Raw genomic sequence first — 57,671 nt, 5'->3', positions numbered from 1 at the left:
TTTTAAAAAAGGAAATTTGAAGCACGATCTTAAAACTGATGTTGGTTGTTGGTATTCATACCTCGTACTTTTAACTTCGCACTTCAGAAGGTTGATAATTGTCATTTTTGAGGCACGATCTTAAAAACCGTTGTCAGTAGTCGGGTGTGGTTTTACAACTCTAAACTCTGAACCACGAACTCCGGGCTTCGAACTCTTCTAACTTCTAACCTCCCCCTTTAGAAAGTCGATAATTGTCATTTTTGAGGCAGGATCTTAAAAACCGTTGTCAGTGACCCTGAACTATAAACCACGAACTCCGAAAAGGCACTACCCTTTCCTACTCCTTTCTTTTGAGGAAACTTAAACAGAAATAATTTCAGACTCTGGAAATTGTCTTATACCTTCACCTTCCCGTAACCAGAAAGTATAAAACCTCCACATGAAAAACACGAATTGGGCTGAAAACCTAACCTACAGTACAGATAATGTGCACTACCCTACTACGTTGGAACAGGTGCAGGAGGTTGTAAAGAAGTGCAGCAAAATCAGGACATTGGGATCCCGTCACTCCTTTAATAGCATTGCCGATAGTACTGAAAACCAGGTCTCGCTTAAGCATCTTAATAAAGTGGTATCGCTAAACAAAGTGGCACATACCGTAACCATAGAAGGTGGTATGAATTATGGCGAACTTGCCCCTTACCTTCAGGAAAATGGCTACGCCCTGCACAATTTGGCTTCCTTGCCGCATATTTCGGTGGTAGGCGCCTGCACTACTGCTACACATGGTTCGGGTGTAAACAGCAATAGCCTGGCCAGTGCAGTTGCTGCGCTGGAATTTGTGAATGCAGCAGGCGACATTATCTGCATGTCCAAAGAAAAAGACGGGGAAGCGTTTAAAGGTGCCGTTGTAAATCTTGGCGCCCTGGGTGTGGTAACAAAACTAACCCTCGATTTGCAGCCTTCCTTCAACATAAAACAGCTGGTATACCGCAACCTGCCCATGCAGGCGCTAAAGGATGATTTCCTGGCGATTATGTCCGGCGGTTATAGCGTAAGCCTGTTTACCACCTGGAAAAATAAAAATATCAATCAGGTCTGGATCAAGCAGGACGAGAAAGGAAAATCATCTGGTTCAACTCCAGATAGCTATGGTGCACTACCTGCCACTCAACACATGCATCCGTTAGAAGAGTTATCAGCGGAGCATGCAACAGAACAAATGGGTGTAACAGGCCTCTGGTACGAACGCCTGCCCCATTTTAAGATGGGCTTTATGCCTAGTGCTGGTAAGGAATTGCAGTCGGAGTTTTTTGTACCCGTAGTACATGCTTACGAAGCTATGATGGCGATAGAGCAATTGCACGAAAAGGTGTCGCCGTATCTCTTTGTGTCCGAAATCAGGATTATCGCTTCAGATGATTTATGGATGAGTCCTTTTTACCAAAGAGCATCTATCGCTTTTCATTTTACCTGGAAACAGGAATGGGAGTCGGTAAAGAACCTACTCCCATTAATAGAAAAAGCGCTGGCACCATACAAGCCGCTACCACATTGGGGCAAACTTTTCACGATGGCGCCACCTGTACTGCAGGGCCGCTTGCCAAAATTGAATGATTTTAAACATCTTGTTCGTCATCACGACCCACAAGGAAAATTCCGCAACAGCTTTCTACAGGAAAAGCTTTATGACAGCTAAACCTCCTTTACTGAAATATCCTTAGAAAGAAGAAGCAAGGTTAGCCGAAGGAGAAATTCTTAATCCTGCACTTAAATCTTATACTTTTTTAGGCGGCAGATCAAAAGCTTCAGCTTCATGTTCAAAATGGTTGCGGTGGGAACCATCACAAAAGGGCTTGTTACCCGACAAACCACAACGGCAAAGGCTTACTTTGTTCCTTCCTCCAAGATCGTATTCCTTTCCGTTCTTATCTACTATTTGAAAGTCTCCATCTATAATAAGGGAGCCATTATTGTTTACTGTAATCTTTGTTTTTGACATGGTTGTTTTGTTTTAGTTTGTATTTTATGATTAGTTGGAAAATCATGCAAGTTAACTTTTTTACTTCCACCGCTTAAATTTAATCCCTCATTGAGGGTTAAGTTCCCCGAGACTTGCCTCGAATTTTTAAAAGTATTTTTCAATTCATTCCTCATGTGCTTGCACCGGGGTGGTTGATTTATATTACCTAAGAATCTCCTTCCCTAAATCTGATTTTAATTTGCCATTTTCAATTATATTCAGTCGCTCAACAGGCAAATTGATGCCCTTTGTTCTTAATATACCGTAAATCCGGGCTTATCGCTTTGTGCGAAAGGATAGTTTTGCTTATTTACTTAGGAAACTTGATTTTACCTCCAGGAGGATTGTTCTAAATTTCCTACAAAAGTTAATCATCAGTTTAAGTTATGTTAAAAATATTAACTAACTTTCCCACTCAGGATCTTACCCTACTTTGGTCCTTTTTATTGCAATTACAACCCACCATCTATTTTACATGGCAAAAGCAGACATTGATTTTGAAAAAGAACTCTGGGATGCGGCGAACGAATTGCGCGGCGCAGTATCTGAGAACAACTATAAAAACTACATCCTTCCCCTTGTTTTCGTAAAGCACCTTAGCGAACGCTATGAGGTGGTGCGCGAGGAATTGAAGGAGCAGCTTAATGATCCTGAATCTGATTATTACACTACAGATAAGGAGGAGATCAATTACGTCCTGGAGGACCGGGATGAATACCGTTCCCGGAATACTTTTAAAATTCCGGAAACCGCTTCCTGGCAATATTTGAAGGATAATGCCGAGCAGGATGATATCAAGGTGAAGGTAGATGATGCCTTTGATGTGATTCAGGAACTTTTGACGGGGTATAATCCCCAGCTGGTGAATATTTTGCCGAGAATTTTTGTGCGGAGTGAACTTTCTCCCAAACAAACCGGCGGAATTATCAACCTCCTCTCCCACCCTAAATTTTCTGAAAAGGAAAATCCCGAAAGCGATATCCTGGGCCGCATCTATGAATATTATATTGGCCGCTTTGCAATGGCTGAAGGTTCGGGTGCGGGGCAGTTCTTTACGCCGGGTAGTATTGTAAGGCTGCTGGTGGAACTATTGGAACCTTACAAAGGTCGCATCTTTGATCCGGCTTGTGGGAGTGGCGGTATGTTTGTGCAGAGTTTGAAGTTCATCAAGGAACACGGCGGAAACAAAAAGGATATCGCGATCTACGGACAGGAAATGACCGCTCAAACTTTGCGATTGTGCCTTATGAACCTGATGTTGCGGGATCTTTCTTTTGATATCAAACTGGGGAATTCTTTGCTCGATGACAAATTCCCAAACCTGAAAGCCGATTATATCATAGCCAATCCGCCATTTAATGTGAGCAACTGGCATCCTGAAGATCTGCCCAATGGCGATCCACGGTTGTTTGGCCCTAAAGAAGAATTCACTACAGATGGCAGCGCCAATTATATGTGGATGCAAACCTTCTGGCACCATTTAAGCGACACCGGGACTGCAGGGATTGTAATGGCAAACGGCGCGATGACTTCCAACAATAAAGGAGAGAAAAACGTGCGGCAGCATATGGTAGACAATTCTATGATAGATGCCATTGTTCGCCTGCCCGATAAGCTGTTCCTCACCACCGGGATTCCGGCCTGCCTTTTTATCCTGAGCAAAAACCGCGACGGAAAAGACGGCACCCACCGCGAACGAAACAAAGAGATCCTGTTCCTGGACGCTTCCAAAATGGGCACAATGGCCAGTAGAAAACTGCGAGTATTTAGTGATGATGATATTAATAAAATTGCGGAAACCTACCACAAGTGGCGCAATGTCTCCTCCCTGGATGTCCCCCTGAGCGGAGTCGAAGGGTACCAGGACATCGAAGGTTTTTCTAAAGCAGCTACCATAGCCGATGTACAAAAACAAGATTACAAACTCACCCCAGGGATCTATGTAGGCACAGAAGCCGAAGAAGACGACGGGATCCCTTTTGAAGAAAAAATGGAGCGCCTTAAAACGCAGTTGCTAGAGCAGTTTGAAAAAGGGAAAGAATTAAAGGAAAAGATCAAAGCTAATTTTGATAAGATCCTTTAAAAAAAAAATTTGTGAACCACTTGAAAAAATGAACAGGGAAAGTAATGATCGGTGCAAATAAAGCATAGCAGAAATAGAGAATACGTTTAGCGCATTGTTGTGCAAAATATAAAATGAAAATTATCAATTGCCTAAAGTGATTCCAAATAAAATTTATAAATACCGAAGTTATACAGAAATACATTTCAAAATAATTACTAAACAAGAATTGTATTTTGCAAGACCTTCAGAATTTTCAGATTTACAAGATTGCAAATATCGAATCAATAGAGATGCGGTAAAAAATGAAACAAATCGAAGAAAGACATATGCTAGGCTTTTTAAAATCGATGATCTTTTCGATCCTATAATCAATGAGCACATTGAATCAAATCCTATAACTGACGAATTAATTGACAAAATAGAAGAAGCTAGACAAATAGAAAATGATAAATATTTGGGAATATTTTCGGCTAGTGAAAGTTACTCTAACAGATATCTTTGGAATGTGTTTGCCGCTAATCATACTGGATTTTGCGTAGGAATAGATTATAGCCAGATATCGCAAGGAATTGGTTTGAATGGTTCAATAAAATATTCAGATACAGGACTCCCAGAAACAAAGGTTTATAATTATGAAGAGTCTGAGTTCATAGAATACTTATATAATTCATTAATGACTTTAAAAGATGAGTTATCACAAGAAAGAGAATATAGACTTTCTAAGATAATTATTAATGATTTAGACAGATTTCATAAAATTCCAAAATGCTCTATCTCAGAAATTTTCTTAGGTAAAAATATGGCTGATGATAAAAAGAAAGAATTAATTAAATTAATTAAAGAAAATCTATCCTCTACAAAAATTTTCTCAATCATAGAAAAAGATGGAGATTTAGAAGGGATACGAGTGTAATTAAAAAATATGAAATCTAACGAAATAAGATTATTTAGGGAAAAATTAGAACAAGATCAGGAAAACTTAAACATAAGACGACAATTTCACGAACAATATGAATGGCTAGAAGGCTACTGGAACGGCAGATACAGAGGGAATAATCATATTGATCAATTTGATCGAGAATTTGGGGATTATTTCTGGAACTTGGGTGAACTAAGAGATTTAGTAAGAGACCTTGCAAGTTATCCTCCTATAGGAAGCTCTAAAAGCAATTTTGATTCAACTATTACTATACAGAGAGCAACCTACTATTTGAGATTTTCTACCAATTTATATGAAATAGAATTCCCAATGGATTCAGATAACGATAAAGAAATTGCAAATGAATGGAATAAATCTGCTTTCAATGGTTCATTAACGATAGTAAAACAAATCAGAGATAACTTATTTCACGGAAGAAAAGCCGAATTAAGCGAACCTCAATATACCAGAAATAAAGAATTAATTTCAATGGGTGTGAGAATTACTAATTTGATTTTGGAAAAATTAGAAGATGTAGAGAATCAAAAAATCAGCATCAAGAAAATGAAGATCTAACGTTTTAAACTTTGCACAAATGTTAAAAAACCTATGCTTAGACCAGTCCCACCTCGAAATTCTCTGCTCGCTTACTCAGCGGATTAACCTGCGGACAAATCCTTTCTTCTGCTCGCATAGTTTTTGTGCGGAACGTTGGCAGTAACCTGAAAAATAATATGTTAACACCCCAAAACATTATTTCCAAATTTGAAGAACACGGACTTCCACAGTATGGTGTTCCTTTGGATTTCTTACCTAATGAATCTTTAATTAGACAAATAACTGAAAGGTTTAAGATTGAATTTGCTATTATGTTTACAATAGGAAACAACAACTATTCCATATATAAAGGCACGAGTAATAGTGTGGAATTACCGATTGACGAATTAGAAATACTTCTTTCCCACACACATCCCAACGGTACGATAAAACCAAGTATACATGATATCAATTGGTTGAAGACTGCTCGATTAGTCGGCTCACCTCAAATTCAATCGGTAATTTTACCCATTGGACAAAACAGAGTAACTTTCAATATTCAAAGTTCATATTTAAAATAATATTATGGAAATTCATAAGGAGATATTAAATAATATAAATACCAGATATGTATTATTAAAAAATGAACTTGATTATTTAATTATAGATCATTTAAGAAGAACTATGGTAATAATTGACGACCCAATTATTAACGTAGACAAGCTTATTGAAACAATGATACTCAGGAAAGCTCGGGTTTATGAAAATGTAAATGATCTTCCAAAACCTATCGAAGAGCCTTTTAAATTAAAAGGAAAATCAATAGACTTTAAAGTATATATTAGAAAATTATTCAATCGTACTGGAGAAGAAACAGGCGCTGTTCTTTCTGCTTTAACTAATGAACCTGTAAATGCAGAAAGAAAAATAAATATTGAAAAAACAATTATGCGTTATGCTTTTCAGGTATTATACCCAGGAGAAGGTTTAAATATGTATAGTTCTGTATATAAGGACACAGCATCTATTACAGCAATAAAGAAAATAAATGATTTACCTTCAAAGGAAATTGGAGAGATTAAAGAACTGTATGACTGGTAAGACAACTGTCAACAATGCATAAAAATAGTGGTTAAATTGTCCCTATCGAAATTCAGAGCTTGCCTGCTTAGCGGTTTCTCCTGCACACAATCAAGCTCGCAAGATCGCACTCGTTTTATACAGAACTGTGAACAACTTGGGAAAATGAATTGAGAAAATTTGTAATGGCGGATAAAAAACTATAGTAAAAAATATTTTAAGCGCAGTGTTGCGCTTCATGCTAAAAAGGCTATCTATTCAATAAAACGAAACTTAATGACACATTTTGACCCAGCAAAAAACAAAATTCTGTTTGGAAGTACAAATAAGCTAGCTGATTGGATAGGTGAAGATCCGAACCATGGAAAAATCATTGATAAAATCAAGTTAATGCTTAAAAATTATCTTGAATTAGACAATGTTAGTTTTCTCTTTGGTTCGGGAACCTCGATTCATTTAGGAGCAGTGGCAATTAGAAATTTTCCATATGAAGTAGAAAACCATGTTGTCAAAATGGATGAAAAGCCCAAATTTAACGGTATTAATGATGAATTTGAAAAGACAGTCAAATTGTTACAAAAGGATTTTTTGAAATATGGAACTAAGCATCTTAATGAAGGTTCTGAGGATTCTTTTAAAAATGAAAATGGTTGGGAATTTTATATTGAGGATGATATTGTGAGAGATGGAGAATCTGCGGAGATTGTAATAGAATATGAAAAAATTCTAAATTATCTCATTGCAAAAGATTTTGTTCTTCAACAGGAAAAAAGTGAAGCAAGAGAGGACAAAGTTTCAGAATTAATCACGGCTATTAAAGAAGGGTTATTTAAAGTCTGTAACTTAGAAAAAATAAAAGTCTCTCAAAAAATAATTGATAAGAAGAAAGCTAGTCCATTTGAAAAGGATAAAGCTCAAGGAACCCTTCTTGAAACAAAAAGTAAGTACATCTTTCATGAAAAATTTATTAAGGCTCTTCTTCAAAGACCTTTAAATTTAAGGAGAGCAAATATTTTCACGGCTAATTATGACTTAGCTTTTGAATATGCCTTTGATAAGCTAGGAGTACATTACATAGATGGTTTTTTAGGGTTTCATAAGAGATTCTTTAAACCAGAAACATTTGAATACGATATTTTTTACCCTGGTTCTACTACTTCTGGTAAAGTCCAAAGAATCGAGAAAGTCGTAAGATATTTTAAGTTACATGGTTCTTTGTCCTGGGTCAATTCTGAATCAAGGGATGCTAACAATCTATATGGTATAGAAGAAAAATCGCTTGAACTAATAGAATCCCAAAATAAAAAGGGGGAAATTATAATCTACCCTTCAGCGGTAAAAAAGTCATACACTCTTGACCTTCCATATTCTGAGCTATTTAGACAATTTGCATCAACCATTACTCAATCTCAATCAGTGCTTATTACGGTTGGGTATGCATTTGCGGATGAACATTTTAATGACATTATCTACCAAGCCTTGTCAAATCCTACATTTACTCTTATTGTAATAGATTTTCAAGGTACACGAAATAAACATATAAATAATCTAAAAGAGCTTAATGACCCAAGAATCATAATACTGGAAGGAGAATTTTTTGGGGACTTTCTAACCTTTGCAGATACCCTGATGCCCAATTTCAATAATGAGGACAATAACGAAAATGTTGCAAATACTTTGAATCAGCTTTTAAGCTCAAAGACTTCTCATACTGAACCTTCTAAAGCCACAGGAGAATGAGCGAAAGAACTATTGGTACAGTCATTTCTGTTGACAGCTTTAGAGCATACATCCGACTTGATGATGATTTGAAAAGTCTTTATAAAAGTGGATATGAGGATATTTTTGAGGTCGCAAGGATAAATTCCTACATAATAATACCAATTGGTGCGGATAAAATTGTAGCAATGGTTACAAGTGTTAGATCAATTGATGAAACAGAAATTGGAAAAAATAAAGAGGCCATTTTTTTGACTAAATCTGCAAGGTATTTAGTGGCAACTATGATTGGAACTATTGAGAATCGTGGGAAATATATTCAAGGAGTATATAATTACCCAATACTCGACAACCCTGTCTGGTATGTAACAAGCCAAGACTTGGATAATATTTTTGACCAAAAGAAAAAGGAAGACACAGAGGAAATAAATTTTGAAGATGATTATTATTTACCCATTGGAACATCACCTTCATTTTCTGATTATAAAATCAAAATAAATCCAGATAAATTTTTTGGTAAACATGCCGCAATACTTGGTAATACTGGTTCAGGTAAATCTTGCACGTTTGCCTCCATCATTCAAAGTATGTTCGATTTTGATTACAATGGGAAGAAGCTGAAAAATGCCCATGTCATAATATTTGACACCAATGGAGAATACAAACAAGCATTTCAAGGAACGAAAGAAGCCCCATATAAGAATATTGAACTAGTCAATCCATTCAATGTCGATAAAGACGGAATGAAAGTTCCTTTTTGGTTTATGAACTTCGCTGATTATGATTACTTATTTGAACCAACATCAGGAACACAAGCTCCAGTATTTAAAAGGGCTTTAGGACTAGCAAAAAACCAAAAAGAAGTTGGAGTAAAACCCATTCTCGACAAGTTCACGGAAAGAGGAGTGGTTAATCTATTTGATGCCTCCCCAGACGACATTAAGAAGAAAAAATGCACCCAAAGCTATGGAAATTGGAATTATAAGGACGATAATGAAATTATTGGCTTGGCAAATTCAATTACTCCAAATGGAAATCAACTTTTAGGTGATATCCAAAATGCTCTACTAACGCTAGGGGCAAACAACAATATCGCAGATGAAAAAAATGCTTTAGAAGAATTGGAAATTAAATATTTAGAGTACTCTAGTTCACAAAAGGTTGAGCAAATAGCAATTGAAAAAAATATTGACTTACCGATATGGTTTAATTTTCAAGATTTAATTACGAGATTTTTTGACGAAGCAATCAATGAACAAGAAAATTCAGGAAATAGACTAAGGGAGTTTGTTTCAACTCTTAGATTAAGATTACAATCATATTTGGGTGACGAAAGGATTTCACAGCCTCTACTCTTAAATCAGCCAGAGGAAATTTTAAATGCTTTGGCAAAATTCATTGCTTTCATTCTAGGTGATTTTTGCAAAGTATATAGAACTGAAGATACAGACCTATTTTCGGAGTTTTATAAAAAACAATTAGATAAAGAAGAAATTGAAAAACTCGTTGAAGGTAAGCCAAGTCAAGTTACAATTATTGACATGTCTTTACTACCTTATGAAGTTTTAGAAACAATAACGGGATTAATAGGTAGACTTATTTTAGACTTTGTATCTCGTTTTCCCGAAAGTGATAGAGGCAAACTTCCCATGGTAATAGCGTTGGAAGAAGCACAAAATTATATTCCAGAGAAAAACAGAGGTGATAGAGAATCAATAGCTAAAAAGGTCTTTGAGCGAATTGCCAGGGAAGGCAGGAAATATGGCATTTCATTACTTGTTTCTAGTCAAAGACCTTCAGAATTATCTAAGACTGTATTATCGCAATGTAACTCCTTTATAATTCATAGGCTTCAAAACCCAGAAGACCAAAAATATGTAAGACAATTAGTTTCTGCTGCAAATGAAGATATTTTACAACAATTACCAATTTTACCGCAGCAACACGTCGTAATTATGGGTGATGCGGTAAGGACGCCTGTTCAAGCAAGAATGAACAATGCAAGTCCACGACCTAATAGTAATAATCCAAAATTCATTGAAAATTGGACGGTGGATTTACCAAAAGACTTCCCTAATTATGAGAAAATTGCTGAGGCTTGGGAAAAAGGTGAAAAATATAATCCTTCAAAAGCAGAACCAAAGGTGGAACAAGAAGAATAAACACGACAGCACAACAATGTGCGAGTACCCTGGGTGATGATAAAACACCATACCAAACCATTAAAAGAAATAAATAACAACTAATGCCGGAGAATTGGAAAACATATAAGTTAGAAGAAATATCAAGAAACGTCTCAAGAAGATTCGATTTTTCTAAAGGGTCAGAGGTCGTTTTTATTAATACAGGTGACGTCTTAGAAGGAAAATTTTTACATAGTGACCTAAGGTCTTCGGAAAAACTTCCAGGACAAGCTAAAAAAGCTATAAAGAAAGGTGATATTTTATTTAGTGAGATTAGACCAAAAAATAAGAGATATGCGTATGTAGATTTTAGTTCCGAGAATTATGTTGTTTCTACTAAATTTATGGTCATCGAAACAGAGGATTTTTTAGTAGATAGGAGGTTTTTTCTCCAATTATTGACATCAAATGAAAGGCTAAATGAACTACAAACTATTGCTGAAGGTCGTTCAGGAACATTTCCGCAAATAACTTTTGATGCAATTGGTGATATTGAGTTCCACCTCCCTCCACTCCAGGAACAAAAATCCATCGCATCCATTCTCTCTGCTTTAGACGATAAAATCGAGCTCAACCTCCAGATGAACAAAACCCTGGAAGAAATGGCGATGGCTTTATACAAGCACTGGTTTGTTAATTTTGGGCCTTTTCAGGATGGGGAATTTGTTGATTCTGAACTGGGGGAAATTCCTAAGGGTTGGGAATTAGTTGAATTGAAGGAGGTTTGTAGAGTAATAAATGGTAGAGCATATAAAAATGAGGAATTTTTGAATGAAGGAACTCCTATTATTAGAATACAAAATTTAAAAGGAGCTGGTAAGACTGTTTATTCAAACCTGGAATTACCCGAAAATAAATATGTTGATTCTGGAGATTTAATCTATGCTTGGTCAGCAACATTCGGTCCTTACATTTGGGCTGGGCCCAAAAGTATTTATCACTATCACATTTGGAAATTAGAAGTTGATTCTAGTAAAATGAGTAAATTTTATATGTTTCATCATTTGGATAGGATTAGTACTCAGCTAAAAGAGCATGGAACAGGGTCAATTTTCACACATCTTACAAAGGGATCAATGGAAAAACAAAAAATGATTCTTCCCAAGCAAGAGATCATTTCTGATTTTCATAAAAAAATATCTCCATATCATAAGTTAATTTTGCGCAATAAGGACCAGAACCAAACCCTAACTCAAATCCGCAACACCTTACTACCGAAACTCATCAGCGGGGAAGTCCGTGTGAAAGACGTGGAGAAAACCTTATCTGCAGTCTTATGACACAAATGATCGAGATCACGGTGCAAAAGGCTGCCATAGAATGCCTCAAGGAGTTGGGATACACTTATAAAGAAGGCAATTCCCTGCAGCGGGACCTCAAAAAGGTGGTTTTGGAGGAAGATCTTCGGGAGTTTTTGGTGAGCTCCTATCCCGGCGTACCTGGCACCGCCATTAACGAAGCCCTTTCAGCTTTTACGCAGCACCAGGGAATGGATCTCGATCACCGCAACCGCGATTTTCATCTTAAAATGACCCAGGGGGTTTCCATTACCTGGAAAGATGCTGCGGGCAAGGAACAGGCCCGGCACCTCTACCCTATCAATTACAGGGAACCCGGGAAAAATACCTTTGTGTGTGCAGATGAAGTAAAGATCATTGGCAAGAACAGCCGGCGCACAGATCTGCTCATTTTCATCAACGGACTTCCGCTCATCGTTTTTGAATTTAAGAATATGTTTGATCCCGAGGTGGGTGTGGAAAACGCGCACCGGCAAATTGGGCATTACTTTCAGGATATTCCGCAGCTGTTTGATTACAATGCCATTACGGTAGTTTCAGATGGGCTGGAAACCCTGCACGGGATGTATAACTCCTCCCTAAAGTGGTTTGCTCCGTGGAAAAGCCTGCACGGGGATGACCTTCAGCAGCAACAGGAATTACAACTGGAAACCTTGCTGAAGGGATTATTTCCGAAGAAAACCATCTTAAACTACCTTCAAAACTTCATTTTCCACGAAGACCACAACGGGAAAATAATCAAGAAAGGCGCAAAATATCACCAGTACTGGGGCATCAAAAAAGCGGTAGACAGCGCGGTTGAAAATATAAAACCCACGGGTGACGGCCGGCTGGGAGTGATATGGCACACGCAGGGATCTGGCAAAAGCATCTCGATGGCCATCCTTACCGGGATCCTGAGGCAAATGCCCGAAATGAAAAATCCCACCATCCTCATCCAGGTAGACCGCAATGACCTGGACCAGCAACTCTATGAGAATTTTGTGCTGTGCAAAGACCTGGTGGGCCATGTACAACACGCCGATACCACAGATGAGCTGCGGGCCCTGCTGAGCACTGATGGCGGCGGGGTGATCTTTACCACCATTGAGAAATTCCGTTTAAAGGAATTGGCTTCGGGAAAAGAGCTCTCCCACCCTGTACTTTCTGAACGTACCAACCTGATCGTGATGGCAGATGAAGCCCACCGCACCCAGTACGGGTTCCATAGCGGCGGCTTTGCGCAGAACATAAGACGCGCTTTGCCTAATGCCTCCTTTATAGGCTTCACCGGAACTCCCGTAGATGGCAAGGATGCCGATACCCAGCAGGTATTTGGCCCCACCATTCACACTTACGATATCAAACAGGCCGTAGAAGACGGTGCCACGGTGCCCATTTATTACGAGCCAAAAATGGTTCCGCTCAACATCAAAGCCAGGTATGACAAGGAGCTGGATGAAATGGAAGAAGATGAGGACGAGGAGAACAATGCCATTTGGGCCGCGATAGAAGATGCCGCCGGGGCTGCTGACCGGGTGGAAAGGGTTGCAAAAGACATCCTCACCCATTTCAAAGCACGTACCGCAACCCTGGAGGGCAAAGCGATGATCGTGTGTATGAGCCGCAAGAACTGCGTAAAAATGTACAATGCCCTCAGCGCGCTGGAAGGTTGCCCTGAAATAGCCGTGATCATGACCGGGAACATCAGTAAAGATCCGCCGGAATGGAATCCGCACATCCGCACCAAAGAGGCGATGGAAGCCATAAAAAAGCGTTTCCGCACGCCTGAGGATCCGCTGCAAATCGTGATCGTTCGCGATATGTGGCTCACGGGATTTGATGCCCCCTGCGCCCATACGATGTATGTGGATAAGATAATGAAAGGCCATAACCTGATGCAGGCCATTGCAAGGGTGAACCGCGTTTTTAAAGATAAACCCAACGGACTCGTAGTAGATTTCATAGGCATTTCCGGCTTCCTTGCCGAAGCCACTAAAAAATACACCGCCGGAGGCGGGGAAGGAAAACCCACTTTGGATCTTGAAGCCGCGGTGAAAATTTGCCTGGAGCAGTTCGAGAAAGTGAAAGATCTGATAGGAGATTTTTCTGCGGAAGGTATTAATGCAATGTCCGATATGGACAAGATGAAATGGTCCAGCGGAGTGGTGAACAATCTTCTGAAATCTGATCCTGTGACCGATACCTTTTTGCTCGAAGAGCGCAAGCTGGCCGAATTGGTGGCGATGACCAGTTCAGATCCTCGTGTTTGGGAGATACAGGAAGAGCTGGCAATCATTCAGAAGATCAGGCAGCTTATTAGAAAGATCAAATTCCCTCCCGGTCCGCGTAGGGAAAAGAATGAAAAGATAAAAGACCTGATAAGCAGATCCCTGGAATCGCAGGATATTGTGGACCTGGCAAAAATGTACAACCTGGATAAGATCGATATTTCCATAGTAGACGATCGCTTCCAGGCCATTGTAAAGGAAAAAGGTGATGAGAACATCAAAGTAGAATTACTGCGCAGGATCATCAATGATGAAATTAGAGTGCGAATGCCAAAGAACATCCGCCGGATGCGCAAGCTGAAAGACGAGCTCGAAAAAGTGCTGAGCAACTACCACCGGAATTCGCTGGATTCCATTGCCGCCATCAAGCATTTGCTGGACATCGCCAATGAATTTCAGCAGGATGATATCAGGACCAAACAACTCGGCCTAACCGAAGATGAACTGGCATTCTACGACCTTTTGGCTGGCAGTCAAACGCTCATCAATCAGGCCGGTCCTATTCAGGATTTAGTTCATAAAGTAGTAGATTCCGTCAAGAAAAACCTTCAGCTCGACTGGACCAAAAAAGAAGACGCCCGTGCCGCCATTCGGCTTGCTGTGAAAAAAGAATTACGCGGCAAAGTACCCTTTTCGGAACTGGATAATCTGCTGAAGGAAGTAATTGAGCAGGCAGAGGGGCAGTATGGGGATTGGCCTTTGGAGGCGTAGAAAATAAAAAATGCGATCCTTTGGAAGAGAATCCTAAAATAAGAGAGTGCTGTTGAAAACCTTATAAAAACTTTATCTTCAAATTACAAATTGGCGACTATAAAATGTTAATTTTGAACAAAAAATAAACCTGTAGGTTGATTTTATGGAAATATATCGTACATTTGAAGGACAATATCAAGGCGTATATTTAGCACGTTTTGTTAATTGTCCTTTCTATAAAACACCGGAAGACTATGAAACAGAACTGGATAAAATTCAGGATCATCTTCAAAACCCTCTCTATGTACGAGATTTCATCAAATCCTCTCAATCGGGCTGGAAAAAGGGATCTTACAAAAACGATAATTTAAATTTCTTAGTAAAACAAGTACTTTTAGAATCTGCAGATTTATTTGATAAACTTGATAAAATATCAGAAGAATCATTGGGAGGTGACTGTTTTGAGACACTTTTTGATGAATTTATTGAGCTTTCAAAAAGCGAACGCATAGATGATCCCGGAAGACGCAAAATGTATACATATGATCATGGTTCATTCTTAAGACTTTATGGGATACGCCTGGGAAATAATGCAATTATTGTTACCGGGGCCGGCATAAAATTAGTAGGTAAAATGCAGGGTTCTTCAGCTTTAAAGATGGAACTTAACAAATTAGACTACCTCAAAGACTGGTTAAAAAACGAAAATATTACAGACTGCACAGAATTTTAATATGACCAACAACCTGAATTCAAAAGTAAGTAAGACTGCTACGCACTGGAAAGTACGAGCTAAAAATGATCGTGCCAATAGACGTAACATCAACAGAGCGCAGGAATTCGCTCTTGATCTAATGGAGTTTATGGAAACCCATAAAATCACCCAAAAGGAACTTGCAAATAAAATGGAGGTAAGCCCACAGCAGGTGAATAAAATACTCCGGGCTAAAGCTAATCTCACATTTGATACCTTAGATAAAATAGCCGATGCTCTCAATGTCACTATTTCGTCTCCCAAAATAGAAGTTAGAGAGAAAAGCTATTCTCGAACCGTTAGTACAACGATGCAGGTTGTTCATAGGCATAAACAAAAAGAAATCGCAGAGGATTTAAATACGGTTATGATTTCTAAAAAGAACCCATTTTTAAGTACAACATTAGAGAATATGAATGAATACTTAGATCCGGTAAAAGAAAACTAATGCGTAATGACTTATAATAAATTAGGATTTGCATTTACAGGACTACGTACGACTTCCTTTGCGAAAATTGAAGCTGCTTATAAAAAAACAGGAGAAACAGATCTTATTACAGCCCTGGGTTTTGGTTTAGATATAGATGATTATACCATTACTTGTAATACTAAGTTCTCTTTTGAAAGAAAAAAAGATCAACCATTTCTTATTCTGGAAATTCAGGCGCTATTTGAAATAAATAAATCCGACTTCTTAAATAAGGTTAAACAAAAAGACAATTCTTATTTAATAGTACATGATCTTGCAGTGCATTTTGCGGTACTAACCGTGGGTGCTGCCAGAGGGGTTCTACATGCTAAAACTGAAGGTACTATTTATAATCAATTTCTTCTCCCAACAATAGATGTCAAAGAATTAATTCCGGAAGATATTATTCTAAAGCCAGATGATGTATAGCAGAAAGTTTCTTATATTAAATTCAATACTCTCCTAATCGAGTATGGAATCTTAGAAGTTTTTGTGCAAAATCCTGGTTGATTTCCGTTTCTCAGATTTGAGTCCGAACAACGGGTGTAAAAAAACAGATTCTTGCTTTTCAGCCTGGTTCTTTGTTACCTTCAGGTTACACAACTCACCTTAATCAGTTCAATTCTTTATCCTTATCCTCTACGGAATAAATATCCGGATGAATATTAATACAAGGGTAAAATTTACTTCTGTTTATATAATAAGGGCAATTATATACATATTTTACCTTAGTTTTGCATCGCCTACAATTTTCACCTTCATTATGAATAAATTCAGCGAGCCTGATCCAGAATTCAATCTAATGCTAACAATTTTTTTAATAGCTATAGCTTTTTAAAAATCCGTTTATTGCTTTTCTTTTACTTTTGCCCCCCCTTGATTCCAGCAGCAGCTTTATGGTGTGTGAAAGTTCAGGTAATTCACAATCCAATAAATTATAAATTACTGAAGTCTCAAATCAGATCATAAGCATGAGCATAAAGAGTAAATTCATATGAGGAAGAAATATCTAACTTTTGTTTAATCAATTTACGATGTGTTTGCACTGTCTCCACTGAAGTGAACAATTCCTCTGCTATTTCGGAAGAACTTTTTCCGAGAGCTACTAACCTCAGTACTTCTTTAGCCCTAGAGCCAAGACTTATAAATTTGCTCAGATTGGAGCGAAAGAATTTACTTTCCTCAAGAAATCTTTGTGCCTTATTAGGTATATGCTTGAGCTGGTCTATAGGAATAGCAACTGTGATAGTGTGAGATGGATTTCCTTCTCTATCTTTAAAAAAAATCCTGCAGGAAGCCACATCCACACCCACTCCTTTCTATCCGAAGTTTTACCTGTTGAAAGAAAGTAAATGTTCCTTTTTCATCTCGAGTTTCCATTAAACGTTTCAATTTAAGAACGAATCCTTCCATATCATCATTATTAAAGAACCGCTTATGGTAATCGCTCCCAATTTCTTTTAGTTCCTCCGTTTTAATACCCAAGAGTTCCAGACTATCACTGGTCATATATAAAGGCATAAATGGATTGAGCTGATGTATACTTATCACTCCAGGAATCAGCTCGGCTTAGGGAGCGAAACCATTAATCTTTTTTTGAAGTGCTTTATTTTCTAATGACGTGCCCATACTACTTGTCTTTTGAGAATGAAGACTCGACGGTAAGGGCGAAGAGTGCCTAAAATAAACTTTTAAGAATTGAGACCAAATTTATACCCAATAGTGGGTATTGCTTGAATGGAAAATAGGACATAATTTCATTATAAAGATAAAATTATGAAAAAACTTCTATTCCTTTTATTAGTCTTTTGTGGTAGTTTTTGCTTAAGTGCTCAAACTTTTTCTAGAAACACTGATACTCTTACCAAATCGACAAAAAATGTTTTTTATAAATTTTTGATTAAAAAAGGCAGCATAACCCCACAAAATAGCCAAAATTTTGTTGTTAAAATTAGACCCAATGTCAGTAATACAATGAACGATAATGAATATAAAATTCATCATTCCAATTTTACATTGTTGGAATTAAATCAAAAGGAGCAAATTGATTTCTTTTTAGAAATTAATGGAGATTCTCTTGTTGACCGAACACGTCATTTAAATCTGAACCTTATTTTACATGATACTTTAAACGATGTGGAAGTAACTACTGATAGTTTAAAAATTGTAGTGAATCCCATAGCTATATACCATAATGAATATCGATATTTAGCTTATATAGGTACTAACTTTGATCTTGTTGATGGTGTAAAAGCAAATAATTTATTCTTTGCAGCAAATATTTATTTGGAACCAGAAAATAATAAAATGGGATGGTTTGTGAGTTTGTACGGCAACCGCAGCTTTACATCCACCGACTCAGTAACAGTTTTAGCAAGGGATAAAAGAATTGAAAGATTAAATGATTCTACTGTATTAGCATATAGAGAAACCGCAGAGTTAATTAGAAGTAATGTTTCTGATAATTTAGGTGCTCACACCAGTTTTCTTTTTCCTATTTCAACCATAAACAGTAGCACTAAACTATTTTTCGCACCTTCTGCTGAATTTATTTGGAGAAGAACAGAAACAAAGTCCGATTTCAATAGCGGTATTCCACTTGATACAATTCAACGTGAGGGAAGACTGCAAATTCCATTTGTTGAGAATGAAAATAGTTCCACCACATATACTAGTGAGTTTTCATTTAGTATAGGCCCCGGAGTAATTTTAGCACATCAAACGAAACAAATGAGTGTTAGACTTCATTCATCTGCCGGTTATATTAGTAGCTATCTTCCCCAAAATAGAACGATTGCGAGCGTGTTAGAAGAAAATTATAACAATAAAAACGATATATATTTTAATGGAAGGATATGGATTACGGAGGCGACGTCGGGAATTACATTACAGGCGGAAGTAACAAATACTCTGATAAATCCACGACCATTTTATACAGTAACGCTTTCAAAAGCAATTAATTTTAAAAGTTTAGGTAGTATATTTAGTCCTATTACCTCAAGGTAAATGGCACTTTAGCGTAAATCATATTTAATCTTTCAGTATTTAGGAAAAAAATTCTTAAAACGCTTTTATAAAGAGAAATTTCTGTTTTCTTCTTGAGGTTCGGCTAAAGCTTATTCAGCAATTTCTATTAATAAAGAAAAATCAGCAAAAAAAGTAAAGACTAAATATTTGGTAATATTTTATCAATTTTTTTAAACATGTTATAATGGCCGTGTACCTAGATTACACCACAAAACCTCGCAAACCCGCATTTTGCCTCAAAAGTTAACTTCTGTATTGGCAAATGATTTCACCTATTCCATAGGTTCTATTAATTTAATAAAAGTTCTTTCAGAATCCTGCACCAAAACAAACTCTAGCTTGTCATTAAAAGGTTTAGGTGTACTACCTAAAAAAGGAAAGGATTTAGGGACCTGGGGACCACGCCCTGAAAATTGTCAAAAGATGTATGATCAACTCCTTAAAGAGAATGCTTCTTTTGAAATAATCAAAACTGAGATACAGACCTGGTATAATATAAACAAAGGGAAAGAGCTTCAAAAGGAATTAGAACATGTATTATCTAGTACGCGTATTAAAAAATTTAATGTTGACTAATATACCATTTTACCGGAAAATCTATCGCTGAATTCTCTTTGATAATTTCAGCCTAATTAAAAAATTAAATTCTAACATTCTTCACTTCTATACAGATGCCACAGAGAAGAGATTTATAATAATAACCTTGGAGAATAAAGCCTATCCTTAATTCCTTCTTATTATAATTGGAGGCGCCAAGATTTTCTACAAAATAATCTGAATAACTATATTACCGGCCGATATAGGCTAAGAAAAACCAAATTTTGATGGTTCTAAACGGATTATAATAGATGGTAGGTATGGTTCCATAGCTCATTCTCATAAGTTCATTGTCGGCTTTCATGTTATCATAGGCACTGCTGGTCATTAGAGTTAATAAACCCATAAATTTCGGACTGAAAGTATACTCTGCTTTTAAAACAGCTACATCCACCTCCAACGGCCGCTGATCTGATTGAAACTTTATTGCATTTGAAAGTAAATTGAAAATAATGCTGTAGAGATAGGCTTTATGTGCCAAAACCACGAGAACTTCAAGGATATCTACCCGTACAATTCCTCACTATTATTTAGACCATCATCCTGAAAGTTTTCCACGACTTGCTGAACACCCCTAGCGCAACGGGTTCTATGGGTATAAGACTTTCCCTTTCCCGTATCGATAAAAAGGTTTTAAAGTTCAAGGAGGTCTACTAAGCCTAATGTTTTTTTTAAGGTTCTACGCAAATTATGGGAGACTACATATGGAAACTGCTGTAAATCCTTATTTTTCTTTATTTTTCAATCTTTTTGAGGAAAATGACTTTAAAAATCCGAATTCTTAATGCACCCTCACCTTAATCTGAAATCTACCTCCAACATAAAATAGAAGGTGCTGAAGTTTTTTGTAATTTTTAGAATTCGCTTTTTTTAAAAAATATGCACATAACATAAATGTTCCTTAAATGCATGAAGCTTTTCCCTCATTTTCTCAAATATTCCCGTATTTTGTATTTCTGGAGTTAAACAAATCTTCTGAGATAATAATTAGAACTATTTCATGTCATCTTCGCAAAAACCAGATAAAAAATTTCAACTTGAGCAGATTAGAAAAGAGAATCATTCCTTAAGGAAAATATTAAATTATACTCCTGATCTTCTATATATAATAAACCTTAAAGAAAATAAAGTAGAATTTATAAATGATAAAATCAAGGATATTCTGGGGCTGGATCCTGATTTTTTTCTTGGAAATTCGCAGGATACCTTTAATTCACTCCTGCATCCTGATGATGCAAGGTCCCGTATAGAAAACCTGGAAAAATGTGCAAATTCCATAAAGGATGAAGATTGTTATGCAGAAGTCCGGTTAAAAGTTACGCATAAGGATTGGCAGTGGTTTAAAATTACAGATAAAGTTTTTGAAAAGGACGCGGCGGGAATAGCTTCTCATATTCTTAGTACTGTACAAAACATTCATCAACAAAAACGTTTAGAAAGAAAGCAGCAGGAGGAACACCGTCGTTTTTTGAATGCTCAGGAAATAAGCCATATTGGAAGTTTTGAAAGAAAACTTCCAGGGCAGCTTTTTTACTATTCTCCGGAGTTCTATCATATTTTAGGCCTTGAACCTAAAGAGGAAAAGATTGGAATGGAGGAATTCATGTCCCATGTACATCCAGATGATCGCGCGGAATATTTAACTGCAATAGAAAAAACGCACACTACCGGTGAGCCACTGGATATGATCACCCGTGCAATTAGACCAAGCGGCTCCCTCAGATATATTCACCGTAGGGCTGCAATTCGCCGGGATGATGCAGGCAATGCAATAAGAGTGTATGGTACGGCACAGGATATAACCGAAAGGATTGAGGCAGAGCAGGAAAGGAAACGGCTTAATAACCTAATGCAGACTACAGAAATTGTAGCGGGTACAGGAAGCTACGAGGCAGATCTTCGTACTAATCAAGTATATTTTTCTCAAGGCCTGTACAGGCTTTTTGGTTATGAACCTGGAGAATTCGAACCTTCAATGGAGTGGGTCAATGCACAGTCTCATCCAAATGATGTTTCGATAGTTAGGCAAATTCTTGAAGAAGCCGCCAGTACCAGGAGTGGTTATACTTACACCCGTCGCATCTACCGCAAGGATGGGGAATTGCGCATCTTAGAGTCGCAGGGAAGGATTCTACTGGATGACCAGGGAAATCCAGAAAAATTTATTGGCCTCGTACAGGATATTACCGAACGTAAAAAGGCAGAGGAAGAGTTGCAAAAAAGTGAAGAACGTTCCCGAAATTTATTAAAAGTTCTTCAAAATGCACCCGATTCTTACCTGGTGCTTACTACAGATTTCTATATAGAAATGGCTAGTGATGCCTATCTGGAAGCCACAAATACCAACCGGGAGGATATTATTGGTGAATATTTATTTGATATATTTCCAGATAACCCGGCCTTAAGTGATGCAACAGGAGGAAAAAATCTCAGGACATCCCTAAATAGAGTGCTTTCCACTAAAAAGCCACATCGTATGTCTATCCAACATTATGATGTAAAATCTAGAACGGGGAATTTCGAAGAAAAACACTGGAGTCCCACAAACACTCCAGTTTTAAATGCCGATGGAGAAGTAGATTATATAATTCACAGAGTGCTGGATATAACCGAATTGATAACAGAAAAGTTTGATGCCAAAGACTTCGGGAACAACCCTGAGGTGCTCAAAACTTCTCTGGAAGAAATTAGGTTACAGGCAGTCCAAATACAAAAAAACAGGGCATTACTTCAATCCATTTTTGATGCCTCTCCTAACTCCATTATTTTATTTGATATCCTGTATAACGAAGAAGGAAAAACTGAAGATTTTCAATATACCATGCTCAATGCTTTTAATTTTGAGCAACTGGATTTTCCCTATGATCTGGTTGGAAAGCGACTAAGCAGGGAATTTCCAATGGTGAAAAAAACAAGGGTTTTGGAAGAACTAAGAAAAACTGCAGATACAGGAATACCGGCAGATTTTGAAACTCAGTATTATGGCGATGGACTTCATCATTATTTTCGGTTTAGAGCCAAAAAAGTAGAGAATCGATTGGTACTTACCACTGAAGATATTACGGAAAGAAAGAAATCTGAAGAAACCATGCACCAGATGCTGCACGGTTCTTTTACTGGCATTTCTATTCTGGATTCTGTAAGAAATGATGAGGGACAAATAATTGATTTTATTTTTAGAGGTGTTAATAAAACTACCGCAAAATTAAGTAATCTAAAGAGGGAGGAAATGGAAGGCAAAAGGCTTATAAATTTATTTCCCGGAGCTAAAGAAATATTTTTCGACATGTTTGCAGAGGTAGTAGAAACAGGAAAGCCCCTGCGCCTTCAGCGTTATTATCCTTATGAAAATCTCAACATCTGGATGGATGTATCTGCAGTAAAAAATGGAGATGGCTTTATAATGACCTTTCATGATATAACCGACCAAAAGAATGCAGAAAAAGAGCTGTTACGGTTAAAAGAAAAACTTGCACAAAGAGCAAAAGATAAATATAGGAAGATCATTAATTCTATGGATGAGGCATTCTGCCTTCTTGAATTAATCTATGATGATAACGGGATCTGTATAGATTACCGTTACCTCGAAACCAACCCTATGTTCGCGGAGCAATCTGGTATAATGAATGTCGAGGGGAAGACGATTAAAGAATTTGTGCCCGATATCGAGCCGTTTTGGATGGAAAAATACAGCCAGGTCGCAAAAACAGGAAAATCAATGCGATTTAATAATTACGTTGAAGGCTTGAAACGTTGGTTTGATGTGTACGCTTTTAGGATGGATTCCCGTGATGATCAACACGTGGCTGTAATATTCAAAGATATTACTGAACGTAAGGAAGCAGAGGAACGGCAAACCTTCCTGTTAGAATTAAATGACGCGCTGCGGCCCCTGGAAGATCCTAACGAAATTCAGTTTACAGCAATGCAGTTTCTTGGAAAGCACCTGGAAGTGAACAGGGCATTTTATGCTGAAGTACTTGAAGATGAAGATACATTCCTCGCGAACAAAGGATATTTAAATGGTGTTTCTGCTGTACCCTATAAAACTAAAATATCAGATTTTGATTCGGACATAAGGGACATATTAAAGAAAGGTCGAACCCTAGTGGTAAATAATATGTTAGAAGACCTGGAAATCACAGAAAACAAGAAGGCAATTATAGAGGCTACCGGGGTACAGGCACTTATAGGGGTTCCACTGGTAAAGAATAAAAAATTACTGGCCATTGTAAGAATCCATTCTTCTATGCCCCGCAATTGGTCACTTGCAGAAATCTCCCTTGTTGAAGAAGTTGGAAATATGACCTGGGCTGCTGTAGAACGTGCAAGGGCAGAAACTGCTCTTCGCCTTTCACAGGAGCGCCTGGAAAAAGTTCTAACTATAGAAACGGTGGGAGTCCTGTTTTTTGATGATGAAAGTAACTTTCTGGATGCCAATGATGCCTTTCTAAATATGATTGGTTACACCAAAGAAGATTTTAAAAATCAAAATGTAAAATCTGAAGATGTTACTCTCAAAGAATGGATCCCTCGAACATGGGAAGCCATTGAAGAAGTGAAGCTACACGGGCTTTTTTCTCCTTATGAAAAAGAGCTCATACGGCCAGATGGTACCCGTTGGTGGGGAATGTTTGCAGGTAAAAAACTCAGTGAAAAAGAGTATGTGGAATTTATTGTGGATATTACTGAAGCAAAAAGAATTGAAGAAGATCTAATTAAAGCCAAGGAGCAGGCAGAGGCAGCTACTATTGCAAAGGAAGATTTTGTCTCTACAATGAGCCATGAAATTCGAACTCCGCTCAACGCTGTTATTGGACTTACTAATCTTCTTCTTGATAAAAATCCCAGGGAGGATCAAAAGAAGAACCTTAACTCCCTAAGTTTCTCTGCTCAAAACCTGCTTTCTCTTATAAATGATATTCTGGACTTTAGTAAACTGGAAGCAGGAAAAGGAGAAATAGATAATAATATATTTGAACTTTCAGGTCTTATTCTTAGTCTTCAGCAATTATACGAACCTCAGGCTAAAAATAACGGCAGCAGTCTCCAGGTACATATAGATCCCAATATTCCCAAACGCATTGTGACAGATCAGCTTAAGCTATCTCAAATCCTTCATAACCTTGTAAGCAATGCAATAAAATTTACAAAAAACGGCACTATAGATTTCCGCATTCAGATTTCTGAAGAAAAAGACAATACGCTATGGCTCGATTTTGTGGTTCAGGATACCGGCATAGGAGTTCCGGAGGAAAAACTTCTCCACATTTTTGAAAAATTTTCCCAGGCAGAGAGCTCAACGGTAAGACAGTACGGTGGCACCGGCCTTGGACTTACCATTACCAAACTCCTCCTGGAACTTCTTGGTAGTGATATTAAAGTTGAAAGTATAGAAGATGAAGGTTCCAAATTTTACTTCACACTTCCTGTTAAAAAGGGGGTGGAAGAAAATCCTGAAACAATGCCGCAGAATGAATTAGCGGAGAAGAAAATAGATCTTGGAAAACTGAACATCTTGTTGGTAGAAGATGTGGAAATTAATAGGAACATTCTGCACCAATTTTTTGAAAACTGGTGGCAAATACATCCTGATGAAGCCATTAATGGAGAAAAAGCAGTAGAGATGGCTAAGGAAAAAAAGTACGACATGCTGCTTATGGATGTGCGGATGCCTGTAATGGATGGGACTAAGGCAACAAAATTAATCAGGGAAATTCCCGGATATAAAGACATTCCAATTCTTGCACTCACAGCAGATAAAAATCAGGAGCTACTGCAGTCAAGAAATGCTACACAATTTGATGATCTGCTTACTAAACCTTTTGATCCTATCCAGTTACGTAAGAAGATCCTGCATCACCTTAAACATTTACAAAAAAGTAATGACACCAACTCTCATAAGAAAGCATTAAATCCTCAGTCTAATGATGATCAAATGCCTACGGGAAAAGAAAAAGATAAGCTGACCTACAGCATAACAAAATTTGAAAATATCTCGGGGGGAAATATAGAGCTGCTTAAAAAATTGATAAACTCCGCTTTAAAAGGAATTCAAACATACAAACAGGAATTTATTCCGGCTGCTGAAAATTTAGATTTAAAAGCATTATCAGATTTAATACACAAAAATACCAATACCCTCTACTATGTAGAAGCAGAAAGACTGAAAAATTTAGTTTCAGACTACAGGGAAAATATTAAAATCACAGAGCAGTCCGGTTCTAATCAGGAAGAATTTAAAGATGTTATAGCTGAATTCGATGTAGTTATTAAAGGCTTAGAGGATTATATAAAAGAAATTTAATACCACCTCCAAAATGGCAAATATCGACCTGCAGTACCCTCTGTCATTCTAAATTTTCTTTTATCGTCTCATTAAATGAAGAATTTGAATTCGGGATAAGAGCCTGAATCAAAATTACGGTGAAAGTGCCATAGAATAATTGTTCAGAAAATAAAGGCACCTCTATAAATGGCAATTATCGCCCTTAAGTTTCACCACGATCATGAATAACTTCTAAATGTTTCCTCAGAAGGTCTTTCAGCGAAGCAGTCTTTTCTCTTTTTCTTAAGTTTTTTCAAGTTGAGTGCTCCAAAATGGCAAATATCCGCCTCTATTAGTGCTGATTTTCCTCTACCACAGTTTCAGCAGATTCCTTTTCAGTTGTTTCTTCAGAAGGTTGCGATTCATTGAATCTTTCTGGCTCTTCTTCTCCTGAAAAATATGGAAATACATCCAGAATAGGAGATTCTGTAATAGAAGGAATTGTATAATCTCCCATTGTGGTTTCCATAGCAATTGTTGTATTTTCAAAAGCCTCTTTTACATCATTAGCCTGCACAAGCAGATAGATGTTGGTCTTTCGTTCCTTTCCGCTTTCTTCATCAAGCGCTACAAGAGAAACCTTAGATTTAAACCACCTGTCGGAATTTTCAAATGGATGTACCTCAGCAAAATTTGCGACTTTTATATTCATTATTCTGAATTCCTCACTCGTGTAAGCCATCATTTCTTCGGTAATTCTGGACTCTGCTTCTGTATAAGATACGGCGTCCAGCAGGTAAGTATCTGTGGACATCTTTTGTTCTCCGGAATCATGCGTTTTTCTGTATTTCACCTTACATTCATACCAGGTTGCGCTCATAATATATTTTTTTGGATGGCAAAAATATCATTTAAATCAGGCCTTCGCTTACAATTTGGCTATTAGATATTCACAATTTTTCTTCTTCAGGTTTAAGCCTCTGAACAGAAATTGGTTAGTGTTTTTTTTTAACCTTTACTCCAAATAACAGCTTTAAACCGGGGACTTTTCAGCAACGCGATAAGGAAAGCCACAGTACAATACAGCTACAATTTTTCTGTCAGATTTATAAGAAAGACTGCAGCTTCAGGTTTACTTTCAACCTTATTATCGTTTGGTTATTTCTAATTACATCTTAAGGATCCCATTTAAAATTACATGTAAGCAGTTTTACTGTAGATTAAATCCACATTTTTTTCTGCTTTACCAGAATAAATTCCACATCAAATAAATTAATGATCTGATTTTCAGGGATAATATCCCGCGGTATAATAATTGGTTCTGCCACTCCGTGAAATGGTTGAATTACTTATGCTGGTGGTATAGAAAAAACCACATAAAAAAGTTTACTAACGGATAAAGAAATTTTAAAAGAAAATGATAACACGAGACCTTAGATTAACTCCTTCAGCTTCGGCTAAAAATTTAATCGAGAAATCAACACAACAGAAAGAAAGTATATCAAGTGGAACAAACAAGGAAGAAGTTTCAGAGAACTACAGAAAGGCGATTTTTACCAAAAGACATCTTTTTACTTTGGCGGCTACCTTTTTCCTATTAATTGGTGGAGCTTTTTCAGTTTATATATTGCAGCCCCAATTTGAGGAAATGAATTTGAGCAGAATGGATACACTGGGAGGTATGATTTTGCTTGTGCTTGGGGGCTTCCTGCTGATATTCAGACTCAGCTTTTTGGCATATATTGCAAAACTTTTTTTTAGTTATAAGCCTGTAAATTCTGTTACAGATGAAGAGTTGCCGACCTGTACGGTTATTGTTCCTGCTTATAATGAAGGTAAACAGGTGTATGCAACTTTACTGAGCCTGACCAACAGTGACTTCCCCGCCGAAAAATTACAGTTAATCGCCATTGATGATGGTAGTGGGGATGATACATGGGAATGGATGAAAAAAGCCAAAGAACAACTTGGGGACCGTGTTTCTATTTATCAGCAGCCACATAATCAGGGAAAAAGGCACGCACTTTACCGTGGATTCAATCTTGCAACCGGTGAGGTTTTTGTTACTGTAGACAGTGACTCTATTGTAGAAAAGGATACGTTGCGCAACCTGGTTTCACCTTTTGTTACCAATAAAGACTGTGGCGCTGTTGCAGGAAATGTTCGTGTCTTGAATAACGAAAAAGCAATAATTCCACGAATGCTGAATGTGAGTTTTGTATTCAGTTTCGAGTTTATACGATCTGCACAAAGCGTATTGGGGTCAGTTTTATGTACTCCCGGAGCGTTGGCGGCGTATCGCAGTAATGCTGTGATGAATTGCCTGCCCGAGTGGATAAATCAGACTTTTATGGGACAACCTACAGATATTGGTGAAGATCGTGCCATGACCAATATGATCCTTAAACAGGGATTCCATGTGCTGTTTCAGCGTAACGCTTATGTACTAACCAACATTCCTGAAAAGTTTAGCAGCTTACATAAAATGTTTACCCGTTGGGAAAGAAGTAATGTACGTGAAAACCTGATGATGTCCAGGTTTGCTTTTAAACCTTTTAGAAATGGATCAAAATCCGGAACCCGGCTTTTACTAATAAATCAATGGATGCACATGTTAACAGCATACCCCCTGTTCGTGATGATGCTCGTGCTATTAGTTTTACATCCTGTTATGTTCATTAGTTCCACACTTTTGAGTATTCTAATATTCTCAAGTCTTCCGGTTATTTTTTATGCTAAAAAGTATAATATTTCTGAAGCGCTTTGGGCATATTCATATAGTATTTTCTACACTTTTGGATTGTTCTGGATAACACCATATGCTATGGCTACTGCTAATAGAAGAGGTTGGTTAACCAGGGAATTACCACAAAAGAAATAGTCTTAATCCTAAGATTTCTTCGGAAGTTTTCTTCCGCATATAAAAAAAGTTACTGAAGCAATTCAGTAACTTTTTTTATTTTAAGAAACCCATTATCATGGATCATGTTGCAAAAGCGATATCTATATTATCGTAAAGCATAATCAAAAATTATGAACTCTACCTTTTGCAGGGTACTTCAATGGCATTTCTCTGGATTTTTTCCAACAAATTTTCTATCTTACTACAATAGTTTTTTGACCCCCGCACTATAGTTTATTTTTATAGATATTTTAAAGTGATAGCTAAAAATTATAATAATTTTATATCGTTAATAATTTAAACCACCCAACATGGAAAACAATGAGCATCGAAATTCCCCCGGCACCCACAAAGCCTGGGAAGTAAACGATTCCAGCAGGTGTCCTTTTTTAGGCGGCGCACTGGATAAAACTGCCGGTAGCGGTACTACAAACCGCGACTGGTGGCCTAATATGTTAAACCTACGTATCCTAAGGCAACATTCGAATCTATCTGACCCAATGGAAGAAGATTTTGATTATGCCGAAGAATTTAAAAGCCTGGATCTGGCTGCAGTTAAAAAGGACCTTCATGATCTTATGACCGACTCCCAGGATTGGTGGCCGGCAGATTATGGTCATTACGGCGGACTATTTATTCGTATGGCCTGGCACAGTGCCGGAACCTATCGTATTGGTGACGGGCGTGGTGGCGCAGGAACAGCCGGACAAAGATTTGCACCTTTAAACAGCTGGCCAGATAACGCCAACCTTGATAAAGCCCGATTACTTCTCTGGCCGATTAAAAAGAAATATGGAAAAAAAATCTCCTGGGCAGATCTTCTTATCCTTACCGGAAACGTCGCATTGGAATCTATGGGATTAGAACCTTTTGGATTTGCAGGTGGACGTGAGGATATTTGGGAAGCCGAAGAGGATATCTACTGGGGATCTGAAGGTGAATGGCTTGGAAATAAAGAGCGTTATGCTGATGATAACAACCTGGAACAGCCTTTAGGAGCCTCTCATATGGGCCTTATATACGTAAACCCTGAAGGGCCTAATGGTAATCCCGATCCGCTTGGATCTGCAAAGGACATCCGTGAAACTTTTGGTCGTATGGCTATGAACGACTATGAAACCGTAGCGCTTATTGCCGGTGGACATACCTTCGGAAAAACACACGGAGCAGCCGATGCCAATGAGTATGTAGGTGCAGAACCTGCAGGCGCGCCTATAGAAGAAATGGGCCTTGGATGGAAAAACTCCCACGGAACCGGTAATGCCGGGGATACCATCACCAGTGGATTGGAAGGAGCCTGGACAAATACGCCGACTAAATGGAGCAATGGATTTTTCGATAACCTATTCGGTTATGAATGGGAATGTCATAAAGGACCCGGTGGTGCATTTCAGTGGAGACCAAAAGACGGCGGAGGCGAAGGTACTGTTCCCGATGCTCATGATCCCGATAAGAAGCACGCACCTTTTATGCTAACTTCAGATATTGCATTAAAAGAAGACCCTGCTTACGGGAAAATCTCCAAACACTTTCATGAAAATCCGGAAGAATTTGCAGAAGCTTTTTCCAGAGCATGGTATAAGTTAACACACCGTGATATGGGCCCAAAAACCCGATATCTTGGTCCGGAAGTACCATCAGAAGATCTGTTATGGCAGGATCCAATTCCAAAACTAGACCATAAGCTTATAGACAAGAGTGATGTTAAAAAACTAAAGAAAAAGATTCTAAAATCCGGTTTATCTGTTTCTGAACTTGTCACTACCGCATGGGGATCGGCATCTACGTACCGAAATTCAGATAAGAGAGGTGGTGCCAACGGTGCGCGTATCAGGCTTGAACCACAAAGACATTGGGAAGCTAATAATCCTCCACAATTACAGAAAGTCATAAATAAACTTGAAGAAATTCAGCAGGAGTTTAACGATTCTCAATCAGGTAATAAAAAAGTATCCCTTGCAGACCTTATAGTACTGGGAGGATGTGTTGCTGTTAAGAAAGCCGCTAAAGATGCGGGATATGATATTGGAGTTCCTTTTGCACCGGGGCGTATGGATGCAAGTGAAGAGCAAACAGATGCTGAACTTTTTGATCCTCTTGAACCAATTGGTGATGGCTTCAGAAATTATATGAAGAAGAGAAACAGTTTATCTGCTTCGGCTGAAGAATTGTTGGTAGACAAATCTCAACTATTATCACTTACTGCGCCAGAAATGACCGTTTTAGTTGGTGGTATGCGGGCGATGAACGCTAATTTTGATGGTTCTAGGCACGGAGTGTTTACAGAACATCCCGGGCAACTCACTAACGATTTTTTTGTAAACCTGCTTGATATGAATACCACCTGGAAAGCTACTACCGATGCACAGGATGTTTTTGAAGGCAGGAACCGTGCTACAGGTGAAGTAAAATGGACCGGAACAAGGGTTGACCTAATTTTTGGTTCTAACTCTGAACTGCGTGCCCTTGCTGAAGTTTATGCTTACGAAAACGCACAGGAAAAATTTCTGAATGACTTTGTAAAAGCATGGGACAAGGTGATGAATCTGGATCGTTTCGATCTACGTGATTAAATATAAGCTACAAAGCTTTAACTAAATTGGAAAAAGGTGGTTTTGAAAGCCACCTTTTTCTTTATATATACCACAGAAAAAACAGTAGTACGAAAATTGCCATTTTTAGAGGTGCTCCAAAAATTGCAAATATCGACCATCAGGATCGCATTCTACGCGTTTTTCAAAAAGCTTAAGAGTCTGATACATCGCAGTTTAAAAATCCTAATCAGTAAAATCAAAGAACGATAAGAGTAATTCTCCGCCCGAAATCAATGCTGTAAATCAGATTCCATTTTGGCACAATTGCTGCTTATTTGTAAGCAGGCAGTTCTGAAAAACAGGTGATTATATTCAAAATCCTGCTCAGATTATCGATCCCATCTTTAATCTTTTCAAACGGAAACAATAGCTATGAAAATCAGAAAAATAAGCATACTTACAGTACTTTTTACGATACTTCTTACCTCCTGTTCAAAGGATGACGAAGTTTTGGAACAGGAGCTTACCAATGAAAACGCTGAAAATCAAGAAACTGTGGAAGCAGAAGAAATTGCTGTGGAGAACTTTGTATGGAAAGGTATGAACGACCTCTACTTGTATAAAGCAGATGTCCCCGAATTAAGCGACGACTACTTTTCCACAAATTCTGAAAAAGCCGCGTTTCTTGAAGATTTTGATTCTCCCGAAGATTTGTTTGATAATGTAAAGTCCTCAAGGGATAGGTTTAGCTTTATCACTGCCGACTATAATCAACTGGAAGAAAGCTTTAAAGGAATTACAAGTAGCACTGCCGGAATGAAATTTGGACTCGGCCGTATAAGCGGATCGAATAATATCTTTGGTTTCCTTCAGTACGTAGTTCCCGGCACTTCTGCTGCAGACGCCGGACTTACCCGCGGAACAATTTTTACTGAAGTTGACGGAGAAAAAATGACATTTAATAATTTCCAGGAGTTAATGGAGGCTGAATCTTTTAGTATCAAAATTGCCAAAATTGAGGATGGACTTTTAAAGCCAACTGATGAGACTATTACGCTGGTAAATACTTCCTATACCTCCAATCCTATTCAAATGGTAAAGACGTTGAATGTTGAAGGAAAAGAAGTAGGATATCTTATGTACAACTCTTTTATAGGCGACTTCGATGATGAATTAAATGCTGCTTTTGCAGAATTAAAAAGTGCCGGGGTTACAGAGCTTGTACTGGATCTCCGCTATAACGGGGGTGGCTCGGTAGAATCTGCCATAGATCTGGCAAGTATGATCACAGGACAATTTTCAGGAGAAATTTTTATGAAGGAACAATGGAATGAAGAGTACCAGGAATATTATGAGACGAACAATTCTGAAAGGCTCGTAAACAGGTTTAATGCAAAAATCAGAACAGGTGAAGCTATAAACAGCCTGAACCTTTCAAAAGTCTATGTACTCACAAGCAATGGTACCGCCTCTGCCAGCGAACTTGTAATCAATGGTCTTGAGCCATATATAGATGTAGTACAAATTGGGGAAAACACCACGGGAAAATTCCAGGCGTCGGTAACACTTTATGACAGTCCCGATTTTCAGAAAGACGGCGCAAATGAAAATCACACCTATGCCATTCAGCCTCTGGTATTCAAATCTGCCAATGCTGAAGGAAAATCAGATTATGAAGATGGGCTGGTGCCAGATATAGCATATTCAGAAAAGGTCAGTAATCTTGGAACTTTGGGTGATCCTTCTGAACCTTTACTACAGGCAGCGCTTAATCATTTATTCGGAAAAGCTCAGGTTGCTCAGAAACAACAAAATGAAAATATCGATAAAATAGGTGAAAGCGGAATGTATAAAGCCGGATATCAAAAAATGTATCTGGACGCTGTACCTGAGGTTTTATTGAACAGAGTTGAATAGAAAGTGACGAAAGCTATACTCCCAGATTCTCTTTAAGACTGAGAGCATTTCTCACAGCATGACCTTCAAGATCATTATTGAAGTAGACAAAAACATCAAGTCCGTCATCAACATAACCCCGAACCTCATCTGCGATTTCGTTTAAATGTTTCTTTGAATAATTGCCACTGTAATTTTTCCCATGGAACCGCATATAAGTCCAGTCTGCAGTTATTACCCGTGGATGATCTGGAATCATATCATGAAGTACAAGTGCTGCGTTATGCTCCCGCAACAATTCATACAACTCTTCCGAAAGCCAGTCCGGATCTCTTATTTCTATTGCCCATCGAATGGATTTAGGAGTTACTTGCAGGAATTCTTTTAATCGTTCGATATTTTTCTTCCAGTTTGGAGGAAGCTGGACCAAAACAGGTCCAAGTAATGTTTCCAGGTGGGTTGCGCGATCTAAAAAATAGTTCACATGCCCCTCAGGATCTTTAAGTTTTTTCCGATGCGTTCCAAAACGACTGTATTTTATCGCATAACAGAAATCTTTAGGAGCGGAATTCTTCCACTCGTCAAAAGTAGAAGCATCTGCCATTTTGTAGAAGGTGTTGTTTATTTCTACCGTATCAAAATGACGGGCATAGAATTCGAACCGGTCCTTGACCGCAAGATCTTTCGGATAAAAATCTCCTTTCCAGTGCTTATACTGATAGCCACTGGTTCCTATCTGAATATTTGACTTCATATCATTGTGTCTTCAATAACACCCGAAATAGGCGATTAGTTTCAATTTATTAAAATCAAGCAGTAAACATTCTTAAGAACTTCAGAAAATAAAGTGGCTCAGACTAAACTTCTCCCCTTTTCCACTTTCCTACCCTTCAAATTTTTATGTTACTCCATAAAATAGTAAATTAATAACTCAGAGTTATCATTTAATAACCACAATATGGTGAAAATGGATTATGTATGGGGTGCTGGATTTGCAATAATTATGGGATTAGTCCTGCTTATCGTAGTTATTTATACCGTTATAAAGGTAAGAAAGCAGGCTCATAAAGCCGAAGCTGCAGAAAAAAGGAAGAAAGAACGTTCTTCAAACAAGTTCGATTAGACTTCTCTGAAAGTCGCATTCATGTTCATTTCCCGCCACTTACGCTGTTCCTGGTTTTCTTAAAAACTTCTGCCAGGCCCTTCTCTAAACTGAAAAATGTTTTCTGCGGAAAATATTCCTGTAGTACAGAAATAGCTTTTAAACTTCTCATTCCTGAAGCACAATAAACAAGCACATTATCTTCTGAAGTTAATTCGCTGTACCTTTTATGCAACTCCGGAAGCGGAATGTTTATACCGCCAATATCAGCAATGGCACGTTCTGCAGGATAACGCACGTCAAGTAAAGTATAGGAATTCTGAGATTTTACGTACTCCTGATAGGAGAGCGATTTGACAGCTGAAATTTCACAGGAAAAACTAATTTCTTCCAGGTTATTGATTTTTACATCAGGATTTTTCCGGAACGGCAGGATCTGAAACTGCATTTCAAGAGCATCAAAAAGGAGTAATTTCCCTGATAATACATTTCCTATCCCTAAGATCATCTTCAGCACTTCATTAGCCTGCAGGTTTCCTATAATTCCGGGTAAAATTCCCAGCACGCCGACTTCGCTGCAGGACGGCATTTCTTCAGCAGAACCGGGTTCCGGAAAAAGACATCGGTAAGTGGGACCATCGTGATAATTAAATACCGAAACCTGTCCGTCAAACTTAAAAATTGAGCCAAAGACCAAAGGTTTGCCGGAAAGAACAGCAGCATCGTTTGCCAGATATTTGGTGGTAAAATTGTCACTTCCTTCTACTATAATATCGTATTCCGGAAAAATATGAAGTGCATTTTTTGCGGATAATCTTTCCTTATATGTCACTATTTCTATTGAAGAATTCACCTCCTGAAGCCGGTTTTTAGCAGCGATCACTTTCGGTTCCCCAACATTCTTTTCCGAAAAAAGGATCTGTCGCTGTAGATTCGAAACATCTACAACATCATCATCTATAATTCCGATTTTTCCGACTCCGGCGGCAGCAAGATATTGTAAAACAGGGCAGCCAAGTCCGCCGGCGCCTATCACCAGTACCTTTGCCTGCTTTAGTTTCAGTTGCCCTGCTTTACCGATTTCTTCCAGAAGTATGTGCCGCAGGTAACGCTGCTTTTCTTTTTCTGTCAACATATTACCAGCTTTTTTCCCAGTCTTTCCAGACAGGCTCTATTCCGGTTTCAGAAAGCATTTTTGCAATGATCTCTGTGCTTCTTTCATCGGAAATTTCGAATTGTTCCAAAGATTGTGGATCTACCATATAGCCGCCGGGATTTGTTTTTGATTCGGCACTCATCGAGGTGATTCCAAGGTGAACAATATTGTTTCTGAAAATCTCATTTTCCCGGGTAGAAATAGACAATTCCACTTCTTCATCCAGTAATCTGTAAGCACAAATAACCTGAAGCAAATCTGGATCTGTCATCTCCACTTTTGGTTCTAGGCCGCCGCTAAAAGGCCGCAAGCGAGGAAATGAAATGGAATACCTCGTTTTCCAATAGTTCTTTTGCAAATATTTTAAATGTAAAGCAGTGAAAAAACTATCGGCTCTCCAGTCTTCAAGTCCGAACAATGCACCAATTCCAATCTTATGGATTCCGGCTCTTCCTAACCGGTCTGCGGTTTCCAGCCGATAATCGAAATTTGATTTTTTCCCTTTAGGATGATGGATCTTATAGGTTTCCCGGTGATAGGTTTCCTGATAAACCAATGTGGCATAAAGTCCGTTTTCAATCAGTCTTTCATACTCATCCTGATCCAGGGGCTGAATCTCAATGGAAATATTAGAAAAATAAGGCCTAAGCAGTTTTACCGCATTACACATATAGTCAACGCCCACAGTTTTGTTCGCTTCTCCCGTCACCAATAAAATATGATCGTATCCCTTTGATTTTAAGAATTCGGCTTCTTTGATTATCTCAGCATCGCTCAGGGTTTTCCTCGGAATCTTATTGGTCATACTAAATCCGCAATAGGTACAAATATTCTGACACTCATTACTCAGGTACAAAGGAGCGTACATCTGCATCGTGTTTCCAAATCGCTTTTTGGTGATCGTCTTGCTCTGCTGCGCCATTTGTTCCAGGAAAGGACGTGCGGCAGGAGAGATGAGCGCTTTAAAATCTTCCAGATCCCTTTTTCTGCTCTGCAGTGCAGAACGCACATCGGCTTCTGTTTTCGAGAAAATGCTTTGCAGTACCTCATCCCAGGAATATTTTCTTAAAGTATGTTTGAAACTAGTCATAAAGAAATTGTGTTAACGGACTACTTGCTTCTGCTTGTTGCCTTTGTGGAGCGAGTTTAGCATTGTAGGCAATTCTTCCTGCCTGTACAGCGAGTTTGAAGGCTTTCGCTATTTCCACCGGATTTGGGGAAACGGCAATTGCGGTATTGACCAAAACGGCATCGGCTCCAATTTCCATTGCGTGAGCGGCATGAGACGGACTACCAATTCCCGCATCTACGATAACCGGCACATTACTTTGTTCAATAATGATCTCCAGGAAATCCTGGGTTTTTAAACCTTTGTTGCTGCCAATTGGTGCTCCCAGGGGCATCACGCATTGCGCTCCGACCTCTTCAAGTCGTTTGCACAAAACCGGATCGGCATGGATGTACGGCATCACCACAAAACCTAATTTCACCAGTTCTTCACAGGCTTTTAAAGTTTCGACAGGATCCGGAAGCAAATATTTAGGATCTGGATGTACCTCCACTTTTACCCAATTTGTTTCCAGGGCTTCCCTTGCCATTTGAGCGGCAAACACAGCTTCTTTGGCATTCCGCACGCCAGATGTGTTGGGAAGAAGATTTATATAAGGATCTTTTAAAGCCGAAATCATTTGATCGTCATCGTTCCCCGGTTCTACCCTTTTTAAAGCCACTGTCACCAGCTCACTTTCTGAAGCTAAAACAGCCTGCTGCATTACTTCTGAAGAACTGAATTTTCCTGTTCCCGTAAACAAACGGGAAGAAAAGACTTTGTCTGCTATTTTTAATGAATCTGTGTTGCTCATAATTGTTTTTCTGAAAATTGTTGTTGGATTTCCCGGAAGATCATTTCAGGTTGCGGATGGTTGGTAAGCCATCCGGAAATGGCCACACCGTGTACTCCGCTTTCTGCTAAAACCGGAAGATCCTCCGGTACAATTCCACCAATCGCAATCACCGGAACCGCTTTTCCGCTAGCATGAAGACTGCTTAGCAGCTTCCGGTAACCTTCTGCTCCCAGAATGGGGCTGAGTTTCTTCTTGGTAGCAGTAAACCGGAAGGGTCCGAGACCTATGTAATCTACCTGTTTTTTGCAAAGAACTTCGCAATCTTGCAGCGTGTTTGCTGTTCCTCCAATAATCTTATCTGGCCCCAGCAGCTTTCTTGTTTCCAATGGACAGTGGTCTTCCTTTCCCAGATGAACACCATCGGCATTCACTTTTTTTGCCACTTCAGGAAAATCGTTAATAATCAATTTAACCTGAAATTCATCGCAAATCTTCTTTGCTGCTTTTGCTGTTTTAAGAACCGTCTCAAAAGATTCATTTTTAAGACGCAGCTGAACCCAGTCTGCTCCTGCGGCACATACATTTTGTATGTTTTCCAGGTGTTTTTCAGGAGTTTCTCCCTGTGATATGTAGTGTAAGTGTGAAATCATGTTTTATGGTATCCTAATAATGTTTGATTTGATTCTAATACTTTTTCAATGTAATCTTTTGCCTTTCGTGCGGCTTCCGGAAGAGAATTGCCCAAAGCCAGATGTGCTACCAATGCCGAGGATAAAATGCATCCGCTGCCGTGTTTTTCCGAACAATCGTTTCTTCCTGGTTCAAAACTCAGGTACTCCCCTTCCGGAGTAAATAATTCATCCAGACCGATATTTGCCATTCTGTGGCCTCCTTTAAGGTACAGGTTGGTTTTACTGCTTATTCTCCTAATCGTCTCTTCCATAGTTAATTCGGAATAAAAAATCTGTAATTCATCAAAATTCGGAGTGACAAGAAATATTTTATCCAGAATTGATTCCAGATTCTCCTGAAATTCTTTCGGTTCCTGGAACGAGAATCCGTTACTGGATTTTAAAACCGGGTCCCAAATAACTCTGATGCTTTTATTTTTAAATAGCAGTTTGTCAATGATTTTATTTAAAACCTGAAAATTCTTTACGATTCCGATTTTTACCACCTCCAAAGGAAAACGCTCCAATAAAAGTTCCAGTTGCTGAGTAATAATTTCTTCAGAAGTCCAGTGGCAGGCTTCGAATTTTATATCATTCTGAATCGTATTTGCCGTGTTTACCGCCAGCCCATAACATCCCAGATTTTCAAAAGTTTTAATATCAGCCAGCAATCCCGCGCCTCCTGAAGGGTCGAATCCGGCAATGCTTAAAACAAATGGTCTGTTATTGGTAAACATTTCTGTACTTATTATAAATTTCAGTAAAAGCCTGATCTTTGTTTTCAGACAGCCATATAGCTCCCAATACTGCTACTCCCGCATATCCCAGTTCTTTTGCTCTCGAAATCTTATCTGCTTCAATTCCGCCTAAAGCGATGACTTTTCCGGAAATATTCTCCACATTAAAAGCCTGTCCTTCATATCCTTCTTTTGAAACAGAAGTAAACACCGGACTCAAAAAAACATAGTCAAAGTTGGAAGCTCCAGATTTTACTTCTTCGGGATCATGAAAGGATGAACTGACTGTAAAACCTCGTGATTGAATACTCTCGACATACTGAGATAAATCCTCTTCTTTGCTTCTGAAATTTTCCTTTAAATGAATTCCTTTAACCGGTAAAATTTCAGCTAAATGATGATGTTGATGAAGTACCATCTTCTGAAGGTATTTTTCTTCAAAATCTGATAACCATAGCTTCAGTTCTTCTTCGGCCATTCCGGGTTTGCGAACGTGCAAAAGGGGCAGCTCATTCTCAAAAAAACGAATGAGCTGTTCCTTTTCCGCAGTTTGATTTTCTTCCGAAGTAAAAAGAATGAACATCTGAATTTGCTTTACAGGTAAACTTCGCTTCCTTTCTCCTTAAATTCTTCCGATTTTTTCCTCATTCCTTCCTCGATGGCTTCCTGCGTATCCATTCCGTTTTCTTCTGCGAATTTCCGAACGTCCTGCGTAATTTTCATAGAGCAGAAATTAGGTCCGCACATAGAACAAAAATGGGCTACTTTGGCATTTTCAGAAGGTAAAGTCTCGTCGTGATAAGATCTTGCGGTATCAGGATCAAGCGCCAAATTAAACTGATCTTCCCATCTGAATTCGAATCGGGCTTTGCTTAAAGCATCATCCCTGTGCTGTGCGCCGGGATGGCCTTTCGCCAAATCTGCAGCATGGGCAGCGATTTTATAAGTGATCACTCCTTCTTTTACATCGTCTCTATTTGGAAGCCCTAAATGCTCTTTTGGCGTCACATAACATAGCATCGCACATCCAAACCAACCGATCATTGCGGCACCAATCCCACTGGTAATGTGGTCGTAACCGGGCGCGATATCTGTGGTCAATGGTCCTAAAGTGTAAAAAGGAGCTTCTCCACATACCTCAAGTTGCTTGTCCATGTTTTCCTTGATCATGTGCATTGGGATATGGCCGGGGCCTTCAATAATGCACTGCACATCATGTTTCCAGGCGATCTTGGTAAGTTCTCCCAGAGTTTCAAGTTCAGCGAATTGTGCATAATCATTAGCATCGGCTATACTTCCGGGACGTAGGCCATCTCCAAGGGAGAAAGAAACGTCATAGGCTTTCATGATCTCGCAGATTTCCTCAAAATGTGTGTACAGGAAGCTTTCTTGATGATGCGCCAAACACCATTTTGCCATAATTGAACCGCCACGGGACACCAGCCCTGTTACCCTTTTTGCGGTGTGTGGAACATACGCTAAACGGACTCCGGCGTGAATGGTGAAATAATCCACTCCCTGCTCTGCCTGCTCTATAAGCGTATCGCGGAAAATTTCCCAGGTAAGATCTTCGGCTTTCCCGTTAACTTTTTCCAGCGCCTGGTAAATAGGCACGGTCCCTATGGGCACCGGAGAATTTCTAAGGATCCATTCCCGGGTTTCGTGGATGTTTTTTCCGGTAGAAAGATCCATTATCGTATCTGCTCCCCAGCGGCATGCCCAAACGGCTTTTTCCACTTCTTCTTCAATCGAAGAGGTAACCGCGGAATTACCGATGTTAGCATTTATCTTCACGAGAAAGTTCCGCCCAATGATCATAGGTTCATTTTCCGGATGGTTAATGTTGGAAGGAATAATGGCTCTTCCGCGGGCAACTTCATCCCGCACAAATTCCGGAGTAATTATTTTCGGAATACTGGCACCAAAATTTTGCCCTGGATGTTGTTCGGAGATTTGTTTGATCTCTTCCAGTTTCTGATTTTCCCGGATGGCAATGTATTCCATTTCAGGAGTGATAATTCCTTTCCGGGCGTAGTGCATTTGGGTGACGTTATGTCCCGGCTTTGATTTAAGAGGCTTTCGGTTTGTTTTAAACCGAAGTTCATCCAGTTTCTCATTTTCCTCCCTTTCGCGCCCGTAAGCTGAAGAAAGCCCGGAGAGTTGCTCTACATCTTCGCGGGCGGCAATCCAGCTGTTACGGATAGGCATCAGCCCTTTTCGAACATCGATGTCTACCGTTGGATCTGTATAGGGACCACTGGTGTCATAGACCAAGACCGGATCGTTTTTCTCTACTTTTCCGTTGAATTTATCCACTGTGTCGTCGAGGGATATCTTTCGCATCGGCACTTTTATGTCCGGGTGAATTTTTCCGCTTACATAGATTTTTTCGGAGTTGGGAAAAGGTGCGCGGCTAATGGTTTGCTGCTTTGGAGTCTGGTCCTTTTTCATAATTACTTCTGTTTAGTGGTATGTTGTTTTGCTTCCGGAAATGCTCCCGAAGCACATTTATCCTCCCTGGGTAGCCCTTATAATGAGTACATTTTCACCTTCGGCTAATTCACGTTTGGTCCAGTCGCTTTTAGAAATAATCTGATTGTTGATAGCCACAGCAATCCCTTTTTCAGAAATAGCTAGTTGCGTCAGGAGATCCTGAAGATTGGATGGTGAATTAAAAGTGTGGGCAGTGTTGTTTACGTTTACAGTTATCATTTTTTGATATTTAATAGCTGTAAACTGCAGGGGGATTCCCTAAAGAAAAAGTAAATACAAACCATAATTCCTCCAAAAACGGAATTATAATAGAAAATATGTAAATAACACTTTTCCCTTCGCGGGTATTAACCGGATCAGGTTCAAAGGGTTTTATCTCAGCCGATTGCTACCAATCAGCACCCCTAAAGTTTACGTTTTCAAATGTAACGGAAATTTTTATTGATAATCAAATGTCTTTCAATTTCTTTTTTGAAATCTTTTCAAAAATCACCTTTTTAAAGGAAGAAAAAAGACCGGACTGGCAGGAATAAAGCGCCCGGCAGGGCAGAAAATCTGTATTTGTAAATCTCGGACTCCTACCCTGCCAAAAGCAGGTTGTCAAAACGAATTACATTCTCTGTTCCTTTTTTCCGTAGATAACTGCTTATAATCTGGTGGGTATGGAAAGTTGATTCCTGTAGTTTGAGAAAAGGCTCGTAATCTTCAAAGTTTTCTATTTGCACATCAGCGTCCACAAATCCGTAGCCGTAATATCGGCCTTCTTTAACCAGAACAAAAGCCTGCTCATCTTTATGCCTTCCCTTCTCTTTGATCACATACGTCTCTCTTTCATTTTGAAGAGAAGTAATAGCAGCCTCAACTTTTGCATTGTAATTCTCAACAGATTCTGATCCCTCACAAATACCTTCACAATTCTTGATGCGATAGTGAGAACATTGGCTAACATTGGATTGTAGTGTGCAATATTTTGGACATAAATTAAAAGTCTCGCAAAGCTTTTCGAGCATTTCCTGAGCCAGGGCACGATTATAAAAAGTGGCTGCAGAATCCTGTATCTGCTTCGTTCTTCCTATCGCAAGTTGAATTATTCCACGCTGATTTCTATAACTGATAATCTGGTAAGTATAAGTTGGACGCTTTTGAGCGCGGTTAAACTTTGGATATTTCTTCCGGATATAATCAGATTCCAGGAGGAGTGCCAGCAGTTCGTTTCCGGTAGTTTCAAAATCTATATAAGAGGTCTCCTGCCCCAGTTGATATTCTTTGGTTTTCTTATCATAAAAATGTGACCAAACTCTTTTTTTGATATTTTTCGCTTTCCCGGCGTAGATAATCGCATGATTTTTATCCTTAAACAGGTAAATACCGGGAGTCTCCGGCAGCTCATCAATTTGCTCTGCAGAAATATGCGGCGGTAAAGTGGCGTGCTTGGAATGCGGGTGTAAAAAAGAAGATAACACCTCACCGTCTTCATCCAGATCGAGCAGTCTCTGAAACAAAATCACAGTAGCATCGGTATCGCCTTCAGCTCTGTGCCTGTTGGTAAGCGGAATATTAATCGAGCTGCACAATTTGCCCAAACTGTAGGAAAAAAGTCCGGGTATGAGTTTTCGGGATAAGCGAACGGTACAAAGTTTCTTCCTGGAGTAGTTTCTTCCGAGCGCTTTAAATTCGTTCCGAAGCACGTTGTAGTCGAAATTTACATTATGAGCCACAAAAACAGCATCTTTCGTGAAATCATCAATAATATCTGCTACTTCATGAAATTTTGGAGCATCCTCCAGCAGCCCGTTATCAATACCCGTCAGCGAGGTAACATAGCCGGGAATAAGCATTTCAGGATTTACAAGCGTAGTGTATTTATCCAAAATTTCAGATCCCTGCAACAGCACAATACAAATTTCGGTAAGGCGATTACCACTTATACCACCGCCGGTGGTCTCAACATCTATTACAGCAAATTTTTTATCTTTCATCAAGACAAATATACAAATTTTAGGAATATTTCCTACAATTGGAATATTTCCAATATTTTAAAGAAATATAACATCTACGAAATTGTCAATTTTGAAGGTGAAGCTGAAAAGTGTATGCTGAAATTTGCCAATTTTCGACCTCCTTTTTAGAATCCGTCTAAAAACTTCAGAAAAGCGGAAATATTTAGTTGCTAATTCATTCAGAAAGTAACATTTGTTCCTTTTTATCAGCTTTTCTGACCATTTCTGAAGAAAAAATGCTTCACAAAAGCTAAAAAAGATTGAGAATTGCCATTTTCAAGGCTTCAACTCCAGAATTCTCCGGAAGAAGAAACACTTCAGATGCTGCTTACCCTTCAGTTTTAAAGTCAGGATCAAATTTGCCAATTCTCGATACATTCTCTGTAATTGGCAGCTTTAGACCTCATATTTCACACTAATTCCGAAGTTACTCAGAGCCTATTTCCAAAATACATTTTATAACTTTACAGAAAAGCTAAAAATGCAATTACACCTTTATCAAATAGACGCTTTTACAGACGAACTTTTCTCCGGAAATCCCGCCTGTGTCGTTCCCTTATCTGAATGGCCATCTGACGATTTACTACTGAAAATAGCCAGGGAAAATGCAGTTGCAGAAACGGCTTTTTTTGTAGACAACGGACTAAAAATTCACCTGCGTTGGTTTACTCCTGAAGCTGAAATTGACCTTTGCGGCCACGCCACCCTTGCCACCGCACATGCCCTTAAGGAAATTCGTCACTACTCCAGAAATACTATTCTTTTCGAAACAAAAAGCGGAGAACTTGAAGTGGAAACCGGAAACTCTGAATATACCCTCAATTTCCCTTCCCGTAAACCATCCGCTACTCCTTTACCTTCGTTGTTGCAGGAATCGATTAACATCCAGCCACAGGAGGTATTGAAAGCCAGGGATTTTGTCCTAGTTTATCCTTCTGAAGAAGACATTAGAAATATCGAAATTGACCGGTTAAAATTTGATAAACTGGAGTTGGGCTTAGGCGGAGTAATTTTTACTGCACCGGGTAAAAAATGTGATTTTGTTTCGAGGTTTTTTACTCCGGGCGCTTCGGTTTTTGAAGATCCTGTAACAGGATCTGCGCATTGTTCCCTAATTCCCTATTGGAGCGAAAAACTCAATAAAATAGAAATGAATGCTAATCAAATTTCTAAACGTGGAGGTAAACTCTTCTGCAAAAACAATGGTGACCGGGTAGCTATTAGCGGTAATGCGCGAACTTACTCCATTGGGAAACTTTGGACGGAGTAACATTAATTAAAGTCAAATTCCTTTGAGCAAAGAATCCACTTCGGCTTCATCTTGTATCTTATTTTAATACCATAATGCCGATAATTGCCATTTAAAATGGTAACCTCATAGGGATATATCTAAATATTCAGAATATATGCTCTGGAGACTTGTGCAATAAGCTTTTTTTCTAAATAGTTGAGCATTTTATTCAGCAATTGATTTACCTGTTTTTTGAATTTTAACGATGTAAAAAGACATTAAAACTTATCTTAGCCGCCATGATTTTCAGTCCTAATTTCCATTACCAAAATTTTTTTCTGGTCTGTTTTATCACCAGTTTTTTAATGTTAAATCCTCTTGAAGGAAATGCTCAGCTTATTCCCGGAACCCAAACTGCAGAAGAGGAAGCCGCTGAGCCGGAATTGCCGGCAGACCCACTTGGCAGGCGCACTCCACGCGGAACCGTTAGTGGTTTTATAAGTGCAGTTTCTGAGCAGGATTATTCCAGGGCCAGTGAGTATCTTAATCTGGAGCAAATTCCCGGTGAGCAGGAAGAAGAACGGCTGGCACAAACCCTTCAGGGATTGCTGGATCGTCGTGGCAACATCCTCCCCTATTCCTGGATTAGTGATGAGATCGAAGGTAGCGAAGATGAGGGATTGCCGCCAGATGTAGACCAGGTAGGAACAGTAACAATTGGGGACGAAGAAATAAATTTATATGTAGAAGCCATTGAAGGACCTGAAGGTGGCCCCATCTGGTTATTTGCTTCTGAAACAATTAAGACCATTGCAGATGTTACTGTAGAAGATACATTACATCTGGAACGATATATGCCTGCTTTTTTACACGATAACCTTTGGGGAGGAATTCCCATTGGGCAATGGATTATAGCTATACTTCTGGCTATTCTGTCTTACCTGGTCGCATGGAGTATTGTTTTTACAATCCGGTTTATTATTCGTTTAAGCTGGAAAAAAGCAAGAACAGAACCTACCTCGCACATCATTAAAGCCTTTGCACTCCCTATTCGGCTTTATCTTGCAGTACTTCTTTTTGTATCCATTTCTCAGCAAATAGGAATATCAATTATCCTAAGACAGAAGTTTAGCGGGATAACACTTATTATTGGATTACTTGCTTTTTTAATCCTGCTGTGGAGCCTTACCGAACTTATAGGTTCATTTAGTAAGCGCCAGCTGAGTCATCGCGGTAGTGTTTCCGGCGTTTCGGTTGTACTATTCCTGCAGCGAACAGCAAAAGTTGCTATTGTAATCTTCGGGATAATTGCCGTTTTAGGATTTGTTGGAGTAGATGTCACCACAGGATTGGCTGCCCTGGGAATTGGTGGTATTGCGTTGGCACTGGGTGCGCAAAAAACCATCGAAAATTTTGTTGGAAGTGTCACGGTGATTGCAGATCAGCCGGTAAGGGTAGGTGATTTTTGTAAAGTAGGAGATACCGTTGGAACTGTAGAAAAAATAGGAATGCGCTCCACCCGCATACGCACATTGGCCAGAACAGTAGTGACCATACCTAACGGACAATTTTCTTCTGAAAATATCGAAAATTATGCGCATCGCGATCAATTCTGGTTTCAGACGGTTTTAAGTTTAAGATATGAAACCACTCCGGACCAGATTAGGTATCTTCTCGTAGAGTTACGCGCTGTGCTTTATGCGCATCCCCTGGTGTCTCCAGAACCGGCACGGGTTAGGTTTATAGAACTGGGAGCAGATTCTATAAACCTGGAGGTGTTCTCTTATATTACAGTAAAAACTTTTGATGAATTTCTTGAAGTAAGGGAAGATTTACTTTTGCAACTTATGGATGTTGTTGAACAAAGTGGTACCGGCTTTGCGTTTCCTTCCCAAACCATTTATTTTGCCAAAGATCAGGGTCTGTCTCAGGAAAAATCAAGAACTGCAGAAGAGAAAGTTAAAAAATGGAAAGAAAATGGTGAACTTCAAATTCCGAAGTTTGACCCAGAAAGGATCAAAGACCTTAAAGATCAAACTCCATATCCTCCACAAGGTTCCACAACAGCCAAAGACCACGGTACAGGGAAAATTCCGGGTCTTTAAATTGTCGAAAATTGCCATTTCTGATATACCTTTAAATCTATCTGATTTTAAGCACTTCCGAATAAAAACAAAGAGTATATTTGTAAATTTTTATATGCTTTTATTAATATGACTTTCCCCGAAATAGCGGCCGTTTTTTTTGGCTTCCTGGCACTTGTGCCAACTATCGCTTCCCTTACAACATACGATCAGTGGTGGATTAGAGGCTTTGATTTTCCAAGGTTGCAGATTAGCGTTCTTATACTTGCGGTTCTAATCTATTGCTTGTCTATATATTCCTTTGAAGATACGTGGCAGATCATCCTCACCGTCTTATTGGTTGTTAGTTTTATCTACCAGGCGATAAAAATTTTTCCATACACCATATTTGCCAAAAAACAGGTGATGAAGTCCATACCAAATGACGAAAAAAACCTGATTTCTATCCTTGTTAGCAATGTCCTTACAAGTAACAAAAAATATAATCTCCTTATTTCCGAAATTCACAATTTGGAACCAGATATCGTCCTCACCCTGGAGACAGACCAAATTTGGGAAAAAGAGCTGGAGATCATAGAAAAAGATTACCCGCACACTGTTAAAATTCCGCAGGATAACCTCTACGGAATGCATCTTTATTCAAAACTGGAACTTGTAGATATTAAAGTTAAATATATTATTTCTGAAGAAATTCCTTCTATCCATGGATGGGTGCGGTTAAGAAGCGGAAAAAAGGTAAAAATTCATTGTTTGCACCCCAAGCCTCCAAGTCCTTCTGAAGACGCTAATTCTACAAACCGCGATGCAGAACTATTGCTGGTGGGTAAAGAAGTGAAAGAAAATGATGAAACCACTTTAGTTTTTGGTGATCTTAACGATGTAGCCTGGTCCAGGACTACAAGACTTTTCCAGAACCTAAGCGGATTGCTGGATCCACGTATAGGAAGGGGATTTTTCAATACCTTCCACACTGGTTATCCTATTTTTCGCTGGCCCTTGGATCACGTTTTTCACACCTCAGATTTCTCGCTAATCACTATAAAAAGATTAAAAAGTATAGGATCTGACCATTTTCCAATCTTTATTCGGCTTAATTATGAATCTTACGTAGAAAATATCCAGGAAAAACCTGAAAGGGCAGATGAGGAGGAACAGGAATGGGCAGAGGAAAAAATCGAAAAAGCAAATCCCATGGTACGGAACTTATAATCTTTTCCTGAAAATTTTCAGAAAAAGAACACTTTACAATCAGAAGTTTTCAGTCGAAATTTGCAAAAATTTGATACCTTTAAGGAGCTAACTTCAGCTTAAAAATGTCTGAAAAGAAAATTTTTTCCTTATCCAGCCTAAGCAGGTCCATTGAAAAGGTGATCCATACCCAATGCAACAAAATTGTCTGGATAAAAGCTGAAATTGTAAAACTCAATCACTATCCCAAAAGTGGCCACTGCTACCCCACGCTGGTAGAGAAAAAAAACGGAAAAGTAATCGCAGAAATGCGCGGCAATATCTGGGCTTCCCACTTTGAAACGATAAACACCAAATTTAAATCTGTTTTGAGGGAAGAACTTAAAAACGATATGACGGTGGTCATCCAGGGTTCTGTAACATATCATCCTATTCACGGACTCGCCCTAAACATCATCGACATAGATCCTGAATATACTTTGGGAGAACTTGCAAGGGAAAAAGCGGAGACTATTGCCAGACTCAAAGCCGAAAATATTTTTGCTGAAAACAAAAAGCTAAACCTTCCTGTACTTCCAAAAACTATAGCGGTAATCTCTGTACAAACCAGTAAAGGCTATCAGGATTTCCTGGATGTGATCGATAAAAATCCGTGGAAGTATAAGTTTCATCATCTTCTTTTTCCGGCTATTCTACAGGGGGAACGCTCCACAAAAATGATCCTCGAGCAACTGGATAATATTCAGAAATATCAGAACGTATTTGATGCTGTAGCGATTATCCGCGGTGGCGGTGGCGAAATAGGACTCAGTTCTTTCGACAATTACCTTCTGGCAAAAAGAATCGCCACTTTCCCCCTGCCGGTCTTAACGGGAATAGGCCATGCAACTAATGAAACCGTGAGCGAACTGGTAAGCTTTCAAAGCTTTATCACGCCCACCAAAATTGCGGAATTCCTCCTTCAGAAGTATCATGATTTTGCGATGCCGTTAAAAGAGGCTGAGCAGAAAATTCAGAATCACACAAACTGGTTATTCAAAGATCAAAAGAACAATCTTAAAGAGACGGCGAGGCTGTTTTCTTCCTTTACACAACGCTCATTGGATCGTTCCAAAGCAGAATTGAACCAATATGTTTTTCAGCTTAAAAACTTTTCCAGGGGAACAATTGAGGAACAGAAAATGAATCTTCTTCAAACGCAAAAATCGATTCTCTCCCTTGCTCAAAAACCAATTAAAGAAGAGCAAAAGAACCTGAAATTCACGCAGGAGAAAATCGGCATGCTCTCTCCGGAAAATATTCTGAAAAGAGGTTTCAGCATCACGCGCCAAAACGGAAAAATTATTCGAAATACTGAAGAACTTGATCCTGAAGTTTTACTGGAAACGCAGTTATATTCCGGTACAATTGACAGCCGAATCGAAAAAATAAATAAAAATCCCGATAATGACTGAAGATATAGATTACACCAGTGCAAATGCCGAATTGCAGGAAATCGTCTCTGAAATGGAAAATTCAGAAATTAGTATAGACGAACTGGACATTAAAATAAAACGTGCTTCAGAACTTCTAAAAATATGTAAGGACAAGCTCTTTAAAACAGAAAAAAGCGTTCAGGAGGTGCTGGAAGAGATAAAAAATTATTCTATTGGTGACGCGAAATAATCTTTTAAATTTGCCCACCTTCAGAAATTAAAGATGAATTCTAACGAGTTAAGAACGGTTACCGTTACACGATATATCACTCCTCTGCGTGAAGGCGGCTCCTTACCTGCACTGGCCGAAGCTGACGATGATTTTAAATATGTGCTGAAATTTAAAGGCGCGGGACACGGGGTAAAAGCACTTATTGCCGAACTGCTGGGAGGTGAAATTGCCAGGGCGCTAGGTTTTAAAGTGCCCGAGTTGGTATTTGCAAATTTACACGAAGCTTTTGGAAGAACTGAAGGAGACGAAGAAATTCAGGATCTTCTAAAAGCAAGTCAGGGATTAAATCTTGCACTGCATTTTCTTTCCGGAGCCATAAATTTTGATCCGGTAGTCACCAAAGTAGATCCTTTGCTCGCCTCCAAAATTGTATGGCTGGATGCTTTTATCACCAACGTAGACCGCAGCTACCGGAATACAAATATGCTCATCTGGCACAAGGAATTATGGCTTATTGATCACGGTGCCTCCTTCTATTTCCACCATTCCTGGACAAATATGGAGAAGAGCGCAAAGACTCCATTTAACCTGATTAAAGATCATGTTTTATTGCCCGAGGCGTCAAAACTAAAGGAAGTGGACGAAGAGTGTAAAGTCATTCTTACTGAAGAAAAAATTAGAAATATTGTAAATCTTATTCCGGCGGAATGGCTCGAATGGGAAGGAGCAGAAGAAAGTCCTGAAGAGATAAAAGAAACTTACGCCCGGTTTTTATTGATAAGGCTGGAAAATTCAGAAATATTGATAAAAGAAGCAAAAAATGCAAGATAGGCACTTATATGAATATGCTGTAATCAGGGTCTTGCCGAAGGTGGAAAGGGAGGAATTTCTGAATGTGGGCATTATCTTCTTTTGTAAAAGAGAGAAATTTCTGAAGGTGATCTATAAACTTGATGAAGCCCGTTTAAGATGTCTTGCAGCAGATATTGACCTGGATCAAATCGAAAAAAATCTGCAATCCTTAAAGAAGATCAGCGAAGGCGTAAAAGATGGCGGACCCATAGCGCAACTGGACGTGCCTTCCCGCTTCCGATGGCTTACAGCGGTGCGCAGTTCTGTAATCCAAACTTCCCGACCTCATCCCGGAATGTGCGGTGAATTGGACACCACTATTAAAAGAATTTTCAGAGAGATGGTGCTTTAAATTTATTCTTAATAATGAGACCTCACAGGTTTAAAACCTGTGAGGTCTCATTATTAAGTTAATACAACTATGAATATTCGTGAATTCGTGATAAAGAAAAGGTAGATAATTGCCAATTTTGAGGCACGAAGAAATCACTCGGTAATTACTGTCTCCAAAACCTCCCAAACATTCTGCGCCAGGATCTTTTGTCCTTCAGCCGTGGGATGGATGCCGTCCTGCTGATTCAGTTCCGGGTTACCTGCAACATCTTCGAGTAAAAACGGAATAAGCTTTACATCATTTTCCTCTGCCAGTTCAGGAAAAATATTCCGGAATTCAGCGCCATATTCCTGGCCAAGATTAGGCGGAATCTGCATTCCGGTGAGGATAATTTCAGTATCAGGATTCTCCTCCCACACTTTGTCCATAATCGCCTGCAGGTTTCTTCTGGTTTCTTCCAGTGGCACTCCACGCAATCCGTCGTTGGCACCCAGCTCCAACACAAATACATCAACATTTTGATTCAGCACCCAATCAATCCGGTTTCGACCACCGGATGTGGTTTCTCCGCTTAATCCGGCATTCACCACCTCATAATCCAGACCTAAAGAATCAATTTTTTGCTGAATTAAAGCCGGAAAGGCTTCCTCGGGATCTAATCCCATACCGGCCGTAAGGCTGTTTCCGAAGAAAAGAATTGTTTTAGTTTCATTTCCAACAGCAGACTCGTTTTCAGAAGAAATCTCCTCCTCTACTTCATTCTTATTTTCCTTTTGAGCAGAATCCCCACAGGAAATAAAAGAAAGAAAAAAAAACATCGGAAAAATCAGCATCAAGTTTCTCATAGCAGGGGTATTAAATCGAAATCATTTCATTATTTTGTCTTTCCTGAAAAAGAAACTAAAGATGGCAAAAATATTAGAAGTGCACAACCTTGTAAAAAGCTATTCCAGTGGCTCAAAAAACCTGACGGTACTGCACGATATCAGTTTTAATATAGAAGAACGTGAAACTTTTGCCATTGTGGGACCGTCCGGAAGCGGAAAAACTACGCTACTGGGGCTTTGTGCCGGACTGGACAGAGCAGATTCCGGCAGCATCACCCTTTGCGGAACTGAATTAAGTTCGCTTAATGAAGATGAACGGGCACTGCTGCGAAACAGGAACATAGGCTTTGTTTTTCAGGATTTCCAGTTATTGCCAACACTTACCGCACTGGAAAATGTTGCAGTACCACTGGAACTTCAGGGTGCAAAAAACGCTTCTAAAAAAGGAAAGGAGCTCCTGGAAAAAGTCGGACTCGGAGATCGGGTTAATCATTATCCCTCCCAACTTTCGGGCGGGGAACAACAACGGGTAGCTGTGGCAAGGGCTTTTTCCAACGCACCAAAAATCCTTTTTGCCGATGAGCCTACAGGAAACCTGGATGCAGAAACCGGCGCAAAGGTAGAGCAATTACTTTTTGAGCTTAACAGGGAAGCAGGAACTACGTTGGTTATCGTCACTCACGACCTGGAACTGGCACAAAAAACCGAACATGTTCTTAAACTGAAGGGCGGAAAAATTGTTGAAAAAGAAAATTCAGCAATATGAGCAACGAAGAGAACAGTATTCCTGAAAAAGCAAATTTTGGGTGGATTGCAAAAATGGCCTGGCGTGACGGCAAAGCCAGCGGAAAGAAATTAAGCCTGTTTATGGCTTCTATTGTATTGGGAATCGCCGCGGTGGTCTCAATACAATCTTTTGGAGAAACGCTGAAAGAAAATATCGCGCTACAATCGAAATCCCTGATGGGCGCCGATTTTATTATCGACAGTGACAATCCGGTAAACGAAAGGGTAACTGAAGTCATTGATTCCCTGGGTGGCGCAGATGGACGCGAAATAAGTTTTGCCTCTATGGCTGCCTTTCCCGGTAATCAGGGCACCAAACTTGTACAGGTAAGGGGAATCGAAGGAGGTTTTCCCTACTACGGAATAGTAGAAACAGAACCAACTTCAGCGGCAAATGCATACCAGCAAGAAAATGCCGCTTTAGTAGATGAAACTTTGATGCTGCAGCTGGGGATCAAAGTTGGGGACAGTATAAAAATCGGAAATGTCACTTTGCCCATTTCGGGCGCTTTAAAATCTGTGCCGGGAAGCACATCGCTTTTCAGCTCTGTGGCGCCACCAGTGCTTATTCCGTATAAATTTATAAGTGAAACCGGACTGGTACAAACGGGAAGCCGCATAGATTATAAATATTACTTTGTCGCTCCTCAAACCGACATGGAGAAGCTGGATGATGAGCTGGATCCTATCCTTGACGAAAATGATGCCGACCTCGACACGCATACCTCCACAAGTGAGCGGCTGGGGCGGCGGTACGAAAACTTTGGAAAATTTCTAAACCTCGTGGCATTTATAGCACTTCTACTGGGATGTGTGGGAATTGCCAGTGCAATAAATATTTATATTAAAGGAAAACTGCGCGCGGTCGCAGTGCTTAAATGTCTGGGAGCCTCACAAAGGCAAACATTCTTAATTTACCTCGTACAGATTGCTGCAATGGGACTTTTAGGCGGCATCATTGGTACTGCCGCCGGACTTCTGCTTCAGCAACTTTTTCCGCTTTTCCTGCAGGATCTTTTACCTGTAGATGTGGAAATGGCATTTTCGGGACAGGTAATAGTTATGGGTATTCTCCTCGGAATATTTATGTCAGTTTTGTTCGCACTATATCCATTAATGAGCACTTTATATGTTTCGCCTTTACAGGCTTTGCGGGTACAGGCTGAAGGTGCATCAAAATCGGGAAAAGCAGGGATTTTTGTAGGTCTTGGTATATTTTTATTCATTTTCCTTTTTTCCTACTGGCTGTTGGAGGATTGGCGATATTCCCTTGCCTTTGTAGCCGGTATAATTGTTACTTTCTCCATTCTCGCAGCCATTGCGCAGCTTTTTATGAAAGGAATTAAGAAGTTTTTCCCGAGTTCCTGGGGATTTGTGCCCCGGCAGAGCCTGCTTAACCTTTTTAGGCCGCAAAATCAGACGCTGACGCTCATTTTGGCCATTGGAGTAGGTACTTTTCTTATCAGTACGCTATACTTCAGCAAAGATCTCCTGCTGGCCCAGGCCACAATTGAATCTCAAACTGAGAGTCCGAATATCATTCTGCTCGATGTGCAGAGTGAACAAAGAGAGGCCGTCAAAAAGGCAATTATCGGCAATGAGCTTGAGGTACTAAGCGATATCCCGATAGTAACGATGCGGGTACAGAGCATCAAAGGAAAATCTGTAAACGAAATTAGGGAGGATACCACTTCCCGCGTGAATGGCTGGGTGCTACACCACGAATTCCGGGTGACGTACCGTGATTCTTTAATTGCTTCGGAAACTCTTGCGCAGGGAGAATGGATTTCTTCAGTACAAACAGAGGGCGAACCGGTGCCAATTTCCATTAGTGATAATTTTGCTGAAGATGCTAAAGTTACGGTTGGGGATGAACTGACATTTAATGTTCAGGGCGTGATCTTACCTGTTGTGGTCGGAAGTGTTCGCACAGTAGACTGGGCACGGATGCAGCTAAACTTCTCAATAGTTTTCCCTGAAGGTGTGCTGGAAGAAGCCCCGCAATTTAGGGTACTCACGACCAAAGCTACCCAGAACGCTTCAGCGGCATTGCAGCAGGAACTGGTGCAGAACTTTCCGAATGTTACTGTGATTGATTTAAGGCAGGTACTAAGTGTTATTGAAGGGATTCTCGACAAGATCTCCTGGCTTATCAATTTTATGGCATTTTTTAGTATTCTTACCGGAATAATTGTATTGCTGGGAGCGGTACGGACCAGCAAATACCAGAGAATCAGGGAAAGTGTTCTTTTAAGAACAATAGGTGCTAAAAATAGTCAGATCCTGAAGATTACAGCATTGGAATATTTGTATCTAGGGATTTTAGGAAGCCTATCGGGCATTTTATTATCGCTGGTAAGCAGCCAGTTACTCGCCTACTTTCTGTTTGAATCCCCTTTTACACCTTCATGGATTCCGTTTTTAATCCTTTTCCCGGGAATCACTTTGCTGGTGCTGATTATTGGAGTTGGAAATAGTTTAAGCGTAATTAAAAGTCCGCCGCTGGAGGTGCTTCGGAAAGAAGTACGATAACTGGCATTTTTGGTGCCTGGCTTTGTTTCAGGTAAAATGAGTTTTACGGTGTAAATCCTGAAATAAAGATTGAAACCTTCAAAAGGAAACATTTAAACCTGAATAATTTCTAATCAAATTATTTGTCCATCTCTGCCAATAGATCCTGAAGATCCAGATTGCGGGTATACATTCTGACGGAACCATCGGGCTTTTTTGGCCATTGGTCACGGGGCCGGTCCCAATAAAGTTCTACTCCGTTGCCATCTGGATCGTCCATATATAAAGCTTCGGAAACTCCGTGATCTGCCACTCCGGTCAACGGATAATCTGCTTCAAGCAGACGTTTCAGAACCTCAGCGAGATCCTTTCTTGTAGGATAAACTATAGCCGTATGAAATAATCCGACTCCTTTTTTCGATGCCTGTGGTGCATCTTTACTGTTCCATGTATTCAGTGCGATATGATGATGATAACCCCCGGCAGAGAGAAAAACGGCCTGGTCGCCCATTCTTTCAGTAATTTCAAAAGTAAGCAGATCATGATAAAAAGTTAAGGCATTTTCAATATTGGAAACCTTCAGGTGAATGTGACCAATCCGGGTTTGTGCAGGTATTTTATAGTTCTCTTTCATTTCTCCAATTTAGTAAATTCAGAAGAAACTTCCGAAGCCAAAAAATTTTCAGCATTTACCAAAAGAAGATAGTCATAGAATAAAATTTTCTATAAAAAAAGCTCCGGATCAAAAGAGAATCCGGAGCTATTTATTAATTACAATAATTTCACTATTCCTCCGGCTCTAGAATAAGCGTAAGTTTATTAAAATCTGCCGCACTATTAATTACATCACGATAATCTTCATAACGCGCTGTTTCAATAATATTTACTCTGTAATGTTCATCTGCGGTAATATGGACAATGCCATCTTTTACATTATAAAACGAATTGAAGGAAAGGATCTCTTTTCCATCTTTCGAATATTTTTTATCGATATTGATGTCGTCCAGGTTTGCAAAACGATAGCCCTTAGGTATCTCGATATTTATATTTCTATAATAGCTTCTTTTAAATTCATTTTCCAAAGGCAATACCCGCTCCTTTTCCTGGTATAACTGAATTTGCTGCCCGATAAGCTCACCCACTTTAAATAAATACCGGTTGCCTGCTTTTTCAATAAAAGCATTTGATTTTATATCCAGAACAACCTCCAGAGGCTCGATTCCGAATAATTCCGGATCGTCATTCACGAGCTTCTTATCAACGATTTCTACATTTTCATTTAATCTTTTTCCAAAACCTTCTATAAAGTCGTTAAGGCTCTCTTCTTTCACCAAATGAATAAAAGGATGTATAAACATTCCATAATATCCGCTAAAAGCACGATCCAGCTTTATGTTGGTGGTAGAAAGATCCTTGTCTTCAAAATCTACGTCTATCGTCATTTTATCGATAGTTTTATCTTCAGAAACAGGCTCTATATATTTTATTTCGCCCACAGCGCTTGTAAAATTTCCTACTGTAACTTCTTTTACAAAAAGTCCGTAGTTATCTGTAAGGTAAGCAGGTGGAAAACCATAACGCGAAGAATTCTCTTCAGGAGAAATGTATGCGCCGGTATTCGGGAAGTATAAAAGACAATCTGTCAAGAAATTATTGGCTTCAAATATCTTATCAAATCTAAGGTTCTGGCGATTGCTGGTAAAAACCACTTCATGAGGTATCTCCAAGGATTTTAAAACCGCTGCATATAATTTTACGATTCCTGTGCCATTAGCGACTTTTTGATCTAAAATTTTATCCAAATCTTCAAGCTCATCGCCTCCGCCATCAGCAACATATACATTCGTTTTTATGTAATATTCTATTTTTCTGAGTATGGATTCTTCAGTTTTCCCAGCACCTTTTACGGCTTCGGAAGCAAATTTATCTATAGCTTTTTGAGTTCTTTTGGAATGTTCAGGATAATAATATGCATAGATGTTCTGCGAAACATTTCCGTAGGAAGAAATTCCACTTACATTTCCCGCAAGGTTTTCATCAAGTTTATAGATAACGAAGGCTTTTGAAGCGTCATAGGCTGAAAGTTCTTCTTCCTCAAGTCCCTTTAATTCTTCAATTCGCAGTTTCCAGTGGTTTTTATCTTTGGTTAAAGTATCCTGCTCAACTTCAGGCGCGCCATTGTAAGACTTAAATTTGAAAACTAAATTGGAAGGAGCGAATAAATCGAATTCTACGTTCTCCTTTTTAAAAGAAGTTTGAAAATTCACCCTCTTCCCTCTATAGGTCGGATTTTGTTTGACTACGTAATAATATTCTATAAAGCTACCTTTTTCAATTCCTTCAAAAGCAAAATATTTATACTTTCTCCCGGTTTCTTCATCTGTCGCCATCAGGATTTTTGAATCATCAAGCTCCCGCACTGCACCGTTTTTTGTAATCACCCTGGCTTTGTTTACCAGAAGTTCAGAAGTTGAAGAATATGGCAGATAAACCTTATTAAAACTTTCAATTTTTTCATCGGAATTCAGCCAAAGCACGCGGTGCTCCATAGACAATTCCAGTAAGTTGTCATCTTTATCAAAAAAGAATTCATTAACTACTTTGTTCTTAAGTTCGATAATAGTCTCTGTACTATCGGGTTTTACGGAATACTCCGGATTTTCTTCCCAGTCGTAATTACTAAAAAAAGAATTGCTCTGTGCCTGAACAAATAGCGTAAAAAGCAAAAAAAAGCTGATGGAGAGGATGTTTTTGATCATGATTTTGAATTGATTTTCTTTAAGATTATAATTTCCTGATATGCTTTGTCCATCTGCTTTATAAGGGCATTTACTTCCTTTTGTTGTGCAAGGTCAAGGATTAGAAAATTTAAATCGGCTTTATGGTTATAGATGATTTTATTGTCTTCCAGATTATAGGTAACTGAAGAATTTAGAAAATTATTAGAAATCTGAACATTTTCCGGAAGGTACTCCAGCGCATAACCTTCAGG

General features: G+C 39.1%; 48 protein-coding genes and 1 riboswitch (1 of these 49 only partly in view). Of the genes, 29 read left to right on the top strand and 19 right to left on the bottom strand.

Annotation, left to right across the window (positions count from 1 at the left end):
- Positions 1 to 421: 421 nt before the first annotated feature.
- Positions 422 to 1,681, top strand: a complete 1,260-nt coding sequence (locus RM549_RS10970; protein ID WP_311684698.1) for an FAD-binding protein — start codon at positions 422 to 424, stop codon at positions 1,679 to 1,681.
- Between the two features lie 78 nt (positions 1,682 to 1,759).
- Here RM549_RS10970 and RM549_RS10965 read toward each other — a convergent pair whose 3' ends face one another.
- The gene (locus RM549_RS10965; protein WP_311684696.1) at positions 1,760 to 1,984 is read right to left on the bottom strand and encodes a CDGSH iron-sulfur domain-containing protein; all 225 of its coding nucleotides are present in this window, start codon (positions 1,982 to 1,984) and stop codon (positions 1,760 to 1,762) included.
- A gap of 496 nt (positions 1,985 to 2,480) precedes the next feature.
- Here RM549_RS10965 and RM549_RS10960 point away from each other — a divergent pair, with 496 nt between their 5' ends.
- From RM549_RS10960 to RM549_RS10905, 12 genes are all read left to right on the top strand, one after another.
- Positions 2,481 to 4,088 (top strand): type I restriction-modification system subunit M, encoded by a 1,608-nt coding sequence (locus RM549_RS10960; RefSeq protein ID WP_311684694.1) that lies wholly within the window; start codon positions 2,481 to 2,483, stop codon positions 4,086 to 4,088.
- A gap of 127 nt (positions 4,089 to 4,215) precedes the next feature.
- Positions 4,216 to 4,983, top strand: coding sequence for a hypothetical protein (locus tag RM549_RS10955; protein ID WP_311684692.1), 768 nt, complete (start codon positions 4,216 to 4,218; stop codon positions 4,981 to 4,983).
- 9 nt (positions 4,984 to 4,992) lie between these two features.
- On the top strand, positions 4,993 to 5,565 hold the full coding sequence (locus RM549_RS10950) for a hypothetical protein (protein WP_311684690.1): 573 nt from the start codon (positions 4,993 to 4,995) through the stop codon (positions 5,563 to 5,565).
- Between the two features lie 158 nt (positions 5,566 to 5,723).
- Positions 5,724 to 6,107: a hypothetical protein gene (locus RM549_RS10945; RefSeq protein ID WP_311684688.1), complete on the top strand. Its 384-nt coding sequence runs from the start codon at positions 5,724 to 5,726 to the stop codon at positions 6,105 to 6,107.
- A 4-nt stretch (positions 6,108 to 6,111) separates the two neighbouring features.
- Entirely contained in the window at positions 6,112 to 6,627 is a 516-nt protein-coding gene (locus tag RM549_RS10940; protein ID WP_311684686.1) for a hypothetical protein, read from the top strand.
- Positions 6,628 to 6,882: 255 nt separating this feature from the next.
- A complete protein-coding gene (locus tag RM549_RS10935; protein ID WP_311684684.1) occupies positions 6,883 to 8,346 on the top strand; it encodes an SIR2 family protein in 1,464 nt (487 codons plus the stop codon).
- Positions 8,343 to 10,487, top strand: a complete 2,145-nt coding sequence (locus RM549_RS10930; RefSeq protein ID WP_311684682.1) for an ATP-binding protein — start codon at positions 8,343 to 8,345, stop codon at positions 10,485 to 10,487. The genes RM549_RS10935 and RM549_RS10930 overlap by 4 nt, the downstream gene beginning before the upstream one ends.
- 83 nt (positions 10,488 to 10,570) lie before the next feature.
- On the top strand, positions 10,571 to 11,788 hold the full coding sequence (locus tag RM549_RS10925; RefSeq protein ID WP_311684680.1) for a restriction endonuclease subunit S: 1,218 nt from the start codon (positions 10,571 to 10,573) through the stop codon (positions 11,786 to 11,788).
- Positions 11,785 to 14,787 carry a type I restriction endonuclease subunit R gene (locus tag RM549_RS10920; protein ID WP_311684678.1) on the top strand — a complete coding sequence of 1,001 codons (3,003 nt, stop codon included), beginning with the start codon at positions 11,785 to 11,787 and terminating at the stop codon, positions 14,785 to 14,787. The genes RM549_RS10925 and RM549_RS10920 overlap by 4 nt, the downstream gene beginning before the upstream one ends.
- A gap of 145 nt (positions 14,788 to 14,932) precedes the next feature.
- Entirely contained in the window at positions 14,933 to 15,502 is a 570-nt protein-coding gene (locus RM549_RS10915; RefSeq protein WP_311684676.1) for a hypothetical protein, read from the top strand.
- Between the two features lies 1 nt (position 15,503).
- Positions 15,504 to 15,971, top strand: coding sequence for a helix-turn-helix domain-containing protein (locus RM549_RS10910; protein WP_311684674.1), 468 nt, complete (start codon positions 15,504 to 15,506; stop codon positions 15,969 to 15,971).
- 6 nt (positions 15,972 to 15,977) lie between these two features.
- A complete protein-coding gene (locus RM549_RS10905) occupies positions 15,978 to 16,421 on the top strand; it encodes a hypothetical protein (RefSeq protein WP_311684672.1) in 444 nt (147 codons plus the stop codon).
- A 524-nt stretch (positions 16,422 to 16,945) separates the two neighbouring features.
- Here RM549_RS10905 and RM549_RS10900 read toward each other — a convergent pair.
- Together RM549_RS10900 and RM549_RS10895 are read right to left on the bottom strand one after the other, a co-directional pair.
- Positions 16,946 to 17,293, bottom strand: a complete 348-nt coding sequence (locus RM549_RS10900) for a response regulator transcription factor (RefSeq protein ID WP_311684774.1) — start codon at positions 17,291 to 17,293, stop codon at positions 16,946 to 16,948.
- Positions 17,268 to 17,543: a hypothetical protein gene (locus RM549_RS10895; RefSeq protein WP_311684670.1), complete on the bottom strand. Its 276-nt coding sequence runs from the start codon at positions 17,541 to 17,543 to the stop codon at positions 17,268 to 17,270. Before RM549_RS10895 ends, RM549_RS10900 begins: the two co-directional genes overlap by 26 nt.
- 225 nt (positions 17,544 to 17,768) lie before the next feature.
- Between RM549_RS10895 and RM549_RS10890 the strand changes: the two genes are divergently transcribed.
- The gene (locus RM549_RS10890; RefSeq protein WP_311684668.1) at positions 17,769 to 18,998 is read left to right on the top strand and encodes a hypothetical protein; all 1,230 of its coding nucleotides are present in this window, start codon (positions 17,769 to 17,771) and stop codon (positions 18,996 to 18,998) included.
- A 252-nt stretch (positions 18,999 to 19,250) separates the two neighbouring features.
- The gene (locus tag RM549_RS10885; protein ID WP_311684666.1) at positions 19,251 to 19,595 is read left to right on the top strand and encodes a hypothetical protein; all 345 of its coding nucleotides are present in this window, start codon (positions 19,251 to 19,253) and stop codon (positions 19,593 to 19,595) included.
- 211 nt (positions 19,596 to 19,806) lie between these two features.
- Here the strand turns inward: RM549_RS10885 and RM549_RS10880 are convergent, their stop codons facing one another.
- Positions 19,807 to 20,097, bottom strand: a complete 291-nt coding sequence (locus RM549_RS10880) for a hypothetical protein (protein WP_311684664.1) — start codon at positions 20,095 to 20,097, stop codon at positions 19,807 to 19,809.
- 519 nt (positions 20,098 to 20,616) lie between these two features.
- Here RM549_RS10880 and RM549_RS10875 point away from each other — a divergent pair.
- Entirely contained in the window at positions 20,617 to 25,923 is a 5,307-nt protein-coding gene (locus RM549_RS10875) for a PAS domain S-box protein (RefSeq protein WP_311684662.1), read from the top strand.
- Positions 25,924 to 26,236: 313 nt separating this feature from the next.
- Here the strand turns inward: RM549_RS10875 and RM549_RS10870 are convergent, their stop codons facing one another.
- Positions 26,237 to 26,764 (bottom strand): DUF4494 domain-containing protein, encoded by a 528-nt coding sequence (locus tag RM549_RS10870; protein ID WP_311684660.1) that lies wholly within the window; start codon positions 26,762 to 26,764, stop codon positions 26,237 to 26,239.
- 537 nt (positions 26,765 to 27,301) lie between these two features.
- On the opposite strand from RM549_RS10870, the gene RM549_RS10865 reads away from it, so the two are divergent.
- The 3 genes from RM549_RS10865 (at position 27,302) to RM549_RS10855 (ending at position 33,237) form a co-directional block, all read left to right on the top strand.
- A complete protein-coding gene (locus tag RM549_RS10865) occupies positions 27,302 to 28,765 on the top strand; it encodes a glycosyltransferase family 2 protein (RefSeq protein ID WP_311684658.1) in 1,464 nt (487 codons plus the stop codon).
- A 332-nt stretch (positions 28,766 to 29,097) separates the two neighbouring features.
- Positions 29,098 to 31,359 carry a catalase/peroxidase HPI gene (gene katG / locus RM549_RS10860; RefSeq protein ID WP_311684656.1) on the top strand — a complete coding sequence of 754 codons (2,262 nt, stop codon included), beginning with the start codon at positions 29,098 to 29,100 and terminating at the stop codon, positions 31,357 to 31,359.
- Between the two features lie 393 nt (positions 31,360 to 31,752).
- Positions 31,753 to 33,237 (top strand): GFO_1087 family putative carboxy terminal peptidase, encoded by a 1,485-nt coding sequence (locus RM549_RS10855; protein WP_311684654.1) that lies wholly within the window; start codon positions 31,753 to 31,755, stop codon positions 33,235 to 33,237.
- Positions 33,238 to 33,250: 13 nt separating this feature from the next.
- Here RM549_RS10855 and RM549_RS10850 read toward each other — a convergent pair whose 3' ends face one another.
- Positions 33,251 to 33,970, bottom strand: coding sequence for a DUF72 domain-containing protein (locus RM549_RS10850; RefSeq protein ID WP_311684652.1), 720 nt, complete (start codon positions 33,968 to 33,970; stop codon positions 33,251 to 33,253).
- A 204-nt stretch (positions 33,971 to 34,174) separates the two neighbouring features.
- Here RM549_RS10850 and RM549_RS10845 point away from each other — a divergent pair, with 204 nt between their 5' ends.
- The gene (locus tag RM549_RS10845; RefSeq protein WP_311684650.1) at positions 34,175 to 34,339 is read left to right on the top strand and encodes a hypothetical protein; all 165 of its coding nucleotides are present in this window, start codon (positions 34,175 to 34,177) and stop codon (positions 34,337 to 34,339) included.
- Positions 34,340 to 34,364: 25 nt separating this feature from the next.
- Here RM549_RS10845 and moeB read toward each other — a convergent pair whose 3' ends face one another.
- The 9 genes from moeB to RM549_RS10800 form a co-directional block, all read right to left on the bottom strand.
- Positions 34,365 to 35,453 (bottom strand): molybdopterin-synthase adenylyltransferase MoeB, encoded by a 1,089-nt coding sequence (gene moeB, locus RM549_RS10840; RefSeq protein ID WP_311684648.1) that lies wholly within the window; start codon positions 35,451 to 35,453, stop codon positions 34,365 to 34,367.
- A 1-nt stretch (position 35,454) separates the two neighbouring features.
- Positions 35,455 to 36,564 carry a 2-iminoacetate synthase ThiH gene (gene thiH, locus RM549_RS10835; protein WP_311684646.1) on the bottom strand — a complete coding sequence of 370 codons (1,110 nt, stop codon included), beginning with the start codon at positions 36,562 to 36,564 and terminating at the stop codon, positions 35,455 to 35,457.
- Positions 36,557 to 37,336: a thiazole synthase gene (locus tag RM549_RS10830; protein WP_311684644.1), complete on the bottom strand. Its 780-nt coding sequence runs from the start codon at positions 37,334 to 37,336 to the stop codon at positions 36,557 to 36,559. The genes thiH and RM549_RS10830 overlap by 8 nt, the downstream gene beginning before the upstream one ends.
- Complete coding sequence (locus tag RM549_RS10825; RefSeq protein ID WP_311684642.1) at positions 37,333 to 37,968, bottom strand: thiamine phosphate synthase; 636 nt, start codon at positions 37,966 to 37,968, stop codon at positions 37,333 to 37,335. Before RM549_RS10825 ends, RM549_RS10830 begins: the two co-directional genes overlap by 4 nt.
- Positions 37,965 to 38,726, bottom strand: coding sequence for a hydroxymethylpyrimidine/phosphomethylpyrimidine kinase (locus tag RM549_RS10820; RefSeq protein WP_311684640.1), 762 nt, complete (start codon positions 38,724 to 38,726; stop codon positions 37,965 to 37,967). Before RM549_RS10820 ends, RM549_RS10825 begins: the two co-directional genes overlap by 4 nt.
- Positions 38,713 to 39,309, bottom strand: a complete 597-nt coding sequence (locus RM549_RS10815) for a thiamine phosphate synthase (RefSeq protein WP_311684637.1) — start codon at positions 39,307 to 39,309, stop codon at positions 38,713 to 38,715. The genes RM549_RS10820 and RM549_RS10815 overlap by 14 nt, the downstream gene beginning before the upstream one ends.
- Before the next feature lie 11 nt (positions 39,310 to 39,320).
- Positions 39,321 to 41,177: a phosphomethylpyrimidine synthase ThiC gene (gene thiC / locus RM549_RS10810; RefSeq protein ID WP_311684633.1), complete on the bottom strand. Its 1,857-nt coding sequence runs from the start codon at positions 41,175 to 41,177 to the stop codon at positions 39,321 to 39,323.
- 57 nt (positions 41,178 to 41,234) lie between these two features.
- Positions 41,235 to 41,438 carry a sulfur carrier protein ThiS gene (thiS, locus tag RM549_RS10805; RefSeq protein ID WP_311684626.1) on the bottom strand — a complete coding sequence of 68 codons (204 nt, stop codon included), beginning with the start codon at positions 41,436 to 41,438 and terminating at the stop codon, positions 41,235 to 41,237.
- Positions 41,439 to 41,535: 97 nt separating this feature from the next.
- A riboswitch (TPP riboswitch) is annotated at positions 41,536 to 41,635 on the bottom strand.
- 162 nt (positions 41,636 to 41,797) lie between these two features.
- Positions 41,798 to 43,198: an exonuclease domain-containing protein gene (locus RM549_RS10800; RefSeq protein ID WP_311684624.1), complete on the bottom strand. Its 1,401-nt coding sequence runs from the start codon at positions 43,196 to 43,198 to the stop codon at positions 41,798 to 41,800.
- Between the two features lie 502 nt (positions 43,199 to 43,700).
- Here RM549_RS10800 and RM549_RS10795 point away from each other — a divergent pair.
- The 7 genes from RM549_RS10795 (at position 43,701) to RM549_RS10765 (ending at position 50,573) form a co-directional block, all read left to right on the top strand.
- Complete coding sequence (locus RM549_RS10795) at positions 43,701 to 44,489, top strand: PhzF family phenazine biosynthesis protein (RefSeq protein ID WP_311684622.1); 789 nt, start codon at positions 43,701 to 43,703, stop codon at positions 44,487 to 44,489.
- A 326-nt stretch (positions 44,490 to 44,815) separates the two neighbouring features.
- Positions 44,816 to 46,555 carry a mechanosensitive ion channel family protein gene (locus tag RM549_RS10790; RefSeq protein ID WP_311684620.1) on the top strand — a complete coding sequence of 580 codons (1,740 nt, stop codon included), beginning with the start codon at positions 44,816 to 44,818 and terminating at the stop codon, positions 46,553 to 46,555.
- A 108-nt stretch (positions 46,556 to 46,663) separates the two neighbouring features.
- Entirely contained in the window at positions 46,664 to 47,743 is a 1,080-nt protein-coding gene (locus RM549_RS10785; protein WP_311684618.1) for an endonuclease/exonuclease/phosphatase family protein, read from the top strand.
- A gap of 104 nt (positions 47,744 to 47,847) precedes the next feature.
- A complete protein-coding gene (gene xseA / locus RM549_RS10780; protein ID WP_311684615.1) occupies positions 47,848 to 49,176 on the top strand; it encodes an exodeoxyribonuclease VII large subunit in 1,329 nt (442 codons plus the stop codon).
- Positions 49,169 to 49,387: an exodeoxyribonuclease VII small subunit gene (gene xseB, locus RM549_RS10775; RefSeq protein WP_311684613.1), complete on the top strand. Its 219-nt coding sequence runs from the start codon at positions 49,169 to 49,171 to the stop codon at positions 49,385 to 49,387. Before xseA ends, xseB begins: the two co-directional genes overlap by 8 nt.
- Before the next feature lie 33 nt (positions 49,388 to 49,420).
- Entirely contained in the window at positions 49,421 to 50,200 is a 780-nt protein-coding gene (locus RM549_RS10770) for a HipA family kinase (protein ID WP_311684611.1), read from the top strand.
- Positions 50,190 to 50,573 carry a DUF3037 domain-containing protein gene (locus RM549_RS10765; RefSeq protein WP_311684609.1) on the top strand — a complete coding sequence of 128 codons (384 nt, stop codon included), beginning with the start codon at positions 50,190 to 50,192 and terminating at the stop codon, positions 50,571 to 50,573. The genes RM549_RS10770 and RM549_RS10765 overlap by 11 nt, the downstream gene beginning before the upstream one ends.
- A gap of 134 nt (positions 50,574 to 50,707) precedes the next feature.
- Here RM549_RS10765 and RM549_RS10760 read toward each other — a convergent pair whose 3' ends face one another.
- A complete protein-coding gene (locus RM549_RS10760; RefSeq protein ID WP_311684607.1) occupies positions 50,708 to 51,400 on the bottom strand; it encodes an arylesterase in 693 nt (230 codons plus the stop codon).
- A gap of 61 nt (positions 51,401 to 51,461) precedes the next feature.
- Here RM549_RS10760 and RM549_RS10755 point away from each other — a divergent pair, with 61 nt between their 5' ends.
- Positions 51,462 to 52,148, top strand: a complete 687-nt coding sequence (locus RM549_RS10755) for an ABC transporter ATP-binding protein (protein ID WP_311684605.1) — start codon at positions 51,462 to 51,464, stop codon at positions 52,146 to 52,148.
- Entirely contained in the window at positions 52,145 to 54,700 is a 2,556-nt protein-coding gene (locus RM549_RS10750; RefSeq protein ID WP_311684603.1) for an ABC transporter permease, read from the top strand. The genes RM549_RS10755 and RM549_RS10750 overlap by 4 nt, the downstream gene beginning before the upstream one ends.
- A gap of 118 nt (positions 54,701 to 54,818) precedes the next feature.
- Here the strand turns inward: RM549_RS10750 and RM549_RS10745 are convergent, their stop codons facing one another.
- The 3 genes from RM549_RS10745 to RM549_RS10735 form a co-directional block, all read right to left on the bottom strand.
- Positions 54,819 to 55,313, bottom strand: coding sequence for a VOC family protein (locus tag RM549_RS10745; RefSeq protein WP_311684601.1), 495 nt, complete (start codon positions 55,311 to 55,313; stop codon positions 54,819 to 54,821).
- 151 nt (positions 55,314 to 55,464) lie between these two features.
- Positions 55,465 to 57,438: a DUF3857 domain-containing protein gene (locus tag RM549_RS10740; RefSeq protein WP_311684599.1), complete on the bottom strand. Its 1,974-nt coding sequence runs from the start codon at positions 57,436 to 57,438 to the stop codon at positions 55,465 to 55,467.
- Positions 57,435 to 57,671 carry the 3' portion of a DUF3858 domain-containing protein gene (locus tag RM549_RS10735; protein WP_311684597.1) on the bottom strand. Its footprint extends 1,725 nt past the window's final position, so 237 of the gene's 1,962 nt are visible here — the last part of the coding sequence; its start codon lies beyond the right edge, outside the window — the gene reads right to left on this strand; it ends in the stop codon at positions 57,435 to 57,437. The genes RM549_RS10740 and RM549_RS10735 overlap by 4 nt, the downstream gene beginning before the upstream one ends.

Source organism: Autumnicola patrickiae, from assembly GCF_031846525.1.
Lineage (GTDB): Bacteria > Bacteroidota > Bacteroidia > Flavobacteriales > Flavobacteriaceae > Autumnicola > Autumnicola patrickiae.
This window is presented reverse-complemented; position numbering and strand designations above follow the sequence as displayed.

Excerpts from the sequence above, each read along its gene's own strand:
- RM549_RS10790 (WP_311684620.1), top strand. The coding sequence starts at position 44,816 with ATGTTAAATCCTCTTGAAGGAAATGCTCAGCTTATTCCCGGAACCCAA.
- xseB (WP_311684613.1), top strand. The coding sequence starts at position 49,169 with ATGACTGAAGATATAGATTACACCAGTGCAAATGCCGAATTGCAGGAA.
- RM549_RS10950 (WP_311684690.1), top strand. The coding sequence starts at position 4,993 with ATGAAATCTAACGAAATAAGATTATTTAGGGAAAAATTAGAACAAGAT.
- RM549_RS10815 (WP_311684637.1), bottom strand. The coding sequence starts at position 39,309 with ATGTTCATTCTTTTTACTTCGGAAGAAAATCAAACTGCGGAAAAGGAA.
- RM549_RS10945 (WP_311684688.1), top strand. The coding sequence starts at position 5,724 with ATGTTAACACCCCAAAACATTATTTCCAAATTTGAAGAACACGGACTT.
- RM549_RS10920 (WP_311684678.1), top strand. The coding sequence starts at position 11,785 with ATGACACAAATGATCGAGATCACGGTGCAAAAGGCTGCCATAGAATGC.
- xseA (WP_311684615.1), top strand. The coding sequence starts at position 47,848 with ATGTCTGAAAAGAAAATTTTTTCCTTATCCAGCCTAAGCAGGTCCATT.
- RM549_RS10750 (WP_311684603.1), top strand. The coding sequence starts at position 52,145 with ATGAGCAACGAAGAGAACAGTATTCCTGAAAAAGCAAATTTTGGGTGG.
- RM549_RS10825 (WP_311684642.1), bottom strand. The coding sequence starts at position 37,968 with ATGATTTCACACTTACACTACATATCACAGGGAGAAACTCCTGAAAAA.
- RM549_RS10935 (WP_311684684.1), top strand. The coding sequence starts at position 6,883 with ATGACACATTTTGACCCAGCAAAAAACAAAATTCTGTTTGGAAGTACA.
- RM549_RS10765 (WP_311684609.1), top strand. The coding sequence starts at position 50,190 with ATGCAAGATAGGCACTTATATGAATATGCTGTAATCAGGGTCTTGCCG.
- thiC (WP_311684633.1), bottom strand. The coding sequence starts at position 41,177 with ATGAAAAAGGACCAGACTCCAAAGCAGCAAACCATTAGCCGCGCACCT.
- RM549_RS10770 (WP_311684611.1), top strand. The coding sequence starts at position 49,421 with ATGAATTCTAACGAGTTAAGAACGGTTACCGTTACACGATATATCACT.
- RM549_RS10785 (WP_311684618.1), top strand. The coding sequence starts at position 46,664 with ATGACTTTCCCCGAAATAGCGGCCGTTTTTTTTGGCTTCCTGGCACTT.
- katG (WP_311684656.1), top strand. The coding sequence starts at position 29,098 with ATGGAAAACAATGAGCATCGAAATTCCCCCGGCACCCACAAAGCCTGG.
- RM549_RS10970 (WP_311684698.1), top strand. The coding sequence starts at position 422 with ATGAAAAACACGAATTGGGCTGAAAACCTAACCTACAGTACAGATAAT.
- RM549_RS10800 (WP_311684624.1), bottom strand. The coding sequence starts at position 43,198 with ATGAAAGATAAAAAATTTGCTGTAATAGATGTTGAGACCACCGGCGGT.
- RM549_RS10870 (WP_311684660.1), bottom strand. The coding sequence starts at position 26,764 with ATGAGCGCAACCTGGTATGAATGTAAGGTGAAATACAGAAAAACGCAT.
- RM549_RS10875 (WP_311684662.1), top strand. The coding sequence starts at position 20,617 with ATGTCATCTTCGCAAAAACCAGATAAAAAATTTCAACTTGAGCAGATT.
- RM549_RS10830 (WP_311684644.1), bottom strand. The coding sequence starts at position 37,336 with ATGAGCAACACAGATTCATTAAAAATAGCAGACAAAGTCTTTTCTTCC.
- RM549_RS10930 (WP_311684682.1), top strand. The coding sequence starts at position 8,343 with ATGAGCGAAAGAACTATTGGTACAGTCATTTCTGTTGACAGCTTTAGA.
- RM549_RS10845 (WP_311684650.1), top strand. The coding sequence starts at position 34,175 with ATGGTGAAAATGGATTATGTATGGGGTGCTGGATTTGCAATAATTATG.
- RM549_RS10940 (WP_311684686.1), top strand. The coding sequence starts at position 6,112 with ATGGAAATTCATAAGGAGATATTAAATAATATAAATACCAGATATGTA.
- RM549_RS10855 (WP_311684654.1), top strand. The coding sequence starts at position 31,753 with ATGAAAATCAGAAAAATAAGCATACTTACAGTACTTTTTACGATACTT.
- RM549_RS10925 (WP_311684680.1), top strand. The coding sequence starts at position 10,571 with ATGCCGGAGAATTGGAAAACATATAAGTTAGAAGAAATATCAAGAAAC.
- RM549_RS10910 (WP_311684674.1), top strand. The coding sequence starts at position 15,504 with ATGACCAACAACCTGAATTCAAAAGTAAGTAAGACTGCTACGCACTGG.
- thiH (WP_311684646.1), bottom strand. The coding sequence starts at position 36,564 with ATGACTAGTTTCAAACATACTTTAAGAAAATATTCCTGGGATGAGGTA.
- moeB (WP_311684648.1), bottom strand. The coding sequence starts at position 35,453 with ATGTTGACAGAAAAAGAAAAGCAGCGTTACCTGCGGCACATACTTCTG.
- RM549_RS10960 (WP_311684694.1), top strand. The coding sequence starts at position 2,481 with ATGGCAAAAGCAGACATTGATTTTGAAAAAGAACTCTGGGATGCGGCG.
- RM549_RS10965 (WP_311684696.1), bottom strand. The coding sequence starts at position 1,984 with ATGTCAAAAACAAAGATTACAGTAAACAATAATGGCTCCCTTATTATA.
- RM549_RS10795 (WP_311684622.1), top strand. The coding sequence starts at position 43,701 with ATGCAATTACACCTTTATCAAATAGACGCTTTTACAGACGAACTTTTC.
- RM549_RS10865 (WP_311684658.1), top strand. The coding sequence starts at position 27,302 with ATGATAACACGAGACCTTAGATTAACTCCTTCAGCTTCGGCTAAAAAT.
- RM549_RS10740 (WP_311684599.1), bottom strand. The coding sequence starts at position 57,438 with ATGATCAAAAACATCCTCTCCATCAGCTTTTTTTTGCTTTTTACGCTA.
- RM549_RS10915 (WP_311684676.1), top strand. The coding sequence starts at position 14,933 with ATGGAAATATATCGTACATTTGAAGGACAATATCAAGGCGTATATTTA.
- RM549_RS10745 (WP_311684601.1), bottom strand. The coding sequence starts at position 55,313 with ATGAAAGAGAACTATAAAATACCTGCACAAACCCGGATTGGTCACATT.
- RM549_RS10890 (WP_311684668.1), top strand. The coding sequence starts at position 17,769 with ATGAAAAAACTTCTATTCCTTTTATTAGTCTTTTGTGGTAGTTTTTGC.
- RM549_RS10905 (WP_311684672.1), top strand. The coding sequence starts at position 15,978 with ATGACTTATAATAAATTAGGATTTGCATTTACAGGACTACGTACGACT.
- RM549_RS10850 (WP_311684652.1), bottom strand. The coding sequence starts at position 33,970 with ATGAAGTCAAATATTCAGATAGGAACCAGTGGCTATCAGTATAAGCAC.
- thiS (WP_311684626.1), bottom strand. The coding sequence starts at position 41,438 with ATGATAACTGTAAACGTAAACAACACTGCCCACACTTTTAATTCACCA.
- RM549_RS10820 (WP_311684640.1), bottom strand. The coding sequence starts at position 38,726 with ATGTTTACCAATAACAGACCATTTGTTTTAAGCATTGCCGGATTCGAC.
- RM549_RS10755 (WP_311684605.1), top strand. The coding sequence starts at position 51,462 with ATGGCAAAAATATTAGAAGTGCACAACCTTGTAAAAAGCTATTCCAGT.
- RM549_RS10760 (WP_311684607.1), bottom strand. The coding sequence starts at position 51,400 with ATGAGAAACTTGATGCTGATTTTTCCGATGTTTTTTTTTCTTTCTTTT.